Below are 57,671 nucleotides of genomic sequence, written 5' to 3' on the forward strand. Positions count from 1 at the left end.
TAATTTATTTATCAAACAAATATACAAAAATATGAGCAATTACGGATATACATAATAAAATAAAGCCAAAATTGCTTTAGAAAAAAGTAAGCATTAAGTTTTTGTTAAATCATCAATAAATAAAAAATATAGGAATGGATTTCTTTAGCTTTGAAAAAAAATCCATTTTTTATGAAACTTAAACTCGTACTTGCTTTCCTATTGTTTGTTACTTTTAACGGAATGGCACAAACTCCTTCGAATAACCCAAAAGCAGCTCAAATTCTATTACCCAATGGCTGGTCTTTAAGTCCGGCGGGCAGGTCCTTACCTTTAGGAGATTTACCATTAAATATTCAGATATCACCTTCCAAAAAGCTTTTGGCCGTGACCAATAACGGTCAAGGTATCCAAAGCATTCAGCTCTTTAATCCTAAAACTGAAACACTTTTGGATGAAAAAACCATTGGTAAATCCTGGTACGGTTTGGCTTTTAGTGCCGATGAAAAAAAATTGTATGTTTCAGGTGCCAATGATAATACCATCCTAATTTACCCTATTGTAAACCAGAAATTAGGCGATGTAGATACCATAGTATTGGGTAAAAAGTGGCCAAATAAAATCAGTCCGACTGGGATTGCCGTTGACGACCAAGCGCAGATTTTATATACGGTAACCAAAGAAGACAATAGTTTATATATCATTGATTTAAAGACAAAGAAAACCATTGAGCGAATTGATTTAGGTTCCGAAGCGTATGCTTGCCTCCTATCGCCAGATCAAAAGACCTTGTATATTTCTCTTTGGGGAGGCGATAAAGTCACATTATTTGATACCCAAACCAGAACGATTAAAAGCCAAATCCTAACCGGAAGTCATCCTAATGAATTGTTGCTGAATAAAAAAGGGACGCTACTTTATGTGGCCAATGCCAATGATAATTCCGTATCGGTTTTTAATACTAACAATCAGAAAAATATAGAAACCATTTCGGCTAGCCTAAGCCCTACCAAACTTTCGGGTTCTACCACCAACGGATTGGCTTTATCAGACGATGAAAAAACATTGTTTATTGCCAATGCAGATAATAATTGCTTGGCTGTTTTTGAGGTTTCGACAGCTGGAAACAGCAAAAGTAAAGGCTTTATACCCACGGGTTGGTACCCCACCAATGTGAAAAGTTTTGGGAAGAAAATATTTGTATCCAACGGAAAAGGATTCACCAGCCTACCTAATCCTCAAGGACCACAACCCATTAGCAAAAAAGACGACAGCGATTATCAGAAAAGCCCAACCGCAAAAAAAGAGGTGCAATACATTGGTGGCCTGTTCAAAGGAACGCTTTCTATCATTGATATCCCTAAAGATGACCAATTAGCCCAATACAGCAAACAAGTTTATGCCAATGTTCCTTCGAGAAAGGCCTCAACGAATATTAAATCAATTAAAGACAACCCTATTCCAATCCTTGAAGGCGAAAAAAGCCCGATTAAATATGTATTTTACATCATTAAAGAAAACAGAACTTATGATCAAGTTTTTGGGGATGTAAAAAAAGGAAATGGCGATAGCTCGCTCTGTTTATTCCCCGAAAGGATTACCCCAAATATTCATGCTTTAGCCAATGAATATGTTTTATTAGATAATTTTTATGTGGATGCAGAAGTAAGTGCCGATGGACATAACTGGAGTATGGCGGCCTACGCGACAGATTATGTTGAAAAATCGTGGCCAATTAGTTATGGTGGTCGTGGAGGTTCTTATGATTTTGAAGGCTCCAGAAAAATTGCTTACCCAAAAGATGGCTATATTTGGGATCATTGCAAGCGAGCAAATATAAGCTACCGCACTTATGGCGAATTTTCGGATGGTAAAACAGCAAGTATTACGGCTTTAGAAAATCATTTCTGTCCAGATTACGCCGGCTTTGACATGGACGTGAAAGATACTATCCGTTATCATGCTTGGGAAAAAGATTTCGACCATTTATTGGCGCAAAATGCAGTTCCACAGTTTAGTACTTTACGATTTTCCAACGACCATACTAGTGGTCAAAGAATAGGAAAACTGAGCCCTTATGCTGCTGTTGCGGACAATGATTTGGCTTTAGGATTATTTATTGAGCACCTATCACACAGCTCCATTTGGAAAGAGTCGGCAGTTTTTGTGTTGGAAGATGACGCTCAAAATGGCCCTGATCATGTGGATGCACACCGTTCACCAGCTTTGGTGATTAGCCCCTATACCAAAAGGAACGAAGTGGTGAGCACCATGTATTCTACCAGCGGCATATTAAGAACCATGGAATTAATTTTAGGCTTAGCGCCTATGAGCCAATATGATGAGGCAGCCTTGCCTTTATATGATTGTTTTACCAATGAGCTTAACTTACAGCCCTATACACATTTGAAATCTAATATAGATTTAAACGATAGAAACGTGGCCCAGAATACAAGTTCAAAAAAATCAGCTGGATTTAATTTAGCTAAAGAAGATGCCATTCCGGATTTAGAATTAAACGAAACCATTTGGAAATATGTGAAAGGCGAAGAATCTGTAATGCCTGCGCCAAAAAGAAGTGCTTTTGTTATATTAGAAAAAAAGAAAGTAAAAGACGCTGACGATAACTAAACAGCATTCAGTATAATTTACATCCTCCCCGCTCGGATATTTCCCCACAACTGATAGGGTGAATTTTCAATCCGTCCCCACAAAGACAATAGAAAATAAGTGATTTTAGTGTAAAAAATAGAATCTGAAATAAATTCAGATTGACAAATCATTAGGTTAAATTCAGATTTTTAAAATAACCGAATTAACGATTAACTTATTAAACAATTTTCTAAATCAAACTTTAATTATGAAAATATAAACGTGAAATATAGCCCCGATAGCAGCAATATCCCACGCTTTTGGGCGTGGATATAGCGAATAGCGGGTAGAATGGTGAGGGAAACTACAAACGTTCTGCTCCTAAAAACAGTCGAAAGTCTTAAAGTCGAAAGTAAAAACTACAATTTCACAAACTTATAAATTATAAATTTGCCTTGTGCATCTTAATCGTTATTCTCTATTTGCTTGTAGGCATCAATGACTTTTTTGACCAATCTGTGGCGTACAATGTCTTTGTCGTCAAGGTAAATTATCCCAATTCCATCGACATCTTTCAAAACCAACAAGGCTTCTTTGAGTCCGGAAATGGTGCGTCTTGGCAAATCGACTTGACCTGGGTCGCCCGTTATCATGAACTTGGCGTTTTTTCCCATACGGGTCAAAAACATTTTCATTTGGGAATGCGTTGTGTTTTGCGCTTCGTCAAGGATTACAAAGGCTTCGTCCAAGGTTCGTCCCCGCATGAATGCCAATGGGGCGATTTGGATTATTCCTTTCAATATGTAATCTTCAAGTTTTTCGTTAGGCAACATATCGCGCAAAGCATCGTATAAAGGCTGCATGTACGGGTCTAATTTCTCTTTCATATCGCCAGGAAGAAACCCTAAATTTTCACCCGCTTCGACTGCAGGACGGGTCAAAATGATTTTTTTGACTTGCTTTTCTTTCAATGCTTTTACCGCCATTGCCACGCCAGTATAGGTTTTTCCAGTTCCAGCAGGCCCAACCGCAAATACCATATCATTTTTGTTGATGGTATCCACCAATAATTGCTGGTTGGCAGTCATTGCTTTAATAATTCTTCCACCAACGCCGTGCACCAGAATGTTGTCTTTGGAATCCATACGTCGGTCGTCTTGAACATCACTTTGGATGACTCTTTCGATAACATTGGTGTCAATATTGTTGTAACGGGTGAAATGGAGCATCAATCGGTTGAATCGTTTTTCAAATTCATCAAGGGAATCTTTTTCGCCAAAAACTTTGATTGTTGTTCCTCTGGCAACAATTTTCAACTTTGGGTAATACTTTTTAATTGTTTCAAGATGAGTGTCTTGAGCGCCCCAAAAGTCTTTTGGAGCGATGTCGATGAGCTCGATTGTTCTTTCGTTCAAATGTGTTGTATTTATTTAAAAATTAGTCACTGATAATTATTAGCTTTGCATTTCAAAATTAATGAATTTTAGGTTTAAATCCTTCAATTAGTTATAAACAATTTTATGTCAATAATTACCCTAACTACCGATTACGGGCTCAAAGATCACTTTGTTGGTGCTTTGAAAGGTAAAATATTGACTGAAAATTCGGAAGCTACTATTGTAGATATTTCGCATAATATCGACCCATTCAACACTGTTGAAGCAAGTTACATAATTGGTGCTGCTTATATGAGTTTCCCAAAAGGGACTGTGCACCTCATTGGTGTTGATGCCGAATTGAATAAAGAAAACCAACATATTGCAATGCAATGGAACGATCATTTTTTTATTTGTGCCGATAATGGTATTCTAAGTATGCTTTCGCAAAAAGTGGTTCCACAGAAAATTGTCGCCATCAATATTCACGATAGATTATCGGAAGATGCAACCGATTTAGATGTATTTGTAACTGTTGCAAGTCACCTTTCAAAAGGCGGTTCGCTGAATGTTATTGGCAAAGAAATTACTGCTATAAAACAAGTTACAGAGCTGCAACCCGTTGTTGCTGCTGATAAAAATTCGATAAAAGGTTATGTAATTTACATCGATAATTTTGGAAATGTAGTTACAAATATCACTAAGAAACTTTTTATGGAAGTTGCCAAAGGAAGACCGTATGAAATTCCGTTATTGCAAAAGCGAAACCAAAAAAAATCGAGTCCAATAAAGAACATTTGGGCTAAATATTCTGATATTGCAAATGCGGGAAAATATCCAATTAAGAATTACGAAGGCGACAAATTAGCTATTTTTAACGAAGCTGGATTTCTCGAAATCGCTATTTTCAGAAGTAATCCTTTGAGTGTTGGAAGTGCTTCAAGCCTAATGGGATTGTATTATAGAGATAGTATTACAATTGAATTTATATAATTAATCTTAAATCAACAATCTAAAATCATAAATTAAAAATGTTCGTACGCATAGTAAAATTGAGTTTTCACGAGGAACATATTCCAACCTTTTTAGAAAATTTCGAAATAATGAAGGAGAAAATACGAAATGCCGAAGGAAATCGTTTACTTGAATTGTGTCAGGATAAAACCAATAAAAGTATTTTCTTTACCTATAGTTATTGGGAAACCGAACAAGATTTAGAAAATTATCGAAATTCCGAACTTTTTTATGACGTTTGGACTTTCACAAAAAAATTATTTAATGACAAACCCGAAGCGTGGAGCGTGGATAAAGTGGTCAGTTTACAGTAATAAGTGATCAGTTTCAAATAACCAAATTAACAAATCAACGAATTAACATAAATGAAAGCATTATTATTTAGAGAAATTAAATCCTTTTTTGGTTCGCCAATTGGCTATTTAGTTATCGCTATTTTCATAATTCTGAACGGATTATTCCTTTGGATTATTGATGGCGAATACAATATATTAAATTCTGGTTTTGCCGATTTAAGTCCGTTTTTCACGATTTCACCTTGGATATTAATTTTCCTAATTCCTGCCGTTACGATGCGCAGTTTTTCGGATGAAATGAAACAAGGAACCTTAGAATTGTTGCTCACAAAACCATTGAGTATTTGGCAAATTGTGAATGGTAAGTTTTTTGGTGCCGTACTTTTGATTGTAATTGCAATTATTCCCACCTTTATATATGTATATTTAATTTCAAGTCTTGGAATGCCCGAAGGCAATATCGATATGGGAAGTACCATTGGTTCTTATTTTGGATTATTGTTCTTAATTTCGGGATATTCGGCAATTGGAATTTTCACTTCTACCCTATCCAACAATCAGATTGTAGCGTTTTTACTTGCTGTGTTTTTATGTTTCTTCTTCTATTTCGGATTTGATGGCATTGCGACGTATCTTCCAAGTATCGAAAATTTTATTTCAAATTTGGGAATGAACAGCCATTTCAAGAGTATGAGCCGCGGTGTAATTGACACTCGTGACCTTTTGTATTTTGTGAGTATCACTATTTTATTCCTTTCGCTTACTGTTTTTAAATTAAAATCTTTGAAATTGTAATGAATCAAATTAAAAAAAATAATCTAAAAACGGTTTTATTTACCGTGGTAATTCTACTCGTTTTAAACGGGATTGGAAGTCAGTTTTTCCATAGGTTTGACTTAACAAAAGATCATAGATACACGCTTTCGCCAACTTCTTTAAAAATAATTCAAGACATTAAAGAACCTTTGATAATTGATGTATTCTTAAAAGGTGAATTTCCTGGCGAATTCAAGAAATTGCAAACAGAAACACAACAATTATTAGAAGAATTCAAAGCCTATAATTCTAATATTGTTTTTCAATTCATCAATCCATTGGAAAACGAACAAGAAAAAGATACGATTATGCAATCGTTTATGAATAGAGGCTTAACGCCAATAAATGTAACGTTGGACGACAAAGGAAAACAGACGCAAGAAGTGGTTTTTCCGTGGGCAATTGCAACCTATCACGGGCGAAGTGTGAAAGTGCCGTTGTTAAAAAATAGGATGGGTGCTTCCACCGCTGAAAAAGTGGTGAGTTCGGTGCAACATTTGGAATATGCTTTTGCAAATGCGTTCAATACCATCGCTAAAGCAAAAGAAAAAAAGGTTGCCATCATCAAAGGAAACGGTGAATTGCAGGATTTATTAATGGCAGATTTCATCAAGCAAGTCCGCGAAAATTATTATATAGGAACCTTCACTTTAGATTCTGTAGCCAAAAAACCGAATGAAAGTTTGTCGTATTTGAAAAATTATGATTTGGCTATTATTGCAAAACCAACCGAAAAATTCTCTGATGAAGAGAAATTAGTCTTAGATCAATTTGTGATAAACGGCGGAAAAACATTGTGGCTTGTAGATCAAGTGAATATGGAAATGGACAGTTTGTATAATGATTCCGGAACGACTTTGGCATTTCCAAACAACTTGAATTTGAATGATATGTTGTTTAAATATGGCGTGAGAATCAACCCTGATTTGGTGAAAGATTTAATGGCGACACCAATTGCTCTTGCCACTGGTGATAAAGGAAGTGCCGCACAATACACACAATTCCCTTGGTTTTATTCGCCAATGATTTATCCATCGGCAAAACATCCAATTGTTAGCAATCTTGATGCGGTGAAGTTTGAATTTGCAAGCGGAATTGACACTTTAAAAAATGGAATTAAGAAAACGGTATTGTTGCAATCTTCGCCTTATTCTAAATTAGTTGGTGCGCCAGTTGAAGTAAAATTAGATATGGTTCAAGAAAGACCCGAACAATCAGAATTCAAAAACAAAGGCAATATTCCCGTAGCCGTTTTATTAGAAGGCGAATTTCATTCTGTTTTTGAAAACCGTGTGATGCCTTTTCAGGAAAAAACATTTGAATCTAAAGGAAAAAATAATAAAATGATTGTTATTTCTGATGGCGATGTTATCAGAAATCAATTGGATAAAAATTACCAACCTTTAGAACTTGGTTATGACAAATGGACCAATAAACTATACGGAAATAAAGAGTTTTTGATGAATTGTGTCAATTATTTATTGGACGACAACGGACTTATTAACATTCGTAGTAAAGTGGTTGATTTGCCTATTTTAGACAAAGAAAAAGTATATGAAAATTATACAAAGTCACAGATTATAAGTGTTGGATTACCAATTATTACGCTGGTTATTTTCGGATTCCTATTCACTTTTTTACGAAAAAGAAAATACAGCAACTAATTGTTAATAAAATTGTTTTCACTATTTGATAAGATTAAGATATATTTGTAGGATGAAATAAATACAATTCTGAAAAATTCAGTTTTGTAATTGATTAAAAAAACAGCCAAAGATGAAGTTTATAGTATCAAGTTCGTACTTATTAAAACAACTACAAGTGTTGGGAAGTGTTATTAACAGTAGTAACACCCTTCCTATTTTAGATAATTTCCTATTTGAATTGGACAGCAAAACGTTAACCGTTTCTGCTTCAGATTTGGAAACTACGATGTCTGCAACTTTAGAAATTGATTCTGAAAGTAAAGGAAGTGTAGCCGTTCCTGCGAAATTATTGTTGGAAATCTTAAAAACTTTTCCTGAACAACCGCTAACTTTCACTGTTGAAGAAAATAGTACAATAGAAATTAGTTCTAATTCTGGAAAATATGCTTTGGCGTATGCACCAGGAAATGAGTTTCCAAAATCAGTAAATTTAGATGATCCCTCTACGACTTTAGTTCCATCAGATGTTTTGGCAACTGCAATAAGTAAAACAATATTTGCAGCTGGAAATGATGATTTACGTCCAGTAATGTCAGGGGTTTTCTTCCAATTTTCACCTGAAGGATTAACATTTGTGGCAACAGACGCGCACAAATTAGTAAAATATGCAAGAACGGATGTAAAATCGTCTGAAGTAGCTGATTTTATTATGCCTAAGAAACCTTTGAATATCTTGAAAAGTATTCTTGGAACGTCAGATGCAGAAATCAAAATTGAATACAACGATAGTAATGCAACCTTCTCATTTGACAATTATATCTTAATGTGTCGTTTGATTGATGGAAAATATCCAAACTATGAAGCGGTAATTCCAAAAGAAAATCCAAATAAATTAATGATTGACAGAACTCAATTTTTGAACTCTGTTCGTCGTGTTGCCATTTTCTCAAATAAAACTACACACCAAATTCGTTTGAAAATTGCGGGTGCAGAATTGAATATTTCGGCTGAAGATATTGATTATTCAAATAAAGCTGAAGAAAGATTGACGTGTGATTATCAAGGTGATGATATGCAAATTGGGTTCAACTCAAGATTTTTAACAGAAATGTTGACCAACCTACAATCAGACATGATTATGTTGGAAATGTCGTTACCAAATCGTGCTGGAATTCTAACCCCCGTTGATGGACTTGAAGAAGGCGAAACCGTTACAATGCTTGTTATGCCTGTAATGTTAAACAATTAAACCAACCAAACCACTATTTTTATAGCATATAAAAAATCGCAATTTCTTTATTGAAATTGCGATTTTCTTTAATTACAAAAGCAGAAATACAAGAACTAAAACCCAAAATTTAATTGTAATTTTAATTTTTTTGATTTACAACTTATGATTCAAAATGATACTATTGTAGCTTTGGCCTCCCCTTCTGGTGCGGGAGCTATAGCGGTTATTCGCGTTTCTGGAAGTAATGCAATTGTGGTTTCCAACTCGACTTTCAATTCGGTTTCGGGAAAGGACATTACAAAACAGAAAACACACACGCTGCATTTGGGTCATATTGTGGACGGAACAAAAGTTATTGACCAAGTTTTACTTTCTGTTTTTAAAGGTCCAAATTCCTATACAGGAGAGAATACAATCGAGATTTCGTGTCACGGTTCAACCTATATTCAGCAACAAATTATTCAATTATTATTAAGAAAAGGCTGCCGTATGGCAAATGCAGGGGAGTTTACTTTACGTTCTTTTTTGAATGGTAAAATGGATTTATCACAAGCCGAAGCTGTTGCCGATTTGATTTCTTCAGATAATGAGGCGTCTCATCAAATTGCGATGCAACAAATGCGTGGCGGTTTTAGCAATGAAATCAAGGAATTGCGACAAGAATTATTGAATTTTGCTTCGCTTATAGAATTAGAATTGGATTTTGCTGAAGAAGATGTGGCTTTCGCCGATAGAACGCAATTTCGAGAATTGTTGAACAGAATTGAATTTGTGTTGAAACGATTAATCGACTCGTTTGCGGTTGGAAATGTGATTAAAAATGGAATTCCTGTTGCTATTGTGGGTGAACCCAATGTGGGAAAATCTACTTTATTGAATGCTTTATTGAATGAAGAACGCGCCATAGTATCAGAAATTGCTGGAACCACGCGCGATACTATTGAAGATGAATTGGTTATAGGCGGCATTGGATTTCGATTCATTGACACGGCAGGGATTCGGGAAACAGCAGATGTAATTGAAAGTTTAGGGATTCGGAAAACATTTGAAAAGATAGAACAAGCGCAAGTCGTACTTTATTTAGTTGATGGTTCTCGGTTGTCGGTTGATGGTAAATTAGAAACTTTATTATTTGAAGTTGGAAAAACAAGAAACCAGTTTCCTCTAAAACCAATTTTAGTAATCATCAATAAAATGGATTTGATTTCGCCAGAAAACATATCAATTATAGACAAAAAACTAACAACCAACAACCAACAACTAACCACCATTTACATTTCTGCAAGAGAAAATATAGGCATAAATGAACTCAAAAATCAGTTGCTTTCCTTTGTAAATACAGGTGCTTTGCGCAATAATGAAACGATTGTAACCAACACGCGTCATTATGATTCTTTGCTAAAAGCTTTGGATGAAATTCAGAAAGTGAATTATGGTTTGCAAACTAACATTTCAAGTGATTTAATGGCAATTGATATTCGAGAAGCTTTGTATCATTTTGGGATGATTACTGGGGAAGTTACAAATGACGAGTTATTGGGGAATATTTTCGCGAATTTCTGTATCGGAAAGTAAGTATCATTCACTGTATTATATAATTATGCCCAAAAATTGTAAGAGACAAAACTTAATCAACTATTAATTTAACTTTAAAAATAATTTCAGATATTTACAAAAAAAAATTATGAAAAAATTATTATCAATCTCATTAGTAAGTTTGTGCATTTTCAATTGTTTTAGCCAAGATTATCATGTTGCTAAAAAAATAAATGTAGCAGGAGACGGAGGCTGGGATTACTTAGCAGTTGATACTATTAATCAACATTTATTTGTATCGCATGGAAATGTGGTTAATGTAATAGATTTAAAAACCGATAAAACCATTGCAACAATTCCAGATACAAAAGGTGTTCACGGCATTGCAATTGCAAATGATTTGAACAAAGCTTTTATAACTGACGGAAAAGACAATGCGGTTACAATTGTCAATTTACAAACATTTGAATTAATTGAGAAAGTTGCCATTAATGGGCAAAAACCAGACGCTGTTTTATATGATGAATTTTCTCATAAAGTTTTCACCTATAATGCTAAAAGTAATGATGCAACTGTGCTTGATGCAATTACCAATAAGGTTATAAAAGACATTCCGTTAAACGGAACACCAGAATTTTCTGTTACCAATACAAAAGGTTTGATTTATGTAAATATTGAAGATAAAAACCAAATTAAAACTATCGATGCAAAAACACTTGAAGTTATTGCAACTTGGAGTATTTCCCCTGGAGACGAACCTTCTGGATTGGCAATGGACATTGAAACAAATCGATTGTTTTCGGTTTGTGGCAATGCTTTAATGATTATCGTTGATGCTTCAAATGGGAAAATAATAAAAACATTACCAATAGGCGAAGGTTGCGATGGAGTAGCATTTGATGCAAAAAAGAAATTGATTTTCAGTTCTAATGGAAGTGGAACAATTACTGAAGTAAAAGAAGAAAACGCATCAGAATTTTCGGTGGTTGAAACCATAAAAACGCAAAAAAGTGCCCGAACAATTGCTTTGAATAAATCAACACATCAATTGTATTTATCATCTGCAGATTATGGTGTAAAACCAGAGCCTACAACAGAAAATCCAAAACCTCGTGCTTCAATTGTACCAAATTCATTTTCAGTTTTAGTTGTTGAAAGTAACTCAAAATAATTATTATTGATGAGAGTAATTTTAAGTTTCATTTTTGTTGCATTTTGTTTCAATTCTTATTCTCAGGAAAAAGATTTGAACTATTTTATTGCTACAGCAGAAAAAAACTCACCTCTTTTAATAGATTACAAAAATCAAATTCAATCGGCAACACTTGATAGTTTACTAAATTTAGCTTCCAGAAAACCTCAAGTTAATGGTGTTTTATTTGGAAATTATGCCCCCGTAATTAATGATTTCGGTTACGACACGGCATTGAGTAATGGGCAACTGATCTCAGGATTAATAAGCGTTAATCAAAAAATTATTGGAAAAAATAGAGGTTCAATACAATCTCAAACTTTTAAATTAGCTAAAGAGGGTTTGATTTCAAATAGAAAAATAGCGCTTAAAGATTTGAAAAAAGTCATTGTTTCACAATACATTACGGCAGTTTCAACTTCAGAACAAGTTGAAAATAATATAAAAACAGCTTCTCTTTTAAAAGACGAAGCTTTAGTTTTGAAAAAATTAGCTCAAAATTCTGTTTATAAGCAAACGGATTATTTACTATTTACAGCCACTGTAAAGCAACAAGAATTGACAGTGCTTCAATTAAAGCAACAATATCAAAATGATTTGGGACTGCTACATTATTTATCAGGAGAAACAGACACTACTTTTGTACATTTGAAAACGCCCGAAATTACATTAAAAAGTAATTTGCAAGAGGCTAAAATAATGTTCTTAAAATCATTCGAAATTGATAGCTTGAAACTTCAAAATCAAAAAAGTTTAATTGATTTGGCGTATAAACCCTCTTTTTCATTGCTTGGAGATGCCGGATATATGTCCACTTTTACATATTTACCTCACCAAAATTTTGGCGTTAGTTTGGGTTTTGGACTTTCAATTCCAATATATGATGGAAATCAAAGAAGCTTGCAACACCAAAAAATAACAGCCGCTTTAGCAACAAATTTAGCGTATAAAAACAACTTCAGTAAACAATACCAACAACAATTATTTATTTTAAAGCAACGGTTAAATCAAGTTACGGAAATTGAAAAGGAATTGCAATTGCAACTTTCAATTGCAGAAACATTAATAGAAGCCAATAAAAAGTTATTGCTTACGGGTGATGCTCAAATTACAGAATTTGTCATTGCAATTGGAAACTTAATAACGATTCAAAATAATATTTCGCAAAATAATATTAATAAACTTCAACTTATAAATGAAATTAATTATTGGAGTTTTAACGACTAGTTCAATGAAAAAATCACTATTATTAATATCCATAATTGGTATTTTTCTGGTTTCTTGTAAAAAAAACAATGAAGCAGAAGAAGCTATTAATGTAACTGTTCCCGTGACATTGACAACGATTGATACGTCTGGTGTATCAAGTTATTCCGATTTAAATGCCACAGCAACTTATTTGGTAAAAACAATTATAAAAGCGAATGCAACCGGTTATTTAACTGCTGTTAATGTCGCTTCAAATGACTTTGTCACTTCAGGAAAGGTATTATTTACATTGAAAACTCGGGAAGCGAAAGTATTGGGAAATACTATTAATAAAATAGACCCAACTTTGAATTTTGGGGCGGCAATTCCTGTTTATGCAACATCAAATGGGTATGTAAATTCTGTAAATGTGCAACAAGGAAACTACGTTCAAGATGGGGATATTTTGGCTACAATTAATGATACAAATAGTTTTGCAATCGTATTAAGTTTGCCGTATGAATTGAAAAAATATGTTGCAATTGGAACTACTCTTGATGCTATTTTACCCGATGGAACTGTTATAAAAACAAGCGTTCAAAAATTTATGCCTTCCGTTGATGCTACTTCTCAAACACAAAATGTGATTTTGAAAGTTATTGGAAAACGTGACATTCCGGAGAATTTAATTTTAAAAGTTAGAGTACCAAAAGCTACTAATTCCAAAGCTATTTCTTTACCAAAAGAAGCGGTTTTAAGTAATGAAACAGAAACAGAATGTTGGATAATGAAACTGCTTAATGATGATACAGCCGTTAAAATTCCAATTAAAAAAGGAATCGAAACTGCAGATAAAGTTGAAATAATAACGCCAATTTTAACTTCTAAAGATCGTATTTTACTAACTGGAAATTATGGCGTTGCTGATACTATAAAAGTAAAAGTTATAAAAAATTAATCCTATGAATAACTTTTTTGTAAGACATAGAAATGGATTAAGCACACTTGTATTCCTAATTATTTTAGGTGGTTTTTTTGCATATTCAAATCTGCAAACCAGTTTATTTCCCGAAATTACTTTTCCGAAAATTAAAATCATTGCCGATGCAGGACAACAGCCCATCGATAAAATGATGATTACCGTTACAAAACCATTAGAAAATGCAATTAAAAAAGTTCAAGATTTAAAAACGGTTCGAAGCACTACAAGTCGGGGAAGTTGTGAAATTTCTGCTTTTATGGAATGGGATTCTGATATTGATTTAGGCAAGGAACGAATTGAGTCCAAAATAAATCAGATTAAAAACGAATTGCCTCCTGACATTCAAATTACAGTTGAAAAGATGAATCCATCCATACTTCCTGTAATTGGATATGCGATGGAAAGTAATGGAAAAACAGCAATTGAACTCAAAAAAATCGCCAATTTTACCATTAAGCCTTTTTTGTCTCAAATTGATGGGGTTTCAGAAATAAGAATTATTGGAGGGAAAGAAAAAGAATATTGGATTTCACTTGATTATACTAAAATGGCAGCGCTTGGGATTACTCCAAATGCCATTTCCCAAGTATTAAGCCAGACGAATTTTATTAAATCAAATGGTTATTTAGCTGATTATCGCCATTTGTATTTAACAATAACAGATGCGCAAGTTTCAAAAAAAGACGAGTTAGAAAACTTAGTAATCAGTAATAACGGCAAAGGAATTGTGACTTTAAAAGACATTTCCGAAGTTGAAATAAGAGAGGCTAAAGAATATATAAAAGTTAATTCTAATGGTCGAGAAAGTATCTTAATTGCAGTTTTAAAACAACCCAATTCCAATTTAATTACTATTTCTGGTGCGATGCACGATAAGTTGATTGAATTAAAAAAAAATCTACCAAAAGACATCAAAATTACACCTTATTATCAACAAGCAACTTTTGTAAATGATGCTGTGAAAAGCGTTACCGATAGTTTATTGATTGGATTGTTATTGGCAATAATAGTGGCTGTTTTATTCTTGAAATCTGCAAAAGCAAGCATTACCATTTTAATAACTATACCAGTAACTTTGGGATTGACATTGATTGTTTTATACCTAACGGGGAAAACTTTCAATATTATGACCTTGGGTGCAATTGCCGCTGCGTTAGGATTAATTATTGATGATGCGATTGTGGTTGTAGAACAAATTCATCGAACGCACGAGGAACATCCTAACGAACCCACTGTTTCCCTTTTACAAAAAGCAATTCACTATCTATTTCCAGCAATGGTGGGATCTTCATTGAGTACAATTGTGATATTTATTCCATTTGTATTGATGAGCGGGGTTGCAGGTTCTTACTTTAAAGTGTTGACCGACACAATGATAATCACGTTGGTTTGTTCCTTTTTTGTAACTTGGTTATTACTTCCAGTTATTTATTTACAACTTTCTAAAAAAGACAATCCTGAAAGTAAAATTGAGCAAGAAACTGAAATTATTGCTGTTAAAAATCAAAATTGGGTGTCCTATTTTATTCAAAGACCTATAATAAGTTTGTCCTTTTGTTTGCTATTAATAGCTTCCATTTTTTTAATACTACCTAATTTAGAAACTGGTTTTTTACCCGAAATGGACGAAGGAAGTATCATTTTAGATTATCAATCTCCATCGGGAACTTCGCTTGAAGAAACGGATAGAATGTTGAAAGAAGTTGAAAAAATAATCGTGAAAATTCCAGAAGTTGAAGCCTATAGCAGGCGTACTGGAACACAAATGGGATTTTTTATTACAGAACCCAACCGTGGTGATTATCTCATTCAATTAAAAAAAGAGCGTTCCAAAACAAGTGAAGAAATTATTGATATCATTCGTCGAAAAATTGAAGCCACGCAGCCTGCTTTACGAATTGATTTTGGACAAGTTATAGGCGATATGTTGGGTGATTTGATGAGTTCTGTTTCTCCAATTGAAGTTAAAATTTATGGAAATAACCAAGCAGAATTACAAAAAATTTCAAAAAACATTACTTCAATAGTTGAAAATGTAAAAGGTACAGCCGATGTTTTTGATGGCATTGTGATTGCCGGACCATCGGTAAATATTACGCCAAATTATAAAATGTTGGCACAATACGGAATCACTCCCAATGATTTACAATTTCAATTGCAAAGCGCACTCGAAGGAAATGTAATTGGCAATTTGTTAGAAAACGAACGAGTAACCCCTATCCGATTGATTTATAAAAACTCTGAAAAAAGAAGCTTAGAAGATTTAAAAAAGCTGAAATTATTCTTACCAAATGGGCAGTCTATTCCAATTTCAAGCCTTGTAGAAATTAATACCCAAAAAGGGACTGCTGAAATTGAGCGAGAAAATCTTCAAATGATGAGTGTGGTTACTGGGCGATTGAACAATCGTGATTTGGGAAGTGTGATGCAAGATATTAAGGAAAAAGTTACCACTACAATTCACCTGCCTATTGGTTATTATGTTGAATATGCTGGTGCTTACAAAGACCAACAGCAATCTTTTAAAGAACTATTACTTATCTTGATTACTTCCTCTTTGTTGGTTTTTGGCGTTTTACTATTTTTATTTAGAGATTTCAGGGCAGCTATTGTATTGCTATTTATTTCTGTTTTGGGGATTTCTGGAAGTTACATCTTATTGTTTTTAACTAAAACCCCTTTGAATGTTGGAAGTTATACTGGAATAATTATGATTGTGGGGATAATTAGTGAAAATGCCATTTTTACATTTCTTCAATTTCGGGAAACTTTCAAGGTCACACATAATGTAAATCAATCCTTAGTTTATTCAATTTCTACGCGTTTGCGACCAAAATTAATGACCGCTCTTGGGGCTATAATTGCACTTTTACCTTTGGCAATTGGAATAGGAACAGGATCAGAATTGCACCAACCATTAGCAATTGCAGTTATTGGGGGATTTATATTTGCAATGCCTTTATTATTGATTGTATTGCCAAGTTTATTATCATTGGTCTATAAAAATGAAAGTCATTTTAAACATTTGCATTAGCAGAAAAGATTGATTTTTAAATTTTATTAAATAAAAAAAGCCTGTAAAAATTATATTTACAGGCTTTTATTCTTTAGAAATCTTTATCTATTTCCAACCTCCTCCAAGTTGTTTGTAAATGTGAACTATTGAATTCAGTTGTTCTTTTTTAACATCAACCAATTCAAGTGTGGTTTCCAGTGCATCACGTTGTGTCATTAACACTTCAAAATAATCCACACGAGCAGACTTAAATAAATCATTTGAAATATCAATTGAACGTTTTAAAGCTTCCACTTGTTGTGATTTCAAATTATAACTTTTATCTAAATTACTAATTTTAGATAGTTGAGTCGCCACTTCCAAATACGCATTTAAAATGGTACGCTCATAATTATACAATGCCTGAAGTTGGCGTGCATTGGCGTTACTATACTCCGCTTTAATTGCGTTTCGGTTAATCAACGGTCCTGCAATATCTCCAACTAATGAATACAGCAGCGATTCTGGTAAGTTAACCAAATAGGATGATTTGAATGCTTGCAAACCAACAGATGCTGAAATAGCTAATGAAGGATAAAATTCGGCACGAGCTACTTTAACGTCTAATTTGGCAGCCACCAATTCTAATTCTGCTTGTTTAATATCAGGGCGATTTGCCAATAGTTGCGATGGAATTCCAGAATTTACAACCGTAGCTTTTAAACTTAAAAAATCGGTTTTATCTCTTTTTATTTCTTGTGGGAAACGACCCAGTAAAAAGTTAATTCTGTTTTCAGCTTCATTTACTTTTTGCAATGTTTCAAACTCCATATTTTGAGAAGCCAACACTTCAGCTTGGAATTTTTGAACTGCTAATTCAGTTGTTCTTGCTGCCTCTTTCTGAATTTTTACAATTTCTAAAGCATTACTTTGGATTTTAATATTTTGTTTTATAATTTCTAATTGGCTATCCAAGGACAATAATTCATAATAATTATCCGCTACTTCAGAAATTAAATTGGTCACTACAAAATTCTTCCCTTCAATCGTTGATAAGTACCTACTAATAGCTGCTTTCTTAGAATTGCGTAACTTTTTCCAAACATCAACTTCCCAATTTGCGTAGGCTGCAATTTTGAAATCAGTTAAGGGATCAGGAAATTCTTCAGCACTTCTAGTAGCAAAATCACCCGCTCCTTGACTGGTATATCGTCCTACTTTTTCAACGCTTGCTCCAGTGCCAATGTTCACCGAAGGAAGTAGTCTTCCTTTTCTGAATCGAATATCGTTTTTGGCAATTTGAATTTCCTGTAAGGTAATCATCAATTCCTGATTGTTATTTATAGCAATATCAATCAAATCTATCAGATTCTTATCCTTAAAGAATTTTTTATAAGGAATAGTAGACATGTTGGTTGTGTCTTTACTATTGGTATACGATTCAGGAACGGCTTTATTTGCTGGCATCGTAACAATTGACGGTGTTTTGCAACTTACCACTGCCAAACAAAAAATCAAAGCAATAATGAAATTATATTGTATTTTAAATCTATTCATCATAATTAATATCTTCAGTTAATGGATTTTGGTCTTGTTTTTTGACTAATTTAATTTTTGCTGCAATACTACCAAATATGTAATACAGTCCTGGAATAAGCAAGACACCAATAATTGTTCCTAAAAGCATTCCTCCCAAAGCGGCAGTACCAATAGTACGATTTCCAATTTTTCCAGGTCCGGAAGCAAATACCAATGGAATTAATCCCGCCGTAAAGGCAAATGAGGTCATTAAAATGGGTCTAAACCTAATTTTTGCACCTTCCATTGCAGCATCAAGCACTGACATTCCTTCTTCGTGTTTTTGTACGGCAAATTCTACAATTAAAACCGCATTTTTACCTAACAAACCAATTAGCATGATAAAAGCAACTTGCGCATAAATATTGTTTTCTAATCCACATATTGAAAGTAATAAAAAAGACCCAAAAATACCAGCTGGGAGTGAAAGAATTACAGCAAAAGGCAAAACAAAACTCTCGTATTGTGCGGCTAAAACTAGATATACAAACAACAAACAGATGATAAAAATCCAAATTGCCTCGTTCCCACGACCAACCTCATCTTTAGAAATTCCAGCCCAATCGATATCATATCCCCTTGGTAAAGTTTTTTTGGCCACTTCTTGTATCGCTTTAATGGATTCACCACTACTATATCCTGGAGCTGATTGTCCACTAATTTCAGAAGCATTGTACATATTATGTCTGGTAATTTCGGACAAACCATATACTTTTTCCATGTGCATAAATGCCGAAAACGGAACCATTTCGTCTCGACTGTTTTTTACGTACAATTTCAAAACATCTTCTGGTAAGGCTCTATATTCTGGACCTGCTTGTACAATAACTTTGTATTGACGGTCGTATTTAATAAAACTAATTTCGTAGTTACTACCTAATAAAGTTGAAAGTGTATTGGTAGCATTTTCAATAGTAACTCCTTTTTGTTGCGCTAAATCATTATCAATACGCATCATAAATTGTGGAAAACTCGCACTATAAAACGTAAAAACAGAGGCTAATTCAGGACGTTTGTTTAACTCTTTTACAAAATTAACACTTACTTCCTCCATTTTTTTAAAATCACCAGAGCCAGCTTTGTCTAACAAACGACATTCAAAACCACCCGCTGCACCGTAACCTGGTACGGCTGGGGGTTGAAAAAACTCTAGTGTTGCTCCTTTAATATTTTTTGATTTCTCCTCTAACTCTTTCATTATTTCATTGGCAGATTGATTTCGATCTTCCCAATTTTTAAGATTTACCAAACATGTTCCAGAATTAGAACCAGTTCCTTCAGTAAGCATTTCAAATCCTGCCAATGACGAAACCGATTTAACACCATCAATTCCTTCGGCAATTTTTTGCAGTTTAGTAGCAATTTCATTAGTACGTTCTAATGTAGAACCTGGAGGTGTTTGTATAATAGCGTAAAACATTCCTTGATCTTCATTTGGAATAAAACCTGTAGGGAGGGAATTGTTTATGAAAAATATTCCGATACAAAAAGCAATAAATAACCCAAAAGTAATGCTTCTTTTATTGACAATTTTACCAAGTATATTTTGATATTTTCCCGTTAAATTATTGAATTTATGATTGAAACCATCTAAAAAAGAGTTCAAAGGTGTCTTTTTTCTTGCTATTCCATGATTATTTTTTAGCATCATGGCACAAAGGGCTGGAGTTAGCGTTAAAGCCACAATACCTGAAAGGATAATTGCAGTTGCCATTGTGATTGAAAACTGACGGTAAAAAATACCAACAGGTCCCGACATAAAAGCCAACGGAATAAATACTGCCGCCATTAAGAATGTAATGGCGATAATAGCACCACTGATTTCGCCCATAGCTTTACGGGTAGCTTTTAATGGTTTTAGGTGTTCTTCTTCCATCTTAGCGTGAACTGCCTCGATGACGACTATGGCATCATCGACAACAACTCCAATAGCCAAAACCAAAGCAAATAGTGTTACAATATTTATTGTAATGCCAAAAATTTGCATGAAAGCAAATGTACCAATTAGCGAAACGGGTACAGCAATTGCTGGTATAATGGTGGAACGCCAATCGCCTAGAAATAAGAAAACGACTAATCCTACCAAAATAAAGGCTTCTATCAGCGTGTGAACTACTTTTTCTATTGAAGCATCAAGAAACTTAGAAGCATCATAACTAATTTCATAATCAATTCCTTTTGGAAACGATGCTTTTAATTCAATTAATTTTGCTTTTATATCTTTAATAACTTGGCTAGCATTACTACCATAAGATTGTTTGATGGCTATTGCCGCTGATGGTCTTCCGTTCAAGCTAGAATAAATATCATACATAGAGCAACCAAATTCTACTCTAGCGACATCTTTCAATCGAAGAATTTCACCATTAGGATTTGCTTTAATTACAATGTTTTCATATTGCTCATTGGTAGTAAATCGACCTGGGTATTTCAAAACATATTCGAAAGATTGAGATACTTTTCCAGAACTTTCTCCTGTTTTTCCCGGAGAGGCTTCCAAACTTTGTTGCGACAAGGCTTCCATTACTTCATCGGCAGAAACTTTATAAGCAAGCATTCTATCGGGCTTTAACCAAATACGCATAGCATATTCCCTGTTACCAATAATATCAGCATCACCAACACCATTAACACGTTTCAAATCAGAGAGCATGTTAATGTCAGTAAAGTTAAACAAGAACTTTTGATCCATTGTTGGGTCTTTACTGAATATGTTAATATACATCAAATTATTGGATTCTTCCCGTGTAATTTTAACTCCCTCACGAACAACAAGTGGGGGAAGTTTATTGATTACAGAAGCCACTCTATTTTGGATATTAATTGCAGCTTGATTGGGATCTGTACCTAAATTAAAAATAACTTGAATATTTGCTTCGCCGTCATTTCCAGCACTAGAAGCGATATATTTCATTCCAGGGACACCATTAATGGCTCTCTCTAGAGGAATAACAACAGCTTTAATTAATAACTCATTATTCGCTCCTGGATAATCGGCTGTTACATTTACTTTTGGAGGTGAAATAGAGGGCAATTGTGTTACAGGCAAACTAGTCATTGCCAATACCCCAAGCAAAACAATCATCAGCGATATCACTATAGATAATACTGGTCTTTGTATAAATTTACTAAACATTTTTTTGAGATTTGATGATTAAATTTAGTTTGCTTGTATTTTTAAATGAGCTAATACATCTACTGGTTTTACGTAATCGTATTTGATTTTATCATCATCTTTTGCATTCTGAACACCCTCAAGTAAAAATTTTTCGGCTGCAGAAATACCGCTTTTTACAATATATAAATCAGGTAATTCACCAATAACAGTAATTTCTCGAGATTTTACAACATTATTTTTATCGACTACAAAAACATATTTTTTATCCTGAATTTCGTAAGTAGCTTTTTGCGGAATAACTAAAGCATTTTTAACTGGTATAGTCATCATAATTTTTCCAGTTTCTCCGTTCTTAAGCAATTTGTCAGGATTTGGAAATTTAGCTCTAAAAGCAATATTACCCGTTTCACTATCAAACTCACTTTCAATTACCTCTATCTTTCCTTTATATTTTAAAAGTTCATTGTTAGCCAAAAGCAAACCTACAGTATTATCGCCACGTCCTTTAATATTTGTTTGATAATCAATATACTCTGGTTCTGAAACATTAAAATAGGCAAATATTTGGCTGTTATCAGATAGGCTCGTCAATAATTCACCTTCATCGATAAGACTTCCTAATTTCTTTGGAATACGATCAATAGTTCCATAAAACGGTGCTCTTATTTCGGTAAATGATAAATGTAATTTAGCAATTGAGACTTCCGCTATGGCTTGGTCTAGTTTAGCTTGTGCCAAAGCCTGTTCATTTTTGGAAATTATTTTTTTATCGGCTAAAGTTTTAGCATTCAATAATTCTATTTCTTGACCTTTTACTTCCGCTTCCGCTTTTAGTAATTCCGCCTCATACATTTTAGGCATAATTCTAAATAATAATTGCCCTGCTTTTACAGATTGACCTTCATCGACATAAATATTTTGAAGATACCCTTTTTCCTGAGCTCTAATTTCTATATTCCGCACAGAACGAATTTGAGAAACATATTCTTTGGTAAATGAAGTGTCAATTATTACAGCATTCGTAACTGTAAACTTTCCAGCTTCTTCTTTTTCTTCTTTTTTCTTTGAACAACTAATTAAGCTCAAAACGGCAATAAAGCCAGTAAAAATCATGATTTTTTTCATAGTATTAATAAATGAAATTGGGGGGAATGAACGCTATTGATTACAATAAAATTATTTGATAAAAAGTAAGTTAATCTAAAAAAAATCTACATTAAATTACAATAAAAAAATTAGTTACTAGCTTACTATCAGTAACAAAAGGATACAATCAAATTCTTAAAACTCTTTGGATAAGGTATATAGGTGTAGATTGATCGTAAAGGAAGGATTCTGTTTTAAAATAATTAGTTTTGTAAGCTACAATCTTTTGATTACAAAATAATGAATACCATTTATTCAGTAATCTATAATTTGTGAGAATAAATTTACAGTCATTTATACTTTTTATATCATTATCTCTTGCAAATTCCTCTTCTAAATCAATATCAGACTCTTCAATTAAAATAAAATTATTTCTTTCATTTGTAATTTTTACATGCCTGTTATTTGAAAAATTTTGAGAGGAAGAATATGAAATAGGACTGTGAAAGTTAGTAGCATTAGAATGATGTCCGCCACCAAGCAGAAAAAAACATAAAAATATTATAAAGGTAATTACTTTCATTGCGCGCAAAAGTAATTAAAAATTAAAAACAAAAAAAGAGAACATAGTTAAGAAAATGATAAACTTACGAAAATGTTTTAGTTTATTAAAAAAGATATAAAATTCAAATTTTACTTCTAATTAGTGATTAAATACAATTATAAATCTCACCATCAAGACAATACCCTTTTTTATCATCAAAAATAAACGTGGTTATTTCAGGAAGAATATAGAAATCATTGTTTGAAACAGTATCATTAGCTTTAAAAATTATTTATTTTTCGATGCAATTGATTTAGTAATACTTGATACCGACTAATTTCCATTAAGTCATTCTCATCATCAGATAAATCTAATAAATCATCCAATTGTTCACTAACTTCCAGTAATTTATTATTAGCCGTATTGAAGTTTTTAGCAGCTATAGCATCAATTATTTCTTGAACTTTTGCTTTCAAGTTTTCAAATTTATTACTTTCCATAAATTAACCTTTTGATTCAGCGGATAAATCCGAATTGAACTTTTTTACAATTTGCTTCAATTTCTCTTTACGGGCAATTTCGGCACTTTTTACTTTTGACTGTGCTTTATGAAGCTTATCATTGTGCTTTTTGATATTTTTTTCGGTATTTCTGCTCATTATCGGATTCCTTTATGATTGTTGGACTTCACGTTTTATTACCTCTAAAGTTTTATTGGTAAAAACCAATTCTTGAATAATATTTTTTCTTAATTCTTGTAAATCATTATATTCAAAATACTTAGCCCAAGAAGTTAAACCTTGTAAATTTCGAATTTGCTTAATCCTTTTTGTGGTTTCAAAACTAGTTCGAAGTACCGCTTTGTTATCAAATTCAGGACTGTTTTTATGTTGGTAATTAACCGTATTGTCAGTGTAATTTGGCTGAATAAAATACAATTCATCAATAGCATTATCAGGATAAAAGGAAGTCCAAGGTGCAAAACCCCATTTGTATTTAGATGTAGTATCAATTACTAACGGTATTAGACGCCATTTGCTATTGGCCAATCGCCCCCAATGGTCAGACAATCGATACATCCCAGCTTTAGTAAAATAGTAGCAACTCCCCGACTTACTTTGATAATCGTATTTTTGATTTTGAATATCAGGCTCAATAATTTCATTAAAAACACAAAAAGTATTCTTAAAAGAACCTGCTGGCAATTGAAATTTTTCGTCCATTTTTCAAATATAGAAATTTAAACCAAAAATTAATTGATAATCAATTTTTTTATAATTGTCTTATTTTCTGATAAAATTTTAGCAAGGTATATGCCTGATGCTAAATTTATGTCCAACTGAGTTGTTCCGTTAAAAGTTGCCGTCTTTAATTTCATACCAGAAAGGTCAAAAATTTCAAAAGTACTTTCTTGATTTAAACCAGAAATAGTTATTTGATTCTGAGCAGGATTTGGATAAATTGAAACATTTAAATCGTCAAAGTTATCTGTAGAAAGAGCAAAAGACCATGTTTGTCCTGTTCGAGTTCCCCAGATATAATCTGCTAAAAGAGGGTAATCAATAAATGGATTTCTATTCATCTGCCAAGTATAAACCACATTATTTCTGTTCATTTCATAATCGTCTGAAGCATCCGTTGCGTTCCAAGTCAACAAAGTTGCTAAGTCACCTATATGACCTGCCGGAGTATCCGATGGATTCCCATTTTCTACATTCAATCCATTGTATCTTAGTGCCATATAAAAAACGGAACGAGCTACATCACCGTGCCAACTCCCTAATGATCCTGAGGGTCCGTTATAATCTACCCCATAATTTCTATTATTTCTAGAACTATTTTCCTGACCACCAACAGCCCGAATGTGATGGGTATCATCGTGACTGGCTTCTATATCATTTAAACCCGTAGTTAGTCGCCAAATATTTATTCCGTCTGAAGTTCCATTAGGTGAAAAGGTAGATGGAATTCCTAATCTAGATTGACAATATACATGTTCTCTATTCCATTTACCAATAATACTATTATCTGTTTGATAATCAATTTTAGAGATGGGTTGTTCATCATATATCATCCAAACCTGTCCACTATTTTCTGGATTTTGGTCTGCATCCTTTAAAACGGCATAAGCATCCCCATAATTTTGAACACGTACTAGATTTGGATTTGAAATAATATCTTGAATAGCTTGTTTTAAAGCCAATCCTGATTTTCCTTCCAAAGTACTGTAATATCCAACTGGAGCAGTACTTATACATAATCCGTGCGTTGGATGTATAGGTGTTCCCCACGCACGAACTATAAAATTAATATCGTGAATTCTAATTGAAATGTTATTGTTTAAAATCACATAGTCACTTGGAACCACTCCAAGTGTTATTTTCATATTTTCGTCACCTTCGTTAACTCCATCATTTAAAATTTGAATAGTTGTAGAAGCAGAAGTAGTGCCTACAGGAATCGATATGTTTAAATTTCCTGAAAAATCTGCAGCATTAAAACTTCCATTGTTCAAAGAGATTGAAAAATTTAATGTACTTAATACTGGTGTATCTGTTGAAAATGTAATATTAAAATTCTGACCTTCAGTAATTGAATTTGAAGTATAAGTAACTGTAATTCCATTATATATAATTCCAGAGCCATCATTATTAGCTCTTGGAGTAGGTACTTTTACTTCATATGTTCCATCCGATTTTCTTTGAATAGATTGAGTTGATGCCAATCCATTAACATTTTCATTGTAACAAACAGTTTCTCCCAAAATTACCATTAATGCTGTTGGTGAAGTGGTTCCACTATTACTGTAGGCTAATGCATCAATTAAATTAGTAGCAGTTGCTAAAGTATTTATTGGAAAATCTGAAGCATTACCTAAATAAATTGCTACTGCATCTGGTCCATTTTGTATTGTGTTTTGAGGAATAATATAGGATGCCGAGGGAGAAACCTGAAGATTTCCAAGTAAAATAATACCATTTATATCAGTTACTAAACCGTCTAAATCTATTGCATAATAACTTGATGTGCCCGAATAAGGACTTGTGCTCCCCGCATTGTAAAAAACAATTACATAACCATCTAATGCAAAATTAGGAGTGTTAGATTTTAATTCGATAAATTCTTTTACATCTGTTGAGTTTGTATCCGGGTCTAATTCATTAATAACGACTTGACTATAAGTAAAAAAACTCCATAACAATGAAGTTACAAAAAATGTGTTTTTGATCATTTTGAAAATTTTAGCATTCAAAGGTAACATTAAATACATTGATAAATGTAATAATGTTTATAAACACCCATTTAAAATCATAACCATTTTAGCAGAAAATTTTAGAGACACAAAAAAACCCTCACATTCAAACTGAATTTATTTCAGTTTCCTGCAAGAGTTTGTCTAATTATCTCGAAATCTAACTTTCTAAGAAGTCTTGATTAATATCTGTAATACTCTGGTTTAAATGGTCCTTCAACGGGAACTCCAATATAATCAGCTTGATCCACACGTAAAGTTTCTAATTCAACACCTAATTTAGCCAAGTGCAACATTGCCACTTTTTCGTCCAAATGTTTTGGTAACATATACACTTCATTGTTGTAAGCCGCGCTGTTTTTCCACAATTCAATTTGAGCTAAAGTTTGGTTAGTGAAGGAGTTACTCATTACAAAACTTGGGTGACCTGTAGCGCAACCAAGGTTTACCAAACGACCCTCGGCTAAAATGATAATATCATTTCCAGCAATGGTATATTTGTCCACTTGTGGTTTGATTTCCACTTTTGATGCACCGTGGTTTTTGTTCAACCAACCCATATCTATTTCGTTGTCAAAATGCCCAATGTTACAAACGATAGTTTTGTCTTTCATTTTCTCGAAATGAGAACCCAAAACAATATCTTTATTTCCAGTAGTGGTAATAATAATATCTGCAGTTGCAATAACCGTGTCTAATTTTTTAACTTCAAAACCATCCATTGCCGCTTGAAGCGCACAAATTGGGTCAATTTCAGTAACTGTTACTATAGATCCAGCGCCTCTAAAAGAAGCAGCTGTTCCTTTTCCAACATCGCCATATCCACAAACGATTACTCTTTTTGCAGCAAGCATAATATCAGTTGCACGACGAACCGCATCAACTGCCGATTCTTTACAACCATATTTATTGTCGAATTTCGATTTTGTAACCGAATCATTCACGTTAATTGCTGGCATTGGCAACGTTCCCGCTTTTACTCTTTCGTATAATCTGTGAACTCCAGTGGTAGTTTCTTCAGACAATCCTTTGATTCCAGCAATCAATTCTGGGTAACGGTCAATAACCATATTCGTTAAATCTCCACCATCATCTAAAATCATATTCAAGGGTTTTCTGTCTTCTCCAAAGAACAAAGTTTGTTCGATACACCAGTCAAAATCAGGTTCGTTCAACCCTTTCCAAGCATAAACCTGAATTCCTGCAGCAGCAATTGCAGCAGCAGCTTGATCTTGAGTAGAGAAAATATTACACGAACTCCAAGTTACTTCCGCACCCAAAGCAATTAAGGTTTCAATTAAAACCGCAGTTTGTATTGTCATGTGCAAACATCCGGCAATACGAGCACCGGCAAGCGGTTGTTCGTTTTTGTATTCCGCACGAAGCGCCATTAAACCTGGCATTTCAGCTTCAGCCAATTCAATTTCTTTTCTTCCCCAAGCCGCTAGAGAAATGTCTTTTACTTTGAAAGCCACATAAGGCATAGTTGCTGTACTCATTTATAGTATATTTGTAATTATAAAATTTTCGCAAATTTACGTATTAACTTTGTGAATTAATAATTTTCATAAATATTTATGAAGTGTTTATTTTATAAAGAATTGAATTTTAATCAACTAATAGAAACAATACGATTTTTTTGCAGCTACCGGCAGTCAGGCAGGTCAGGGATAAAAATCAGTAGTAATTATGAAATTCATAACTCATAACTCACAATTCTTAACTCATAATTCTTAAAATGCCACTTTATAAAACCATCAATTACAGTCCAACAACCCAAATTCTCGTTTGGAAAATAACCGAGTCTTTGGAACAATTGCGCAACGAAGTAACTTTAAATGCAACAAACACAATTCGGTTCAACGGAATGAAATCGGAATTGCACCAGCGTGCTTTTTTGAGCGTACGCAAATTATTACAAGAAAAAGGCTACACCGATTTTGATTTGGAATACGACGAATTCGGAAAACCACATCTCAAAGACGGAAAACACATTTCAATTTCTCATTCTCACGAATTTTCGACAATCATAATTAGCGCCCAAAAAGCGGGAATCGACATTGAATTACAAAGAGAAAAAATAATCAAAATCGCAGATAAATTTCTCCTTTCAGAATTTGACTTCCTTGACAAAGAAAACAAAGAAAACTATATCAAGAAATTAACCGTGATTTGGGGAGTCAAAGAATCAATTTTCAAAATCTGTAATGAAACCGGAATCAGTTTCAAAAACCACATTCTAGCAAAATCATTTGAAATAAATGATAAATCAGGGAGTGCAAGTTTACATTTTCAAAATAAAACAGAAGATTTTTCGTTTCATTTTGAGGAAATTGAAAATTTCACTTTGGTATTTGTATTCGAAAAAAACTAATTTTACAATAAAACAAAATGATAGAATATCTATTTCATCAATATAAGGATTATCCCATATTTGAAATTTATCTTGAAATTACAGCCGTAATTTTTGGATTATTAAGTGTTTGGTATGCTAAAAAAGACAATATTTTAGTTTTTCCAACAGGAATAATAAGCACGTCAATTTATGTATATTTGTTATGGAAATGGTCATTATTAGGCGATATGATGATCAACGGATACTATTTTATAATGAGTATTTACGGCTGGTATTTATGGACTCGAAAAAAGGAAGGAGAAGATGAATATCCAATAGCTACACTTTCAAATAAGGAAAAATCTATTGCATTTATTATTTTTATAACAACTATCGTATTTGTGGTAGTAGTGTATCTATTTTTTAATAAATTTACAACTTGGTCGGCGTATGTTGACACGTTGGTTACAGGGATTTTCTTTGCAGGAATGTGGCTCATGGCCAAGCGTAAAATTGAAAATTGGATTTTGTGGATTATTGGAGATATTATCTCAATTCCAATGTATTTTTTCAAAGGATATACATTTACAAGCATACAATATATACTATTTACAATTATTGCCTTTTACGGCTATTTAGAATGGAAGAAAACCTTAAACAACTCCAGATTACTGGAAACGAAATAGTAAAAATTGCGATTTACGGACCTGAAAGTACAGGAAAAACTACATTAGCAAAGCAATTAGCCAACCATTTCAACACGGTTTGGGCTGCCGAATTTGCACGCGATTATTTACAGGAAAAATGGAATACTAAAAAAGAAATTTGTACCGCCGAAGATTTATTGCCCATCGCAATTGGGCAAATGAAACTCGAAAATAGCGCCTTGCAAAAAGCCAATACCTACCTTTTTGCCGATACGTGCTTAATGATTACTAAAGTTTTCTCTGAGATTTATTATGGATTTTGCGATTCAAAATTAGATAAAGCTGCTAGAAAACATAAGTACGATTTATTTTTTCTTACCGATATTGATGTACCTTGGGAACAAGACGATTTGCGTGATACTCCAAATAATAGAGTTGAAACTTTTGAGAAATTCAAACAAGCATTAATTGATAACAACAAGCCTTTTATTGTGCTTTCCGGCAATCCAAAAATGCGATTTCAAAAAGCAATTGCAATTATTGAAGAGCTTACTAAAGCCATGGAACTAGGTTTTTCGGGTCAAGATTACCTACAAATTTTAGAAACGGGAATCCCACTTACTACAATTGAGAAGCAGTTAAATGTTTTCAAAAATGGAATTGCTAAAGCAAATTTAAACCGACCAGCAGTAATAAATGATGGAATTCTGAAATTGACAAAAGAAGAATTTCAAAAGTATTCAAATTATTTTGACACTAAAAAAGACAAACTAAAACTAAAAAAGTTTGTGCCTGCATCAGGAGCAGCCAGTAGAATGTTTAAATTTTTAAAAGAATTTCTGAATGAATTTGATATCGAAAATGAATCTATTAATGCTTATACTAATAGAAAAAAGGCAAATAATTTGTCACTTTTTTTAGCCGGATTAGAGAAATTTCCGTTCTTTAAAACAATTGAAAAACAACTTCGAGAAACGCATATTGATTTTGATTCTTGGAATAAAGACCAAAAAAATTATAAGTTCATAAAATTTATGTTGGATGTAGAACATTTTGATTACGCTAATAAACCGAAAGGTATTTTACCATTTCACAATTACAAAAATCATGTTGCAACTCCAATAGAAGAGCATCTGATAGAAAGTGTTTTATATGCGAGTTCCGACGGAAATGCTAATCTACACTTTACGGTTTCAGAAATTCATAAATCCCAATTTGAAAAGACATTAAATAAAGTCAAAAGCAAAATTGAACTTGAACACAATATAAAAATTGTAATTAATTTTTCGCATCAAAAGTCAGAAACAGACAACATTGCTGTTGATTTGAACAATATTCCTTTTAGAGACGGTTATGACAAATTAGTTTTTAGACCTGGTGGTCACGGTGCTTTAATTGAAAATCTAAATTTATTGGATGCGGATATCGTTTTCATAAAAAACATCGATAATGTTATTCAAAATGAATCGGAAGTAATAGCATTATACAAAAAAGCGTTGGCTGGAATTTTGATTGAATTGCAACGAAAAATAGCCAATTATTTGTCGAAACTTGATAAAATATCTGAAAATGAAATTGATGAAATCGAGATTTTTTTAGATAAAAAGTTAAATAACAAAGTAATTTCAGACTTTTCAAAATATGCTTTAGAACACAAAATTATTTATTTGAAAGAAGTATTGAACCGACCAATTCGTGTTTGTGGAATGGTAAAAAATGAAGGCGAACCTGGTGGCGGTCCATTTTGGGTAAATAATTCCAAAGGAAATGCAACTTTGCAAATTGTGGAAACATCACAAATTGATTTAGCCAATGAAAATCAGGCTTCAATTGCTAAAAACGCAACTCACTTTAATCCTGTAGATTTGGTTTGTGCTATCAAGGATTACAAAGGTTCAAAATTCGATTTGAGAAACTATATAGACGTAAATAGTGGCTTCATCGTTGATAAAAACAAAGATGGAAAACCGCTAAAAGGCTATGAATTACCCGGATTATGGAACGGCGCAATGGCTAATTGGATTACTGTTTTTGTTGAAGTTCCATTGATTACGTTCAATCCTGTGAAAACGGTAAATGACTTATTGAAAGCCGCACACCAACAAAAATAATTAAAAGCTATCCGCAATAATGGAAAAAGACAAATTAATTGCAGAATTGCAGTTCAAAGCAGTTAGAAGCAGCGGTGCAGGTGGGCAAAATGTAAATAAGGTTTCCTCAAAAGTGGTTTTGTCTTTTGATTTAAAAAATTCTCAAGCCTTGTCCGAGGAAGAAAAATGGCGCCTTGAAACGAAATTAACTTCAAGATTGACCTCCGATTTAGTTCTAATTCTAAATTGTGACGAGGACAGAAGCCAACTCAAAAACAAAGGAATTGTTATTAAACGATTTTTATCGATTATGGAGCAAGGATTGCATATTCCAAAAACAAGAAAGGCTACTAAAATCCCTAAATCGGTAATTAGAAAACGGATTAAAGACAAAAAAAATCTATCCGAGATTAAGAAAAATAGGAAAAAACCAGAATTTTAAATTTTTTGCAATTCTTAATTCATAATCCACAATTTATAATTAATTTTGCTCCGTCTCAAAGGGGTGCTAGATTCCAGAAATGGATTGACAGCTGAGATTATACCCAAAGAACCTGGGCAGGTAATGCTGCCAAGGGAAAAAATGACAAAAATAGCGTGCACACTATTTATTTGTCATAAGAACAACCAATTTAATTTAACAAAAGAATAATTCCCCCCTTGTTATTCGTAAACAATTTACGAATGAAAAACGTTATCAAATTACAAACAAAAAGAACGAAACCTACTAATCTATTATTTTTTCGTCTCTTATCTTTTATCTTTTTAAGTACTACTTTCTTCTCTTTTTCTCAAGAAATTAAAAAAGACACTACGAAAATCAACGAACTCGACGCTGTTTTAGTTTCAGCAATTCGTGTAGATTCAAAAACGCCCGTAACATTCAGCAATTTGAACAAAAAAGAATTGAAAACTCGAAATTTAGGGCAGGATATTCCAATTTTAATGAATTATATGCCCTCGGTTGTAACGACATCAGATGCAGGAAACGGCATTGGTTACACAGGAATTCGTGTTCGTGGAAGCGACGCAACTCGTGTAAATATTACTATAAATGGGATTCCATACAACGATTCTGAAAGTCAAGGAACGTATTGGGTAAATATGCCAGATTTTGCTTCGTCGCTTGAAAGTATTCAGTTGCAGCGCGGGGTTGGAACTTCAACGAATGGTTCGGGAGCATTTGGCGCAAGCTTAAATATGCTTACGGATAACTATTCCAAAGTGAGTAGCGGTGAAATTTCAAATTCAGCGGGAAGTTTTAATTCAAGAAAAAATACTGTAAAATTCAGCACGGGATTATTAAATAATAATATTGAAATTGCAGGTCGTTTGTCTGTTTTGAAATCTGATGGCTATGTGGACAGAGCAAGTTCTGACTTGAAATCTTATTTCCTTCAAGGGACTTATGTTGGAAAAACAACCTTAATAAAAGCATTGGCTTTTGGTGGAAAAGAAAAAACGTACCAATCTTGGAATGGAATTGATGGTGAAACATTAATCAACAATAGAACTTTCAATTCGGCAGGAATGTACACAGATCAATTTGGTAAAACTCGATTCTATGACAATGAAACAGACAACTACCAACAAGATCATTATCAGTTGCATTGGAATGAAAAATTCTCAGAAAAATGGAATACCAATTTAGCGTTTCATTACACCAAAGGCAAAGGATATTATGAAAATTATAAAGAAAATGCTGCTTTTTCCGATTATGGCTTAGTTCCCGTTGGTTCTGAAGTTTCAACTGATTTGATTCGTCAAAAATGGTTGGATAATGATTTTTATGGTACTACTTTTTCATCGAATTATAAAGATGAAAAGCTGAATTTGATTATTGGTGGTGCTTATAATAAATACGAAGGAGCTCATTTTGGAAAAGTTATTTGGGCTCGATTTGCTTCTCAAAGTGAATTAGGAGATCATTATTATGACGATTATGCGAGTAAAACAGACGGAAACATATTTGCGAAGGCAAACTATCGAATAACTCCAAAAATTAGTCTTTATGGCGATTTACAACTCAGAAATGTTCATTATAAAGCCAATAGTTTAGAAACGGGATTAGTAAATGACAATTTCAATTTCTTCAATCCAAAGGCGGGTTTAAATTATGATTTGAATTCTAAAAACTCCCTATATTTTTCTTTTGCACGTGCCAATAGAGAACCAAACCGTGATGATTATGCAAGTGGAACGCCAAAACCAGAGCAGTTGAACGATTTTGAATTGGGGTGGAGATTAAATTCAGAAAAATCAAAATTGAATGTTACGGCTTATTATATGAAATATAAAAATCAGTTGGTTCTAACGGGTGCTTTGAATGACGTGGGTTCGCCTTTGCGTGAAAATGTTGGCGACAGCTACAGATTGGGATTGGAAATTGATGCGACTTTGTATCTTTCAGAAAAATGGTTGGTACGTCCAAATATAGCATTTAGCGAAAATAAAAATCAAAAATATTATTTTAAAAAAGATGGTATTTTGCAGAATTTCGGAAATACAAATATCGCTTTTTCACCAAATGTTGTGGCGGGAAACTGCTTGACATTTGCGCCAAGCGGAAACTTGCAATTTAGCGTTTTGTCCAAGTTTGTTGGCAAACAATTTATGGGAAATATAGATTCTAAAATATCTGAATTAAAAAGGTATTTCGTGAATGATTTGAATGTAGCCTATGAAATCCAAACAAAAAAAGTGTTTAAATCAATATTATTTTCAGTTTTAGTAAATAATTTATTGAATTATAAATATGTTTCCAACGGCTATTATTACACCTATGACGATACTTGGACAAGCCCAGGAACAACAACTACAGTAGACGGCGCAGGATATTATCCTCAGGCAGGAATTAATTTCTTGGCAGGAATCACATTGAAATTTTAATAACCTGAATTCGATTAATAAAATTTTGATTTTCAATAAGTTTTAAGTCCTGCAAGGTTTCAAAAACCTTGTAGGTATATGATTTTCAAGTATTTTATACCTACAAGGTCAAAAAAAGACCTTGCAGGACAAATACATAAACTTAAATCGTTGATTATTAATGCAATAATAATCGAACTCAGGTTAATAGTAAAAATCAGCTTATCAAAACCCTTGTTAAGTAATTTTCAAGGGTTTTTTTAATTATAAATTCTGATAATCGTGCCATTTGTTTCCACGCGATATGGTTTCATTAGATATTCTTTCCCTGAACATTGCCCAGAAAACAGATTGTATACGGCATTATCACAACTGCAAAACGCATTTATTCCACGAACGGACATCGTCGAACACGAACTTATCGCTTGATTTGGACACGCAGCATCATAAGCAACATATCCATTTCCATTATTGAAAACGATAACGCCACGAGCACCTGCATTTGGAATATATTTGCCGTTGCTCACAAATTTTAAGCTGTTATACGTAGGTAAATCAGTGTTTATTTCAACGGAAAAACTATAATTAGGAATATTTGGATTGTGATTATTGAAGGTTCCACTATCGCAATTCCACAGAATAGGTAATAAAAGTAGGAATATGTATTTTTTCATTTTTTAAATTTTATTAAAAGAATAGTTGAAACAAATTTAATTTATTTAACTTTGAATTATATATGATTAACATATATTTATTTGACTAAAAGAAATAACAACTATCTTTGCAAAAAGAAATCCCGTCCTGATGGGATTTTTTCTATTTTATATAAATTATGAAATTATGAGTACAGTATCGTATTACACCGCAGAAGGATTAAAGAAATTAAGAGAAGAATTAGATTATTTGAAGAGTGTGATGCGTCCAAAAGCATCCGCAGATATAGCAGAAGCACGAGACAAAGGCGATTTATCAGAAAACGCTGAATATGACGCTGCCAAAGAAGCGCAAGGAATGTTAGAAATGCGAATTGCTAAAATGGAAGAGGTGCATTCCAACGCCAGATTAATCGATGAAACGCATTTAGATGTTTCAAAAGTATTGGTTTTGTCGAATGTTAAAATCAAAAATTTAACAAACGGAATGGAGATGAAATATACCTTGGTAGCAGAAAGTGAAGCCGATTTAAAAACAGGTAAAATATCTGTAACTTCGCCAATTGGTAGAGGTTTGTTGGGGAAATCTGTAGGTGAAGTAGCAGAAATCACCGTTCCAAATGGTGTTTTGAAGTTTGAAATATTAGAAATTTCGAGAGATTAAATAGTTGAATCGTTTAGTTGTTAATTCGATTAACCGTTTTTACAACTAAACAATTAAACAGTTAAACAATTTAACATTTCTTCTATGTCAAGTATTTTTACAAAAATCGTAAACGGTGAAATCCCGTGTTATAAAATCGCTGAAGATGAAAATTTTCTTGCTTTTTTAGATGTAAATCCAAATGCGATTGGTCACACTTTGTGCATTCCAAAGCAAGAAATCAACAAAATTTTCGATTTGGACGATGCCCTTTATTTAGGATTAATGAAGTTCTCGAAAAAAATTGCAATTGCTCTTGAAAAAGCAGTTCCTTGCAAAAGAATTGGCATGAGTGTAATTGGTTTAGAAGTTCCCCACGCACACGTTCATTTAATTCCGTTGAATGAAATGGACGAAATGCGATTCCAAAACAAAGTAAGTTTGAGTAAAGAACAATTTGAAGCTTTGGTTAAGAAAATACAAGAGAATTTATAAAGATTAAGTTTCAATTTATCGCTTTTTAAGCCTTTCTAAAACTAATTTGCATCGTTGTACCCTTATTAATTTCAGATTGTAAGACTTTTACTTTTCCATTGTGGTATTCTTCTACGATACGTTTTGTTAGCGAAAGTCCCAATCCCCAACCTCTTTTTTTAGTTGTAAATCCAGGTTCAAATACGGTTTTGAATTGATTTTTTGGGATTCCTTTGCCTGTATCGGACACTTTTATTTTTACAAATTCCCCTTCCAATTCAATAACTACGTTTAATTTTCCTCGCCCTCGCATTGCGTCGATGGCGTTTTTTACTAAGTTTTCAATTGTCCAGCTAAACAAAGCCGGATTAAGCGATACTGAGATTGGAAATTCAGGAGCGGTGAATGAAAAAATGACTTGTTTTGAAAATCTAGATTGCAAATAAGCGAATGATTTTTCAGTTTCGGAGATAATATCTTTCTTTTCTAATATAGGTTCGGAACCAATTTTTGAAAATCTGTCCGTGATGCTTTGTAGTCTAACTATGTCTTTTTCGATTTCTAAAACAGTAGTTTCAGCAATAGTATCCGATTTTAATATTTCAAGCCAACCAATTAAAGAGGAAAGTGGCGTGCCAATTTGATGTGCAGTTTCCTTTGCCATTCCAGCCCAAAGTTTATTTTCTGTTGCCATTTTTGTGCTGCGATAAAAATTGTAAACCAGTAAAGCAAACAAGACAATAATCAACAAAAAGGCAATCGGAAAATAAATAAGATTGTTTAAAAGTTCTGAATTCCCGTAATAAAAATATTGAAATTTTCCTGGAACATATTGCAATTTTATGGGTTCATTTTGATTTTTTAGATGCTTGAGATAATCTGCTACTTTAACTTTATCTAAAACAATTTCTTTTGGAATATTTGTTGTGTTAATTATCGAATCATTTTCAATAACTATAATTGGGATGTTAGTATTTGTAATAATCTTTAATGGAAGTTCCGTATTTGCATTGACATCGCCATAGTTGAGCGATTTAATAGCTTCCGCCCAATATTCCATTTTTATTCGTTCTTCATTTTTGAAAATTTGAAAAAAGTTGAACGTATTCCAAAGAATAAAAATGATAATTATAAAGGAGGAAAAAATAATAATCCACCGTGAAAAATTCCATTTGATCGAAAACTGCATAAACTTATTTCTAAAGTGATATTCAACGATAAATATAATGAAATATTATCATTTTGAATGCAGAAATATAATATTGCCATTTAAAGTATGAATATTAGATTGTAAAATTCTGAATTTCTGAATCCATTTTATTATATTTGTTCAAATTGATTTTTATGATTAGCATCGAACCAAAAGACATTTCATCCGCAAGATTACAGGGCTATTTACAAAGTTCTGTAGGGCCTCGTCCTATTGCTTTTGCTAGTACAATCGATAAAAATGGTAAGCCAAATTTATCTCCTTTTAGTTTTTTTAATGTGTTTAGTGCGAATCCACCGATTTTGATTTTTTCACCGGCAAGACGTGTTCGTGACAATTCTATCAAACATACTTTGATTAATGCCGAAGCGACTCGCGAAGTAGTAATAAATGTTGTGAATTTTGAAATGGTACAACAAACATCATTGTCAAGTACTGAATATGCTGAGGGTGTAAATGAATTTTTAAAAGCTGGATTTTCCGCAATTCCATCGGATCTTGTAAAACCTTATCGTGTGGCACAATCCCCAGTACAATTTGAATGCAAAGTCAATGAGATAATTAGCTTGGGAACTCAAGGTGGTGCTGGAAATTTAGTGATTTGTGAAGTCGTTAAAATTCATATTCATGAGTCCGTTTTAGATGAAAATGGAAACATTGATCCCTATAAAATAGACCTGGTTTCAAGAATGGGCGGCAATTGGTATTCCCGTGCCAATCAAGGATTATTTGAAGTGGCAAAACCATCAACAACATTAGGAATTGGGGTAGATCAAATACCAGATTTCATTAAAAAAAGTACTGTTTTTGACGGTAATGATTTAGGTAAATTAGGAAATATAGAAGCATTGCCAACAACAGAAGAAATTAATATATTTGTCAAACAAAATTTTGCAGTAAAAGGGGTTTTAAGTGCAGATGATATTTTGAAACAACACCAAAAAGCAAAGGAATATTTAAACCAAAATGACGTTGATTCTGCTTGGAAAGTATTGTTAGCCAATTAAATACGAGAATAAAATAATAATAAAAATAGTTAAGATGGAAGTATCAGGAAAAATCAAAATGCTTGGAGAAGCAAAAAATGTAGGGACTGGAAGTTTCCTAAAAAGAGAATTAGTTGTTACAACTGACGAACAATATCCGCAACACATTTTAGTTGAATTCGTTCAAGACAAATGTGATTTGTTAAATAGTTTTAATGTTGGTGAAGCAGTTAAAGTTTCAATCAATATAAGAGGTCGCGAATGGGTTGATCCCCAAGGTGTGACTAAATATTTCAACGCAATTCAAGGTTGGAGAGTGGAAAGATTGGCTGCTGCTGCACCAACTCAAGCGCCACCAATGCCAGCTGCCGAAGCATTTGCACCAGCGGAAACATTCAAAGAAGAAGAGCACGATGATTTGCCTTTCTAAAAAAAGTTAAATTGGATTTAAAACCTGTTTAAACTCAATTTTTAATCAATAAACCTATACCATAATTTGTTCCAATTTGAGGATAAATGAAGGCGTGGGTTTTATTTTTGCCTAAAGTAACCGATTTAAAGGGACACCAATAGGAAACAGCAAGTCCAACAGCTGTTCCAATTCCTGCACCAGCAAGAACATCTGAAGTGTAATGTTTGTTGTTTGCAATTCTTAAAAATCCTGTTGCTGTTGCAAATAAAAATCCACTACTCGCATACCAAATATTAGCATCTTTATACTCGTAAAACAACAAGGAAGCATTTGTAAATGCAGTAGCAGTGTGACCAGATGGAAAACTAAATTCGTCACTTCCGTCTGGGCGTTCTTCTTTGAAAGTGTGTTTCATAGTTTGAACAATTCCACCCATAATTGCATTTGAAATCGCAATATTTATCGTTTGATGAAGAAAATCATTCTTTGGTTTAAAACCTAAATATCGACCACAATAAATTTGAAGTACTGCTTCATATTGTAAATAATTATCCGCTTGTGTATGGAAATCTGTTCCTAAAATAGCTCTAAAATTACCTTGTAAATTGTTATTCATAGGTGTATTTTTTAACAATAATCCACTTGAAATTAGTGCTGCAGGAATTATAAAATGCTTGTACGATACGTTATCTTTAATAGAAGAAATGCTGTCTTTTTGTTGTGCATTTCCAGTTAAAGTTAATAAGAAAATGAGGGCAATTAAAAATTTTATTTTCATTTTTGATATATTAAAAAGATACAGTCGCCCCAATTAAATTAAAACCAGATTTTCTGGAAGCATTCATATTGAAGGTATATTTTTTTGGGGAATCTAAAGGAGAATTACTTTTTATGATTTTACTTTTCACGATATTTTTACCTATAATATAACCCATAACCATTGCAATTGGGTAGTCTGAATACCAATGAACATTGGCTTGAACCATTTCAAACCCTAATAACCCAATTAAACTATAACCAACTGGTTTTATCCATTTTTTATCTGGATAATTTCCAATAATAACATTCAAAGCAGCCGTTGCAGTCATCAAATGACCTGATGGCATAGCGTCATATTGAGGAGTTCTTGATGAATAGGCACTAAAACTCGGAAAAGGACTCCAATTACCTCCTGGATTGCCATCTATCATTGCTGGTGCTGGGCTTTGTCTTCCGGTAATACGTTTTATAGTTTGACTAAAAATGCCACAAACTGCTAGACTTTCTACAAGTCCAGTTGCTGTATTTAAGGAGCGATAATCCTTATTTATTAAACCAAAAGTTGCAAATCCCATACTCAATAATAATGGGGTTGTACCATTTCCAATCAAATAAATCCCTGATGTTATATTAGGAGGAATGTTACTTAAAGGACCAAAATTATTATATCTAGCAACATCTTTTAAACCTAATTGTTCGCCTAACAATCTTGAATTGTCTAATAAATATTGATCTGCGGGGAGTAATGCTACTGTTAAAACCGTTGCGCCACCTAAAGCAATTAAGTTTTCTTTTATGCCGAAATCTTTAACCGTTCCATATACATCGCTAGGAACATGAGTAATTATTTCTAAAAATCTTGGCTTTTTATAGGTATATATCTCTCCATTTGAATTAGTATAACTTTGAAAGTCGGATTTGTTAGAAATAGTATCTTTGATTTGAGAAATAATAAACTGAGAAGTAAAGATTAGTGTTAGCAGGATTACTAATTTTTTCATTTAAACAAATTTTCGCCAAAGATATTGTAAATTTAGCTTAATTTTATTTTTTGCTAACAAATTATACTTAATTTTTACTTGTAAATATGTACCTGATTTCAGATGTCCTTTATTTCCCTTCTGTAACTCAGGCCACGTCTGAAGGAATACTTGCTGTTGGTGGTAATTTATCTTCTGATAGATTACTATTAGCTTATAAAAGCGGCATTTTTCCGTGGTTTAATCATGGAGAACCTATACTTTGGTGGGCTCCGAGTTCAAGAATGGTTCTATTTTTCGAGGATTTAATTATTTCAAAAAGTATGCGAAATATCCTCAATAGAAATGTTTTTAAAGTAACTTTTAATCAAGATTTTAAAGCGGTTATTTCCAACTGTCGTTCTATAAAACGAGAGGGGCAAAAAGGAACTTGGATTAGTGATGAAATGGTTGAAGCTTACTGCAAACTTCATAAATTGGGCATTGCTAAATCTGTTGAAGTTTGGCAAAATGAAGAATTAGTTGGCGGATTATATGGAATTGATTTGGGACATGTTTTCTGTGGCGAAAGTATGTTTTCCAAAGTGAGTAATGCTTCCAAAGTGGCTTTTATTACTTTAGCAAACCAATTAAAAAAGGAAAATTATAAAGTATTAGATTGTCAAGTTTATAATGATCACCTCGAAAGTTTGGGTTGTAAAGAAATTGAAAGAGAAGATTTTATGCTGATTTTGAACTCCGATTCTTAACTCCTTTTCCAGCAGTCTTCTACGTGGTCGTTTACCATTCCCGTGGCTTGAATATGAGCATAAACTACTGTTGACCCCACAAATTTAAAGCCTCTTTTTTTTAAATCTTTGCTAATTGCAACCGAAAGTGGCGTGGTAGCGGGAATTTCTTTCAGCGTTTTAGGGTTGTTAACAACAGGTTTTCCATCTACAAAACCCCAAATGTAATTGCTGAAACTTCCAAATTCTTCCTGTATTTTCATAAATAAAATAGCATTTGAAACAGCAGAACGAATCTTCAATTGGTTGCGAATAATTCCCGGATTTAGGATTAATTCTTGGATTTTTTTTTCAGAATATTGTGCTACTTTTGAATAGTCGAAGTCGTCAAAAGCCAATCGAAAGTTTTCTCTTTTTTTTAATATTGTAATCCAACTCAATCCCGCCTGAAAGGTTTCTAAAATAAGAAATTCAAATAATTTTTGGTCGTCGTAAACAGGAACTCCCCATTCTTCATCGTGGTATTTTTCGTAAATATCGATTCCTACACACCATTTACACCTGATTTTTTCTTCCATCGTATTTATTTTGACAGTTTCAAATATAAAAAAATTCCATTTCAAATTACTTCAAAATGGAATTTTAATTTATAAATCTAAACTCAGAAATCTAAAATCTAAAATTAGTTTTATCCTAATGCTGCTCTTTTGAAACCTGTAACCACTAAGTTTTTATCTAAAGATTGAACATAAGCAGCAACGCTCATTTTGTTGTCTTTGATATAATCTTGGTTTACTAAAGTATTGTCTTTAAAGAAACGTGCTAATTTACCTTTTGCAATATTTTCTAACATAGCTTCTGGTTTACCTTCTTGGCGTAAAACATCTTTGGCAATTTCAATTTCTTTTGAAATGATATCCGCATCTACACCTTCTTCGTTCAAAGCGATTGGAGACATTGCTGCCGCTTGCATAGATACGTTTCTAGCCACTTCGTCAGCTCCTTCAATATTTGCAGATAATGCAGTTAAAGTAGCAATTTTATTTCCAGAGTGAATGTATGATCCGATGAAAGCACCTTCTAATTTTTCAAAAGTTCTGATTTCCAATTTCTCACCGATAACTCCTGTTTGCTCGATTAATTTATCAGCAACAGTAATTCCGTTGAAATCAGCTGCTAAAAATTCTTCTTTAGTATTGAAATTCAAAGCCAAATTAGCCATATCAGTAGCCATTTTCACAAAGCTTTCGTTCATTCCTACGAAGTCAGTTTCACAGTTTAATGTGATAACAACACCAGCAGTTTTTGCAGCATTTACAACTGCAATTGCAGCTCCTTCAGTAGATTCTCTGTCTGATCTGTTTGCGGCAACTTTTTGACCTTTCTTACGAAGGTTTTCAATTGCTAAATCAAAATCTCCATCAGATTCTACTAATGCTTTTTTGCAGTCCATCATACCTGCACCGGTGATTGTTCTTAATTTATTTACGTCTGCAGCAGTTATAGTTGCCATAATTTTTTAATTTAAAGATTAAAAGACTGAAAAATTTAAAGAATAAAAATAATGCTAATTTTGAATCAACACATTAAGTAATCTTTAAATCTTCCAATCTTTAAATATATTTTTTATTCTTCAGTTGCAGGAGCTTGTGTTTCAGCTGCAGGAGTTTCCACTTCTGCTTCAACAGCTGGAGCAACAACCTCAACATCTGCTACAGGAGCAACTTCTTCAACTACGGTAGCAGGAGCTTCAACAGCTTCTACTTCAGCAGCAGGAGTTTCTGAATCCCCTTCTTTATCAGAAGTTCTGTTAGCAAGTCCATCAATAATGGCAGCAGTTACTAAAGTTAGAATTTTATCGATTGATTTTGAAGCATCATCATTTGCTGGAATTACATATTCAACCTCTCTTGGGTCAGAATTGGTATCAACCATTGCAAAAACTGGAATGTTTAATTTTTGAGCTTCTTTAATCGCGATGTGTTCTGCTTTAATATCAACTACGAATAACGCAGCTGGAAGTCTTGACATATCTGAAATTGAACCTAAATTTTTCTCTAATTTAGCACGAAGACGATCAACTTGCAAACGCTCTTTTTTAGAAAGAGTCATGAATGTACCATCTTTCTTCATTTTATCAATAGTTGCCATTTTTTTAACGGCTTTACGGATAGTTACGAAGTTAGTTAGCATTCCCCCAGGCCATCTTTCTGTGATGTAAGGCATGTTTGCAGCTTTTGCTTTTTCAGCAACGATATCTTTTGCTTGTTTTTTGGTAGCAACAAATAATATTTTTCTACCTGATGCAGCGATTTTTTTCAAAGCGTCATTCGCTTCTTCAATTTTTGCTGCAGTTTTATATAGATTGATAATGTGAATACCATTACGTTCCATATAAATGTATGGAGCCATATTTGGATCCCATTTTCTAGTCATGTGTCCAAAGTGAACACCTGCTTCTAGTAATTCTTTTACTTCTACTTTGTTTGACATTTTTTCTTTAGTTTACGTTCTGTTGATTAGCAATGTGTTGTAAGGTTATTCGTTATTCGATATTCGTTATTCGTTTTTGGCTAATTCATACAATTTGTATTTACCAATAAACTTCTAACTTCTAACTTCTAACTTCTAACTTTTTTACCCATTTAGATGCTAAACTAATTTCAAGCCTCAGCTTGACAACAACAACATTGTTTTAAATTTATTAAATAAACGATGCCTTGTTCCAATAGAACAAGACAGGCACTATTAACGTTTAGAGAATTGGAATCTCTTACGAGCTTTCTTCTGACCGAATTTCTTACGTTCAACCATTCTTGGATCTCTTGTCAATAAACCTTCTGGTTTCAAGATGGCTCTGTTTCCTTCGCCAACTTCACACATAACTCTTGCAATAGCCATTCTCACAGCTTCTGCTTGACCTGTTGAACCACCTCCGTAAACATTTACTTTTACATCATAGTTAGAAACATTGTCTGTTAATGACATTGCTTGCAAAACTTTGTACTGTAAAGTAGCTGTTGGAAAATAAGTTGCAAAAGGTTTTTTGTTTACAACGATAACTCCTGTTCCTTCCGAAACATAAACACGTGCAACAGCGGTTTTTCTTCTACCGATTTTGTGAATAACTCCCATTACTTAAGATCGTTTAGGTTAACAGTTTTAGGTTTTTGAGCTCCTTGTTTGTGCTCTGAACCTACAACAACATTTAAATTTCTAAAAAGTTCCGCTCCTAATTTGTTTTTAGGTAACATTCCTTTTACAGCTTTTTCTACTAATAATGCAGGGTTTTTTGCTTGCAATACTTTAGCAGTTAAAGTTCTTTGTCCTCCAGGGTAACCAGTGTGACGGATGTATGTTTTTTCATCCATTTTTTTACCTGTAAGGTTAATTTTCTCTGAGTTGATAACGATTACGTTATCTCCGCAGTCGACGTGTGGTGTGTAACTTGGTTTGTACTTACCTCTCAAAATCATTGCGACTTTTGAAGCAAGACGACCCAAGTTATGCCCATCTGCATCAACAATGATCCACTCTTTTGTAACGGTGGCTTTGCTTGCTGATTGTGTCTTGTAGCTTAATGCGTCCATAATATATTTTTAATTAAACATTCCATCCCCAATAAAGGGGTTGCAAAAGTACAATTAATTATTTTAAATTCAAATACCTGATTAAGATTATTTTAAAGCTTCATTTATTACGCTTTACTATTCTTTAAATTAAAGTCGTGCAATTATAAATCAACTCTTAATTCTTTCCAATTTCAACGAATTTCAGCATCTATTTTCTTAAATATTTGATTTTTATTAAATGCAAATGTCGTTTTTACAATAAAAAGCCGTTAACATTTCATTTTTTTTAAATTATTTGGTCCATTTTTCATACTTTTACATTTAATTACATTTATAATGAAATCCAAAGCTACCTTAAAACAAATTGCTAAAGAACTTCTCGTTTCTGTTTCTACGGTTTCGAAAGCATTAAATGATAGCCCTGAAATTAGTACTCAAACTAAAATCAGAATAAAAGAATATGCAAAACTCAAAAATTACAAACCCAATGTTATTGGTGTCAATCTAAAAAGTAGAAAAACGAAAACTATAGGTGTAATTATTCCGAATATATTAAATTCTTTTTTCGCCAAAGTTTTCACTGGAATTGAAAAAGTAGCCGAATCCAAAGGATATAACGTTATTATGTGTATTTCGAATGAATCCATTGAAAAAGAAATTCACGCCCTCGAAATTTTGAGTAATGGAACTATTGATGGATTTATTTTGTCGATTTCTGAAGAAGCTCAAAAATTACAAGAATACAGCCATTTCAAAGAAATCATAAACGACGGAACACCAATTGTTATGTTTGACAGAACTACCGAAGAAGTAGATTGCGACAAAGTAACCGTTGACGATTTTGATTCTTCAAGAAATGCTACCCAACATTTAATTGATTTAGGATGCAAAAATGTAGCGTTGTTTTCTTCTATTGATAATTTAAGCGTTGGAAAATTGAGATATGAAGGCTATCTAAAAGCATTGGAAGACAATAATATTTCCATCAATCAAAATTTAATAGTCAGAACCGATTCTGAGGTTGATTTAAATCAAAAAATTGAAACTGTTTTTGAGAATAATACCATAGATGGGATTTTTGCTTTAGACGAAACCGACTCCGTTGCTGCCCTGAGAATTGGACTTAAACGAGGTTATAAAATACCAGAAAACCTTTCCATAATTGGTTTTGCAGATGGTATTTTGGCTTCAAGACGTTTGTCTCCAAGTTTAACTACGGTGAGTCAGCACGGTCCAGAAATTGGGGAAGCCGCTGCTAAATTGCTTATCGAGAGACTCGAAAGTAAAGAAGAAGAAAATCCATACAAAACTACGGTTATTAAAACTGAATTACGAGAGAGGGAGTCTTCGAGAAGGGTTTAGGTTAATTGTTAAAATCGTTAATCGCCTTTTGAATCGAAAATTTAATTTCATTCCAATCTAATTTTTGAAAAAGAATTGGAATTTCTTCACTTTGGGCATCTTCAAAATAGGTTAAACTCTTTAAAACCATAAATTCAGAACCATCTGCGTATTTGGTATTATAAAAGGCAATCATTTCTTTAAGTGAATATTTTTGAAGTAAAAAATGCAAATCAATAAAATCTTTTCTACTTCCTCTTCCAGCAATAGCGTTCAACTTCATCGCTGCAATATCTTTATCTGAGGCTAAACGAATGTTTTCGACAATTGTTATTTCTTCAAGTAATGGATATTTATAATTTACAAAATCTACTTTTATACCATTAACAGATAAAATTAAAACGTTTTTACTTTTCTTAAGTACAGTAACTTTTCCAAAGTTAGAAAGTTCATCCACAAATTCAAATTCATCGATTTCTCCTTTACCAAACATATCAATGTCAACCGAAAAACGGTGACCAATTTGCAAAGCTAAAGAGGTACCCCCAACAAGATTAAATCCATTAAAAATGGAAGAAGACATTATCTTCTTTAATAATTCCAGAAGTTCTGGTTGGATTGTTTGAGTTTGTAACATCTAAATTCTGATTTATTGATATTAAATAGAGTAGCTAAAAAGGAAAGTGTAACTACATCCAAGTTTCGGAATTCTAAAGAAACGGCTTTAATTGTTTCTAAACTATATATTTCTTTGATGATATTCCAATCCTTAATAAGTCCAAATTCTACTACTTTATAAATAATTTGTTCTTTTGAATTTTCAAAACTTAACATAGAAATATCTACATCCCAAAATAGATGTTTTGACAAATCATTTACCGAATAGTTAGTTTTCATTTTTCAAAGTTAATGAAATTAGTTAATTTTAAAGAGTTCCGAACACTAAATGCTGAGCACTGAATCAATGTGCCGCCAACCAATCTTTTCCCTGTCCGATTTCAACAATCAACGGAACACTTAATGTAAATGCATTTTCCATTTCATACTTAATCATCGGTTGTATTTTTTCTAATTCAGAATTGTGAACATCAAAAACCAACTCATCGTGAACTTGCAAAAGCATTTTACTTTTCCAATTTTCATCCGTTAGTTTTTTGTGAATAGTAATCATTGCAATTTTAATAATATCTGCAGCACTACCTTGAATTGGTGCGTTTACTGCATTTCGTTCCGCACCACCACGAACAATGGCATTTTGCGAATTTATATCTTTCAAATAACGACGTCTTCCTAAAATAGTTTGTACATACCCGTGTTCTCTCGCAAACTGAATTTGCTCATTTATATAGGATTTCAATTTTGGATAGGTTTGATAATATGCTTCAATCAATGCCGCACTTTCTGAACGAGAAAGCGATGTTTGATTACTCAATCCAAAGGCAGAAACACCATAAATAATACCAAAATTCACTGTTTTAGCGTGACTTCTTTGTTCGCGAGTAACCTCTTCCAAAGGCACATTGAAAACTTTTGAAGCCGTAGCCTTGTGAATATCTTCATTGTTAAGGAACGATTGAATCATATTTTCTTCGCCACTTAAAGCCGCAATAATCCGAAGTTCTATTTGAGAATAATCTGCAGAAACCAAAGTATAATTTTCATCCCGAGCCACAAATGCTTTCCTAATTTGACGGCCTCTTTCTGTTCGAATTGGAATGTTTTGCAAGTTCGGATTGTTCGAACTCAACCTTCCAGTTGCCGCAACAGTTTGCATATAATCGGTGTGAATTCGGTGCGTAATCGCATCAACTTGGTTTGGCAACGCATCAACGTATGTATTTTGTAATTTCACTAATTGGCGCCAATCAAGAATTGCTTTTACAATTTCGTGCTCGTTTACTAAGTAATTTAAAATCTCTTCACCAGTAGCATATTGCCCTGTTTTTGTCTTTTTTTGTTTGGCACCACCAATTTTTAATTTGTCAAATAAAATATCCCCCAATTGTTTCGGGGAAGCCAAATTAAACTTTTCACCAGCAATTTCATAAATGGTAGTTTCTAACTTTTTGATGTCATTTCCTAAATCGTGTGACAACGATTTCAAGAAATCAACATCTACTCGAATCCCTTCTTTTTCCATATCGGCTAAAACTTTTACCAACGGAATTTCAATTTCTTCAAAGAGTTTTTTGGTTTCTGTTTTTTCTAATTCTATTGTAAATAGCTCTTTGAGTTGCAACGTTACATCCGCATCTTCAACGGCATATTCTTTGATTTCTTCCAATGCCACATCGCGCATCGACCGTTGGTTTTTCCCTTTTTTTCCAATTAAATCTTCAATAGATTTTGGAGCATATTTTAAATAGGTTTCCGATAAAATATCCATATTATGGCGCATATCAGGATTAATCAGATAATGTGCAATCATCGTGTCAAACAGTTTTCCTTTTACAGAAATAGCATAATTGGAAAGTATTTTTAAGTCGTATTTTAAGTTTTGTCCAATTTTTTCAATGCCTTCATTTTCAAAAAATGGAATGAATTTATTGACTAAAATTTGTGCTTCTTCTTGATTTTCTGGAAAGGGAACGTAAAAACCTTTTCCTTTTTCATACGAAAATGAAATACCCACTAATTCCGCGTGCAAGGCATCTAAACCTGTAGTTTCAGTATCAAAACATACCGAAGTTTGGGTTTCCAAATTTTGCAATAGCAATTTCAATCCTAATTCACCTTGAATAATTTGGTAAAAATGGGTTGTGTTTTCTAAAGTATTGTAATATTGATGGCGTGTTTCATCGGAAGTTTCATCGTGAAGCGTACTTCCAAAAAGGTCAAATTGTTCTTCGTTTTTAGTGCCGAGAGCCTTTGGGAGCGGTTTTTTGTATAATTTGGCTTCGTCAATAGGATTCATTTGTGTTGAAGTACCGCCTTTTCTAAAAATAGCATCAAATTGTTCCGCCATTCTTCTAAATTCCAATTCATTGAATAACGCATCTGTTTTATCAACATCTGGAGTCGATAATTCATAATCCGTTTCATTAAAAACAACTGGGCAATCCAAGAGAATTGTTGCCAATGTTTTAGACAAAATTCCTTTTTCTTTATTGGCTTCAATATTCTCTTTCATTTTCCCTTTTAGCTTATCGGTATTCGCCAAAAGGTTTTCCATTGTGCCAAATTCTTTCAATAATTTCTTGGCTGTAACTTCACCAACACCAGGAAGACCAGGAATATTATCGGCTGCATCGCCCATCATTCCTAGAAAATCAATTACTTGATCTGGTCTTTCAATTTCAAATTTTGCAAGTACTTCCGGAATACCCCAAATCTCTATTCCATTTCCCATTCGGGCAGGTTTGTACATAAATATGTTTTCGGAAACCAATTGCGCAAAATCCTTGTCTGGCGTAACCATAAAAACCTTAAAATCCTGTTTTTCCGCTTGTTTGGCAATTGTACCAATTAAATCATCGGCTTCATATCCTTTTACCTCGATAATTGGAATGTGCATCGCCTTTAATAATTCTTGAATATAGGGAACGGCAATTTTAATAGCATCAGGTGTAGCTTCACGATGGGCTTTGTATTCTGGGAAAATATCGTTTCTCAAATCACTGCCGCCTTTGTCAAATGCAACCGCTAAATGATCTGGTTTTTCACGTTTAATGACATCCATCAACGAATTCATAAATCCCATAATGGCAGAAGTATCCATGCCTTTTGAATTAATTCTTGGGTTTTTTATAAAGGCATAATAACCTCGAAAAATTAGAGCATAAGCGTCTAATAGAAACAATCGTTTTTGAGCTGACATATAAAATAAGGTATAATTTAATTTGTAAAAATAAACAAACGAATTCTAAAGTTGACTTCTACCGTTAAAATTTAATTAATTTATTTCAATTTAAAAATCAATGCTTCAATAAATGAATATTTTTACAAAGGTTTAAATCAAATTTTTATATGAATATTCTCATCGTTGAAGATTCCCAGGAATTAGCTATTGAAGTTTTAGATTATCTTTCTAAAAATGGCTACTTGTGTAAATGGGCGAAAAATTGTGAGGAAGCATTAGAGGAAATTAGCGTCAATAATTATGATGCAATGCTTCTTGATTTGGGTTTGCCCGACGGAAGTGGTTTTGATATTTTGAAAACTATTAGAAAAACAGAATCTAATATTGCGGTAATAATTTTGACTGCTCGTGGCGAATTGGACGATAGAATAAACGGATTGCAACTTGGCGCCGATGATTATCTGACAAAGCCGTTCGCATTAACAGAATTGGGCGCTCGCTTGTTTGCAATTATCCGAAGAATGAGCGGTTTTACCATTAATGAGTTAAAAATTCACGGATTTGTTTTGCAAATGCAGGATTACAAAGTGAGTTTTAATGGCATTCAGATTAAATTGACCAAGAAAGAATTTGATGTTTTTCAATATTTAGTTTTAAATAAAAATCGGGTAATTACACGATTACAATTAACGGAACATATTTGGGGCGACATTCTTGAAGTCAATTCAGATTCCAATTTTATTGATGTTCACGTTCGAAATCTTAGAAAAAAATTAGACAAACACACTTCTTTGGAATGGTTTGAAACGGTCAGAAATGTAGGTTATAGAATTAACGTTTAAATCATTTATTGTGAAAATAAAACTTCAACTTGCTATATTTAATGCCCTTACCCGATTAATCGTAATTTTAGTTTTATGGTTTACACTTCCAATATTAGTTGAAAAAGTAATTTATCACAATGCCAATAAAGATTTAATAGAAAAAAAGCAAAAATTCATTAGCCATTTAGACAAAGAAGAAATCTATAATTTTATAGAACGAAATGACAAAACGGAAACGTATGCCAGTTTTTCAACTTTGCACAGTGAATTTCTACAATTGTCACGATTGCCAAAACAATTTGCCCCAAACAAAACCATTTTCATTACCGAACCCCGAATAATTGAAGAGGAAGAAAACGATTATAGAATTTTGCAATATGATTTTATTTATGAAAAAATGGCGTACCGATTAGAAATCGGAAGTAGCTTGAGTGAAATTAAAGATCTTACATTTACCATTCGATTTTTTATTCTAATTGTACTTTTCATCATCTTGGTTGTTACTTTTTTGCTGGATACGTTTTTCATTGAATACCTTTTAAAACCATTTTATAAAATCATTGACACCAAAATAAGAAGGGTTAATGAACCAGATATTTTTGATCATACACCAATAAAAACACATTCGACCGATTTTCAAGAATTGGATTCTGTATTGAATCAAATGATGTACAGAATTAGTGAACTTTTCAAAAAAGAAAAACAGTTTATTGCCAATGTTTCCCACGAATTATTGACGCCAATTGCCATTTTGAAAAACAAATTTGAAAACTTACTTCAAAACAGTTCTTTGGATGATAATGCAATTGATAAAATTGCTGGTTCATTGAAAACATTAGATATGTTGAAGAAAATCATCAATAATTTACTGCTCATTTCAAGAATAGAAAACCATCAATATGTCGCCAATGAAATTATAAATCTGAAGGAATTACTATTTGAATTAAAGAACGATTTAAAAGACAGAATCGAAGAAAATGAGTTGACTTTTTCAATAAATCTTGAAACTAATTTTGAATTTTTAGGCAACAAAACCTTAATTCACATCCTTTTATTTAATTTAATTGTCAATGCAATCAAATACAATAAAAAACTAGGAAGTATAAAAATAAGCGATGCGTTTTCAAATGAGAACTACATAGTTTCCATCTCTGACATGGGAATTGGGATGAATGAAAAACAAATTAGCAAAATATTCAACCGATTTGCTCAGATCAATTCAGAACAAGAAGGGCACGGACTTGGATTGGCCATAGCCGATAGTATCGCGCATTTTCATCACATTAAAATTGAGGTAAATTCAATGCCGGACGAGGGAACTACCTTTCAATTAATTTTCCCAAAAAAGGTAAAATCATAAATAAAAGTTAAACTTTTTTTCAAGGGCAAATCTTCATTTAATCTTCATTTTACGAGCCTACATTTGTATCATAAAATAATCAAATTATTAATTTTTAAATCTTACATTATGAAAAAAGTAATCATGTTAGTTGCCGTTCTTTTAGGAACAACTGTAATGGTAAATGCTCAAACTGAACCAGCTAAAGCTGCTCCAGCTAAAGAAGTAAAAGTAGCTAAACACGCTAAAAAAGTTGCTAAAACTGAAGCTCCAAAAATGGAAGCTACTAAAGTTGAAGCTCCAAAAGCAAAAAAATAATTAAACACTTTTTTGCTGAGTTTACTCAAATAAAACGTTAATTATTGAAAAAGCTGGTAAAGAAATTTATCAGCTTTTTTTGTGGTTTCTAATGGCATTATAAGGCTTCGGCTACAATTTGAGTTAATTTTTATTTAACAAAAGTATCTTTTTCCTAATTTAGTCGTTATTTTGTATAAAATTTTATTTAGATGGTTTTTCGCATACTTTTTCTGTGTCTAATTTTATTGATTATCGACATTTACACCTACCAAGCATTACGAACTTTACTCAAGTTGAAATGGATGCTGGTTTCCTTCCAAATTATCAGTTTTTTTCTTCTAATTTATATCGTTTATTCCTTTATGCAATTTGATCGATCGGTTGGTCAAACCAAGCAAACGATGTTCACAATGGGACTTCTTTTATTGGTTTACGTTCCAAAAATCGTAATAGCATTAGTATTAATTGGGGAAGATATTTTCAGAATTGGAGTCGGAACGGTGAATTATTTTTCAAATTACAGTAAAGATGTAGATTTCTTTCCTGAAAGACGAAAATTCGTCAGTCAAATTGCTTTAGGATTGGCAGCAGTTCCTTTTTTATCTTTAATTTATGGCGTTACAAAAGGAAAATACAACTATAAAGTAATTAAACAGCAAATTTTTTTCCCCGATTTACCTGATGCTTTTGATGGTTTCAAAATCACTCAAATTTCGGATGTTCACAGCGGAAGTTTCGATAATCCTGATAAAATAAATTACGCTATTGATTTGGTAAATGAACAAAATTCAGATATGATTTTGTTTACAGGTGATATTGTGAATACCGTTGCCAAAGAAATGCACCCTTGGATTGACACTTTCAAGCGCATCAAAAAACATAAATACGGGAAATACTCCGTTCTTGGAAATCACGATTATGGCGAATATGTAACTTGGCCATCCGAAAAAGACAAATCAGATAATTTTGATGCAATAAAAGATTTATACGGACAAATTGATTTTAAACTTTTATTGAACGAGCACACGTTTATCCAAAAAGGAGAAGACAAAATCGCCCTTGTAGGAGTTGAAAATTGGGGAAATAATTTCAAAAAAGTTGGTGATATTAATTTGGCTTCTGCCAATTTGACTAAAGATGATTTCAAAATTTTAATGAGTCACGATCCGTCACATTGGGAATATGAAGTGAAAAATCACGAAAAACATTTTCATCTAACTTTATCTGGACATACACACGGAATGCAATTTGGTATCGAAATACCAGGATTTATAAAATGGAGTTTGGCTCAATATGTCTATAAACAATGGGCTGGTTTATACGAAAACAAAGGAAGATACGTTTATGTGAACAGAGGATTTGGGTTTCACGCTTACCCAGGACGTGTTGGAATAATGCCGGAAATTACTGTAATAGAACTAAAAAAAGGAAAATATACAGTGTAATTTGGTAAATTCCTTATATTTGTAACGTATTATCTCTATTCAGAAGTCTAAATTATATTAAATTTTTGGTTTTATGTCAAAATTTGGAGAACTTATAAATACTCAATTGCCAGTGCTAATTGATTTTTACACAGAATGGAATGAGCCTTCGGTTTCCATGCACCCTGTTATTAGAGATGTGGCCGCAGCCCTTGGTGACAAAGCAAAAGTTATTAAAATTGACGTTGACAAAAATCAAGAATTAGCGGATGCTTTACGAATTAAAGGACTCCCAACTTTAATGATTTACAAAGAAGGTCAGATGGTTTGGAGACAATCTGGTGAGCTTGATGCCAATACCATTATTGGTCTTGTTCAAGAGCAACTTTAAGCTCGAAAATTCCCTTTTGCAGTATTATTTTATCCTTTATTTGAAAAAATAATTCCTTTTTCATTCTAATTTCTATTGTTTTTCACTTTTTTTAGATTTATTCCAATATATCAAAAATAAAGCCTTTTTCTTTCAAGAATTCTAACGTTTTTGGTAACGCATATTCTAAATTTCTGAATGCTTTTTTACTGTCGTGAAATACAATAATACTTCCAGAAGTTACATTTTTTAATACATTCTGCAAACATTGTTCTGGTGTTACGTTAGCGTCAAAATCGGCAGTGAGAATGTCCCACATAATAATTTTATATCCCAAATTGCGTAATTCTTTCGCTTGATTGCATTTTATTCTTCCGTAAGGCGGTCTGAAAATTGCAGGTTTTAGATTTACTATTTTAGAATGTTTAGAAATTGCGTCTTGACAAAGTGCTACGTTTTCAATGTATTCTTTAGTGGAAGTTTCCCAACCTTTCAAATGATTGAAAGTGTGATTTCCGATAGAATGTCCTTTTGAAAGTACCGAATTAAAGATTTCTGGAAATTTATTTATGTTGTCACCAATGCAAAAAAAGGTGGCTTTGGCTTCAAATTTTTCTAATTGTGATAAAGTCCATTCGGTGATTTCAGGCGTTGGCCCATCATCAAAAGTGAGATATACTTTCTTTTCATTGTTCGAAACATCCCAAGTGTATTTTGAGAACATTTTCTTAACTATGAAATTTGTTTTTATCCAATAGAAACTCATAAAACTTGAATTTTATTTAAAAAATAAGCCACGAAGTAAAAGTAGCATAAACACAGATTTCACAGATTTACACAAAAAAATCTGTGAAATCTGTGTTTAATTTCTTCTGTTTTTTATTCCGAAGTTTCTATTCATTATCACGACCAAATCGCTCAAACATTTTATTATACATATTGAAAACCTTTTTGTTTTCGTTGTAAAACGACATGTCGTCACTGTTTTTCATTACTTCCAATAAACTTCTGTAACGCTCAATATTAGTGACCACTTCCATCGCTACAGAACCTAAATCCGATGGTTTGTAAGTGCTGTAATATTTCAGTTGTTCTTTGTATTTTGCCGTTAATTCATTGAGCAATTTACGTGCTTTTTCCTTTTTGCCAATAGCGTAATAACCACTTGCAAAAGGCTCAACCATAGTATAATAATCGTAATATTTCAATGGCATTTTCGTCATTGCCAAATCAATTACTTTTTCCGCTTTCGCAAATTTACCTTCGTTAATCAGCTGTTCCATCAACCTCGAAATGTTGGTTCTGTAGGAAATACTATTTCTACGCGTTTCAGGATCATGGTAAATTTTTGAACTTTCACCGTTGCCCCAATCCCATTTCAATATCAAATTGTACATCACATCAGAATCAATTGAACCCATATCGTGTTGGCTTGCCTCCTTTGGAAGCACAGTTTTTACGGGAACTAATTTGTAAACCATTCCGTCTAATTGAAGGTAATTTTTCATCCAAATATAATCATCATCGCCAAAACTTCCAGGCGAAAAATAGATTGGTCTTTTCCAATTGTTATTGGCAACAATGTCCAACATCATCAAACGATTTTTGTAAATCGCTTTCCCTTTTATGTCAATATCAATATAAGGAACAATGGAATCATAGAATTTTGGATTGACCACTTTGTTCTTAATAATGTTGTTTTTGTCAATTAGAAGTCGGATTTTATTGGTTGGATAAAAATGAACTTTTTGTCCATTTTGCATATCAACAATTGTTTTTGGATCGTTGCTTTTTGCAAATTCCATAAAGCTTTTAATATCCCAACGCGCTTCCGTTAATTGATTATAAACGATAAAATCTAATTTATCGCCCACATATTGATCGTGTGTAAACGAAATTGGCAATCCATCAGATTTATACGATTTGCTTTTCATTTGATCAATATACCAATCCGTCATAAACAAACTCGTATTTACAATTTTGATGTCCGTTCTCACATTCTCAATTTCTTGAGCGTACCAAAGCGGGAACGTATCATTATCACCAATGGTAAATAAAATCGCATTTTTATCACAAGAATTTAGATAATTTTTTGCCAATGCAATCGCCGTGTATTTTCCAGAACGGTCGTGATCATCCCAGTTTTGTGTTGCCATTAAAACTGGCGCACCAACCAGAGTTACAGCAAGAACAAGCGGTCCGGCAATTTTTGGTTTCAAATAGTTTTTCAAATAATCATAAATTGCAAAAACGCCAATTCCAATCCAAATAGCAAAAACATAAAACGATCCTACCAAGGCATAATCTCTTTCACGAGGTTCAAACGGTCTTTCGTTCAGATACACTTTCAATGCCAATCCCGTGAATAAAAACAAGACTAAAAGCACATAAAAACTTTTTTGGTCTTTTTTAGCGTGGTATAATAATCCGATGATTCCAAGTAAAAATGGAATGAAATAATAGACATTTCTACCTTTATTGTTCAAAGTATCCGAAGGTAAATCTACTTGCGAACCTAAATGTGCTTCGTCGATAAAATTAATTCCGCTCAACCAATTGCCGTCTATTGTGTCATAATTTCCTTGATTGTCATTTTGACGACCCGTGAAATTCCACATTAAATACCTCCAATACATGTATCCAAATTGGTATTCAAACATAAAGCTGAAATTGTCAATTGTGGTTGGTTTTTCAATGATTAGGTAATCACCATAGCTTTTCAAGAAAGAAATATAACCTTCGTTATCGATTTTTTTGGCAGCATAAGCAACTCTAAATTCCGCAACAGTTTTCTCAACTTCATTGCGTAATTGTGCCGTCGCTTTTCCAACTTCCTCTTCGGATAATTTATTTACATCAATTCCATATTGCCCTAGTTCGTCTTCATACGGATGATTTGGATCGATTTTAAATTCCAACGGATGCGTAAAATTCATATAATTTTCTACGTGTTCCGTGCTCCATAATCGGGGTAAAAACGCTTTGTGATTATCGTCACTGTTTTGTTCTGCGTTTTTAAAATTGTTGGTAATGATGTATTTTCCCGTTTTATAATCTCTTTCGTAGTTGGGTGCTTTGTCTAAATATGGCGTTTCTTTATCCAAACCAGCAAAAGTATCTGAGTATTGAGGCCCATAAAACAAGGGATTAACGCCGTATTGTTCTCTGTTGTAATACGCTAAAACTTCTGCCGCATCCGATGGTTTATTTTCGTTGATTACGGTATTTGCATTAGCACGAATTGGCAACATCATCCAAGTTGAAAACCCAATGAAGATGAATAATATGCAAAGAATTAAAGTATTAATCTGAACATATCCTTTTGATTTCGTGTATTTAATTCCAAAATAAAACAAACTTATCAATAACAATGTCACGAAAATAGTCCCAGAATCAAACGGTAATCCCATTTCATTGACCATAAAAATCTCCGCTTTACCGAAAAATGCCATTGTCCAAGGCAATAATAATTTGAATATAAATAATAAAACAGCA

At 33.0% G+C, this 57,671-nt stretch carries 51 protein-coding genes (1 of these 51 running past the window's edge); 27 read left to right on the plus strand and 24 right to left on the minus strand.

The window, feature by feature from the left end; translation table 11 throughout:
• Positions 1 to 171 precede the first annotated feature (171 nt).
• Positions 172 to 2,610 carry a beta-propeller fold lactonase family protein gene (locus AC9UEH_RS05945; protein WP_509529539.1) on the plus strand — a complete coding sequence of 813 codons (2,439 nt, stop codon included), beginning with the start codon at positions 172 to 174 and terminating at the stop codon, positions 2,608 to 2,610.
• Positions 2,611 to 3,035: 425 nt separating this feature from the next.
• Here the strand turns inward: AC9UEH_RS05945 and AC9UEH_RS05950 are convergent, their stop codons facing one another.
• Positions 3,036 to 3,986 carry a PhoH family protein gene (locus AC9UEH_RS05950; RefSeq protein ID WP_509529541.1) on the minus strand — a complete coding sequence of 317 codons (951 nt, stop codon included), beginning with the start codon at positions 3,984 to 3,986 and terminating at the stop codon, positions 3,036 to 3,038.
• A 105-nt stretch (positions 3,987 to 4,091) separates the two neighbouring features.
• Between AC9UEH_RS05950 and AC9UEH_RS05955 the strand changes: the two genes are divergently transcribed.
• The 10 genes from AC9UEH_RS05955 (at position 4,092) to AC9UEH_RS06000 (ending at position 16,882) form a co-directional block, all read left to right on the plus strand.
• Positions 4,092 to 4,940 (plus strand): SAM hydrolase/SAM-dependent halogenase family protein, encoded by an 849-nt coding sequence (locus AC9UEH_RS05955; protein ID WP_509529543.1) that lies wholly within the window; start codon positions 4,092 to 4,094, stop codon positions 4,938 to 4,940.
• A gap of 38 nt (positions 4,941 to 4,978) precedes the next feature.
• A complete protein-coding gene (locus AC9UEH_RS05960; RefSeq protein WP_509529545.1) occupies positions 4,979 to 5,275 on the plus strand; it encodes a putative quinol monooxygenase in 297 nt (98 codons plus the stop codon).
• A 51-nt stretch (positions 5,276 to 5,326) separates the two neighbouring features.
• Positions 5,327 to 6,052, plus strand: a complete 726-nt coding sequence (gldF, locus tag AC9UEH_RS05965; RefSeq protein ID WP_509529547.1) for a gliding motility-associated ABC transporter permease subunit GldF — start codon at positions 5,327 to 5,329, stop codon at positions 6,050 to 6,052.
• Positions 6,052 to 7,737 carry a gliding motility-associated ABC transporter substrate-binding protein GldG gene (gene gldG / locus AC9UEH_RS05970; protein WP_509529549.1) on the plus strand — a complete coding sequence of 562 codons (1,686 nt, stop codon included), beginning with the start codon at positions 6,052 to 6,054 and terminating at the stop codon, positions 7,735 to 7,737. The genes gldF and gldG overlap by 1 nt, the downstream gene beginning before the upstream one ends.
• Positions 7,738 to 7,849: 112 nt before the next feature.
• Positions 7,850 to 8,968 carry a DNA polymerase III subunit beta gene (dnaN, locus tag AC9UEH_RS05975; protein WP_509529551.1) on the plus strand — a complete coding sequence of 373 codons (1,119 nt, stop codon included), beginning with the start codon at positions 7,850 to 7,852 and terminating at the stop codon, positions 8,966 to 8,968.
• Positions 8,969 to 9,112: 144 nt separating this feature from the next.
• On the plus strand, positions 9,113 to 10,525 hold the full coding sequence (gene mnmE / locus AC9UEH_RS05980) for a tRNA uridine-5-carboxymethylaminomethyl(34) synthesis GTPase MnmE (RefSeq protein ID WP_509529553.1): 1,413 nt from the start codon (positions 9,113 to 9,115) through the stop codon (positions 10,523 to 10,525).
• Between the two features lie 109 nt (positions 10,526 to 10,634).
• A complete protein-coding gene (locus AC9UEH_RS05985) occupies positions 10,635 to 11,657 on the plus strand; it encodes a YncE family protein (protein ID WP_509529556.1) in 1,023 nt (340 codons plus the stop codon).
• Positions 11,658 to 11,666: 9 nt separating this feature from the next.
• Entirely contained in the window at positions 11,667 to 12,905 is a 1,239-nt protein-coding gene (locus AC9UEH_RS05990; RefSeq protein WP_509529558.1) for a TolC family protein, read from the plus strand.
• 4 nt (positions 12,906 to 12,909) lie between these two features.
• Positions 12,910 to 13,824, plus strand: a complete 915-nt coding sequence (locus AC9UEH_RS05995; protein WP_509529560.1) for an efflux RND transporter periplasmic adaptor subunit — start codon at positions 12,910 to 12,912, stop codon at positions 13,822 to 13,824.
• Positions 13,825 to 13,828: 4 nt separating this feature from the next.
• Positions 13,829 to 16,882, plus strand: coding sequence for an efflux RND transporter permease subunit (locus tag AC9UEH_RS06000; protein WP_509529563.1), 3,054 nt, complete (start codon positions 13,829 to 13,831; stop codon positions 16,880 to 16,882).
• A gap of 87 nt (positions 16,883 to 16,969) precedes the next feature.
• Here AC9UEH_RS06000 and AC9UEH_RS06005 read toward each other — a convergent pair whose 3' ends face one another.
• The 9 genes from AC9UEH_RS06005 to ahcY all read right to left on the minus strand — a co-directional run bounded on the left by AC9UEH_RS06005 (position 16,970) and on the right by ahcY (position 27,921).
• The gene (locus AC9UEH_RS06005) at positions 16,970 to 18,400 is read right to left on the minus strand and encodes a TolC family protein (RefSeq protein WP_509529684.1); all 1,431 of its coding nucleotides are present in this window, start codon (positions 18,398 to 18,400) and stop codon (positions 16,970 to 16,972) included.
• Positions 18,393 to 21,557: an efflux RND transporter permease subunit gene (locus AC9UEH_RS06010; RefSeq protein WP_509529565.1), complete on the minus strand. Its 3,165-nt coding sequence runs from the start codon at positions 21,555 to 21,557 to the stop codon at positions 18,393 to 18,395. Before AC9UEH_RS06010 ends, AC9UEH_RS06005 begins: the two co-directional genes overlap by 8 nt.
• A gap of 24 nt (positions 21,558 to 21,581) precedes the next feature.
• Positions 21,582 to 22,664, minus strand: coding sequence for an efflux RND transporter periplasmic adaptor subunit (locus tag AC9UEH_RS06015; RefSeq protein ID WP_509529567.1), 1,083 nt, complete (start codon positions 22,662 to 22,664; stop codon positions 21,582 to 21,584).
• 148 nt (positions 22,665 to 22,812) lie between these two features.
• Positions 22,813 to 23,208: a hypothetical protein gene (locus AC9UEH_RS06020; protein WP_509529570.1), complete on the minus strand. Its 396-nt coding sequence runs from the start codon at positions 23,206 to 23,208 to the stop codon at positions 22,813 to 22,815.
• A 242-nt stretch (positions 23,209 to 23,450) separates the two neighbouring features.
• Positions 23,451 to 23,669, minus strand: a complete 219-nt coding sequence (locus AC9UEH_RS06025; RefSeq protein WP_509529573.1) for a hypothetical protein — start codon at positions 23,667 to 23,669, stop codon at positions 23,451 to 23,453.
• Positions 23,670 to 23,672: 3 nt separating this feature from the next.
• Positions 23,673 to 23,828, minus strand: a complete 156-nt coding sequence (locus AC9UEH_RS06030; protein ID WP_509529576.1) for a hypothetical protein — start codon at positions 23,826 to 23,828, stop codon at positions 23,673 to 23,675.
• Between the two features lie 12 nt (positions 23,829 to 23,840).
• Complete coding sequence (locus AC9UEH_RS06035; protein WP_509529578.1) at positions 23,841 to 24,392, minus strand: hypothetical protein; 552 nt, start codon at positions 24,390 to 24,392, stop codon at positions 23,841 to 23,843.
• Positions 24,393 to 24,421: 29 nt separating this feature from the next.
• The gene (locus AC9UEH_RS06040; RefSeq protein WP_509529580.1) at positions 24,422 to 26,401 is read right to left on the minus strand and encodes a T9SS type A sorting domain-containing protein; all 1,980 of its coding nucleotides are present in this window, start codon (positions 26,399 to 26,401) and stop codon (positions 24,422 to 24,424) included.
• Positions 26,402 to 26,604: 203 nt separating this feature from the next.
• The gene (ahcY, locus tag AC9UEH_RS06045) at positions 26,605 to 27,921 is read right to left on the minus strand and encodes an adenosylhomocysteinase (protein ID WP_509529582.1); all 1,317 of its coding nucleotides are present in this window, start codon (positions 27,919 to 27,921) and stop codon (positions 26,605 to 26,607) included.
• Between the two features lie 239 nt (positions 27,922 to 28,160).
• Between ahcY and AC9UEH_RS06050 the strand changes: the two genes are divergently transcribed.
• The 5 genes from AC9UEH_RS06050 to AC9UEH_RS06070 all read left to right on the plus strand — a co-directional run bounded on the left by AC9UEH_RS06050 (position 28,161) and on the right by AC9UEH_RS06070 (position 34,383).
• Positions 28,161 to 28,796, plus strand: a complete 636-nt coding sequence (locus AC9UEH_RS06050; RefSeq protein ID WP_509529584.1) for a 4'-phosphopantetheinyl transferase family protein — start codon at positions 28,161 to 28,163, stop codon at positions 28,794 to 28,796.
• Between the two features lie 17 nt (positions 28,797 to 28,813).
• Entirely contained in the window at positions 28,814 to 29,443 is a 630-nt protein-coding gene (gene pnuC / locus AC9UEH_RS06055) for a nicotinamide riboside transporter PnuC (RefSeq protein WP_509529586.1), read from the plus strand.
• On the plus strand, positions 29,398 to 31,515 hold the full coding sequence (locus AC9UEH_RS06060; RefSeq protein WP_509529588.1) for a DUF4301 family protein: 2,118 nt from the start codon (positions 29,398 to 29,400) through the stop codon (positions 31,513 to 31,515). Before pnuC ends, AC9UEH_RS06060 begins: the two co-directional genes overlap by 46 nt.
• Before the next feature lie 19 nt (positions 31,516 to 31,534).
• Positions 31,535 to 31,936 carry an alternative ribosome rescue aminoacyl-tRNA hydrolase ArfB gene (arfB, locus tag AC9UEH_RS06065; RefSeq protein ID WP_509529590.1) on the plus strand — a complete coding sequence of 134 codons (402 nt, stop codon included), beginning with the start codon at positions 31,535 to 31,537 and terminating at the stop codon, positions 31,934 to 31,936.
• A 242-nt stretch (positions 31,937 to 32,178) separates the two neighbouring features.
• Entirely contained in the window at positions 32,179 to 34,383 is a 2,205-nt protein-coding gene (locus AC9UEH_RS06070) for a TonB-dependent receptor (protein ID WP_509529593.1), read from the plus strand.
• Between the two features lie 239 nt (positions 34,384 to 34,622).
• On the opposite strand, the gene AC9UEH_RS06075 is transcribed toward AC9UEH_RS06070, so the two are convergent.
• Positions 34,623 to 35,036: a Rieske (2Fe-2S) protein gene (locus tag AC9UEH_RS06075; RefSeq protein ID WP_509529595.1), complete on the minus strand. Its 414-nt coding sequence runs from the start codon at positions 35,034 to 35,036 to the stop codon at positions 34,623 to 34,625.
• 166 nt (positions 35,037 to 35,202) lie between these two features.
• Between AC9UEH_RS06075 and greA the strand changes: the two genes are divergently transcribed.
• Together greA and AC9UEH_RS06085 are read left to right on the plus strand one after the other, a co-directional pair.
• Positions 35,203 to 35,679 carry a transcription elongation factor GreA gene (gene greA, locus AC9UEH_RS06080; protein WP_509529597.1) on the plus strand — a complete coding sequence of 159 codons (477 nt, stop codon included), beginning with the start codon at positions 35,203 to 35,205 and terminating at the stop codon, positions 35,677 to 35,679.
• An 84-nt stretch (positions 35,680 to 35,763) separates the two neighbouring features.
• Positions 35,764 to 36,153, plus strand: a complete 390-nt coding sequence (locus AC9UEH_RS06085) for an HIT family protein (RefSeq protein ID WP_509529600.1) — start codon at positions 35,764 to 35,766, stop codon at positions 36,151 to 36,153.
• 25 nt (positions 36,154 to 36,178) lie between these two features.
• Here AC9UEH_RS06085 and AC9UEH_RS06090 read toward each other — a convergent pair whose 3' ends face one another.
• Positions 36,179 to 37,321, minus strand: a complete 1,143-nt coding sequence (locus AC9UEH_RS06090) for a sensor histidine kinase (protein ID WP_509529603.1) — start codon at positions 37,319 to 37,321, stop codon at positions 36,179 to 36,181.
• A 155-nt stretch (positions 37,322 to 37,476) separates the two neighbouring features.
• Here AC9UEH_RS06090 and AC9UEH_RS06095 point away from each other — a divergent pair, with 155 nt between their 5' ends.
• Both AC9UEH_RS06095 and AC9UEH_RS06100 read left to right on the plus strand, forming a co-directional pair.
• The gene (locus AC9UEH_RS06095) at positions 37,477 to 38,349 is read left to right on the plus strand and encodes a flavin reductase family protein (RefSeq protein WP_509529606.1); all 873 of its coding nucleotides are present in this window, start codon (positions 37,477 to 37,479) and stop codon (positions 38,347 to 38,349) included.
• A 34-nt stretch (positions 38,350 to 38,383) separates the two neighbouring features.
• Complete coding sequence (locus AC9UEH_RS06100; protein ID WP_509529609.1) at positions 38,384 to 38,758, plus strand: DUF3127 domain-containing protein; 375 nt, start codon at positions 38,384 to 38,386, stop codon at positions 38,756 to 38,758.
• Between the two features lie 34 nt (positions 38,759 to 38,792).
• Here AC9UEH_RS06100 and AC9UEH_RS06105 read toward each other — a convergent pair whose 3' ends face one another.
• Together AC9UEH_RS06105 and AC9UEH_RS06110 are read right to left on the minus strand one after the other, a co-directional pair.
• On the minus strand, positions 38,793 to 39,518 hold the full coding sequence (locus AC9UEH_RS06105) for a phosphatase PAP2 family protein (RefSeq protein WP_509529612.1): 726 nt from the start codon (positions 39,516 to 39,518) through the stop codon (positions 38,793 to 38,795).
• A gap of 10 nt (positions 39,519 to 39,528) precedes the next feature.
• Positions 39,529 to 40,500 (minus strand): phosphatase PAP2 family protein, encoded by a 972-nt coding sequence (locus tag AC9UEH_RS06110; protein WP_509529615.1) that lies wholly within the window; start codon positions 40,498 to 40,500, stop codon positions 39,529 to 39,531.
• A gap of 86 nt (positions 40,501 to 40,586) precedes the next feature.
• Here AC9UEH_RS06110 and aat point away from each other — a divergent pair, with 86 nt between their 5' ends.
• Entirely contained in the window at positions 40,587 to 41,228 is a 642-nt protein-coding gene (gene aat, locus AC9UEH_RS06115; protein ID WP_509529617.1) for a leucyl/phenylalanyl-tRNA--protein transferase, read from the plus strand.
• On the opposite strand, the gene AC9UEH_RS06120 is transcribed toward aat, so the two are convergent.
• The 5 genes from AC9UEH_RS06120 to rplM all read right to left on the minus strand — a co-directional run bounded on the left by AC9UEH_RS06120 (position 41,225) and on the right by rplM (position 44,797).
• Positions 41,225 to 41,785, minus strand: coding sequence for a DNA-3-methyladenine glycosylase I (locus AC9UEH_RS06120; RefSeq protein ID WP_509529620.1), 561 nt, complete (start codon positions 41,783 to 41,785; stop codon positions 41,225 to 41,227). The genes aat and AC9UEH_RS06120 overlap by 4 nt on opposite strands.
• A gap of 110 nt (positions 41,786 to 41,895) precedes the next feature.
• Complete coding sequence (gene tsf, locus AC9UEH_RS06125) at positions 41,896 to 42,720, minus strand: translation elongation factor Ts (RefSeq protein ID WP_509529623.1); 825 nt, start codon at positions 42,718 to 42,720, stop codon at positions 41,896 to 41,898.
• Between the two features lie 113 nt (positions 42,721 to 42,833).
• Positions 42,834 to 43,700, minus strand: coding sequence for a 30S ribosomal protein S2 (gene rpsB / locus AC9UEH_RS06130; protein WP_509529626.1), 867 nt, complete (start codon positions 43,698 to 43,700; stop codon positions 42,834 to 42,836).
• 255 nt (positions 43,701 to 43,955) lie between these two features.
• Positions 43,956 to 44,342, minus strand: a complete 387-nt coding sequence (rpsI, locus tag AC9UEH_RS06135) for a 30S ribosomal protein S9 (RefSeq protein WP_509529629.1) — start codon at positions 44,340 to 44,342, stop codon at positions 43,956 to 43,958.
• Positions 44,342 to 44,797 carry a 50S ribosomal protein L13 gene (rplM, locus tag AC9UEH_RS06140; protein WP_509529632.1) on the minus strand — a complete coding sequence of 152 codons (456 nt, stop codon included), beginning with the start codon at positions 44,795 to 44,797 and terminating at the stop codon, positions 44,342 to 44,344. Before rplM ends, rpsI begins: the two co-directional genes overlap by 1 nt.
• A 318-nt stretch (positions 44,798 to 45,115) precedes the next feature.
• Here rplM and AC9UEH_RS06145 point away from each other — a divergent pair, with 318 nt between their 5' ends.
• Complete coding sequence (locus AC9UEH_RS06145) at positions 45,116 to 46,141, plus strand: LacI family DNA-binding transcriptional regulator (protein ID WP_509529635.1); 1,026 nt, start codon at positions 45,116 to 45,118, stop codon at positions 46,139 to 46,141.
• Position 46,142: 1 nt separating this feature from the next.
• Here AC9UEH_RS06145 and AC9UEH_RS06150 read toward each other — a convergent pair whose 3' ends face one another.
• The 3 genes from AC9UEH_RS06150 to polA all read right to left on the minus strand — a co-directional run bounded on the left by AC9UEH_RS06150 (position 46,143) and on the right by polA (position 49,937).
• The gene (locus AC9UEH_RS06150; RefSeq protein WP_509529638.1) at positions 46,143 to 46,703 is read right to left on the minus strand and encodes a nucleotidyl transferase AbiEii/AbiGii toxin family protein; all 561 of its coding nucleotides are present in this window, start codon (positions 46,701 to 46,703) and stop codon (positions 46,143 to 46,145) included.
• 8 nt (positions 46,704 to 46,711) lie between these two features.
• Positions 46,712 to 47,017 carry a DUF6922 domain-containing protein gene (locus AC9UEH_RS06155; protein WP_509529641.1) on the minus strand — a complete coding sequence of 102 codons (306 nt, stop codon included), beginning with the start codon at positions 47,015 to 47,017 and terminating at the stop codon, positions 46,712 to 46,714.
• Positions 47,018 to 47,081: 64 nt separating this feature from the next.
• Entirely contained in the window at positions 47,082 to 49,937 is a 2,856-nt protein-coding gene (gene polA / locus AC9UEH_RS06160) for a DNA polymerase I (protein WP_509529644.1), read from the minus strand.
• Positions 49,938 to 50,086: 149 nt separating this feature from the next.
• Here polA and AC9UEH_RS06165 point away from each other — a divergent pair, with 149 nt between their 5' ends.
• From AC9UEH_RS06165 to AC9UEH_RS06185, 5 genes are all read left to right on the plus strand, one after another.
• On the plus strand, positions 50,087 to 50,761 hold the full coding sequence (locus tag AC9UEH_RS06165) for a response regulator transcription factor (protein WP_509529646.1): 675 nt from the start codon (positions 50,087 to 50,089) through the stop codon (positions 50,759 to 50,761).
• A gap of 10 nt (positions 50,762 to 50,771) precedes the next feature.
• Positions 50,772 to 52,103, plus strand: a complete 1,332-nt coding sequence (locus AC9UEH_RS06170) for a sensor histidine kinase (RefSeq protein ID WP_509529649.1) — start codon at positions 50,772 to 50,774, stop codon at positions 52,101 to 52,103.
• Positions 52,104 to 52,211: 108 nt separating this feature from the next.
• Positions 52,212 to 52,400 (plus strand): hypothetical protein, encoded by a 189-nt coding sequence (locus tag AC9UEH_RS06175; protein ID WP_509529652.1) that lies wholly within the window; start codon positions 52,212 to 52,214, stop codon positions 52,398 to 52,400.
• A gap of 191 nt (positions 52,401 to 52,591) precedes the next feature.
• Positions 52,592 to 53,827, plus strand: coding sequence for a metallophosphoesterase (locus tag AC9UEH_RS06180; protein WP_509529655.1), 1,236 nt, complete (start codon positions 52,592 to 52,594; stop codon positions 53,825 to 53,827).
• A 73-nt stretch (positions 53,828 to 53,900) separates the two neighbouring features.
• Positions 53,901 to 54,197, plus strand: a complete 297-nt coding sequence (locus AC9UEH_RS06185; RefSeq protein WP_509529657.1) for a thioredoxin family protein — start codon at positions 53,901 to 53,903, stop codon at positions 54,195 to 54,197.
• Positions 54,198 to 54,294: 97 nt separating this feature from the next.
• Here AC9UEH_RS06185 and AC9UEH_RS06190 read toward each other — a convergent pair whose 3' ends face one another.
• Both AC9UEH_RS06190 and AC9UEH_RS06195 read right to left on the minus strand, forming a co-directional pair.
• Positions 54,295 to 54,942: a polysaccharide deacetylase family protein gene (locus tag AC9UEH_RS06190; protein ID WP_509529660.1), complete on the minus strand. Its 648-nt coding sequence runs from the start codon at positions 54,940 to 54,942 to the stop codon at positions 54,295 to 54,297.
• Positions 54,943 to 55,069: 127 nt separating this feature from the next.
• A protein-coding gene (locus tag AC9UEH_RS06195) for a glycosyltransferase family 117 protein (protein WP_509529662.1) crosses the window boundary here: on the minus strand, positions 55,070 to 57,671 show its 3' portion. It continues 710 nt past the right edge of the window; the window shows 2,602 of its 3,312 coding nt (coding positions 711-3,312); the start codon falls outside the window, past its right edge; the stop codon is at positions 55,070 to 55,072.

Source organism: Flavobacterium sp., from assembly GCF_040402835.1.
Classification (GTDB): Bacteria; Bacteroidota; Bacteroidia; order Flavobacteriales; family Flavobacteriaceae; genus Flavobacterium.

What these genes read in the sequence shown, in the direction of transcription:
- AC9UEH_RS06035 (WP_509529578.1), bottom strand. Translation starts at nt 24,392, where the DNA reads ATGGACGAAAAATTTCAATTGCCAGCAGGTTCTTTTAAGAATACTTTT.
- AC9UEH_RS06165 (WP_509529646.1), top strand. Translation starts at nt 50,087, where the DNA reads ATGAATATTCTCATCGTTGAAGATTCCCAGGAATTAGCTATTGAAGTT.
- AC9UEH_RS06120 (WP_509529620.1), bottom strand. Translation starts at nt 41,785, where the DNA reads ATGGAAGAAAAAATCAGGTGTAAATGGTGTGTAGGAATCGATATTTAC.
- AC9UEH_RS06030 (WP_509529576.1), bottom strand. Translation starts at nt 23,828, where the DNA reads ATGAGCAGAAATACCGAAAAAAATATCAAAAAGCACAATGATAAGCTT.
- rplM (WP_509529632.1), bottom strand. Translation starts at nt 44,797, where the DNA reads ATGGACGCATTAAGCTACAAGACACAATCAGCAAGCAAAGCCACCGTT.
- AC9UEH_RS06050 (WP_509529584.1), top strand. Translation starts at nt 28,161, where the DNA reads ATGCCACTTTATAAAACCATCAATTACAGTCCAACAACCCAAATTCTC.
- pnuC (WP_509529586.1), top strand. Translation starts at nt 28,814, where the DNA reads ATGATAGAATATCTATTTCATCAATATAAGGATTATCCCATATTTGAA.
- greA (WP_509529597.1), top strand. Translation starts at nt 35,203, where the DNA reads ATGAGTACAGTATCGTATTACACCGCAGAAGGATTAAAGAAATTAAGA.
- AC9UEH_RS06155 (WP_509529641.1), bottom strand. Translation starts at nt 47,017, where the DNA reads ATGAAAACTAACTATTCGGTAAATGATTTGTCAAAACATCTATTTTGG.
- AC9UEH_RS06105 (WP_509529612.1), bottom strand. Translation starts at nt 39,518, where the DNA reads ATGAAAATAAAATTTTTAATTGCCCTCATTTTCTTATTAACTTTAACT.
- AC9UEH_RS06100 (WP_509529609.1), top strand. Translation starts at nt 38,384, where the DNA reads ATGGAAGTATCAGGAAAAATCAAAATGCTTGGAGAAGCAAAAAATGTA.
- AC9UEH_RS06060 (WP_509529588.1), top strand. Translation starts at nt 29,398, where the DNA reads ATGGAAGAAAACCTTAAACAACTCCAGATTACTGGAAACGAAATAGTA.
- AC9UEH_RS06090 (WP_509529603.1), bottom strand. Translation starts at nt 37,321, where the DNA reads ATGCAGTTTTCGATCAAATGGAATTTTTCACGGTGGATTATTATTTTT.
- aat (WP_509529617.1), top strand. Translation starts at nt 40,587, where the DNA reads ATGTACCTGATTTCAGATGTCCTTTATTTCCCTTCTGTAACTCAGGCC.
- AC9UEH_RS06040 (WP_509529580.1), bottom strand. Translation starts at nt 26,401, where the DNA reads ATGATCAAAAACACATTTTTTGTAACTTCATTGTTATGGAGTTTTTTT.
- AC9UEH_RS06020 (WP_509529570.1), bottom strand. Translation starts at nt 23,208, where the DNA reads ATGAAAGTAATTACCTTTATAATATTTTTATGTTTTTTTCTGCTTGGT.
- AC9UEH_RS06175 (WP_509529652.1), top strand. Translation starts at nt 52,212, where the DNA reads ATGAAAAAAGTAATCATGTTAGTTGCCGTTCTTTTAGGAACAACTGTA.
- AC9UEH_RS05995 (WP_509529560.1), top strand. Translation starts at nt 12,910, where the DNA reads ATGAAAAAATCACTATTATTAATATCCATAATTGGTATTTTTCTGGTT.
- AC9UEH_RS06150 (WP_509529638.1), bottom strand. Translation starts at nt 46,703, where the DNA reads ATGTCTTCTTCCATTTTTAATGGATTTAATCTTGTTGGGGGTACCTCT.
- dnaN (WP_509529551.1), top strand. Translation starts at nt 7,850, where the DNA reads ATGAAGTTTATAGTATCAAGTTCGTACTTATTAAAACAACTACAAGTG.
- AC9UEH_RS06180 (WP_509529655.1), top strand. Translation starts at nt 52,592, where the DNA reads ATGGTTTTTCGCATACTTTTTCTGTGTCTAATTTTATTGATTATCGAC.
- AC9UEH_RS06075 (WP_509529595.1), bottom strand. Translation starts at nt 35,036, where the DNA reads ATGAAAAAATACATATTCCTACTTTTATTACCTATTCTGTGGAATTGC.
- AC9UEH_RS06010 (WP_509529565.1), bottom strand. Translation starts at nt 21,557, where the DNA reads ATGTTTAGTAAATTTATACAAAGACCAGTATTATCTATAGTGATATCG.
- arfB (WP_509529590.1), top strand. Translation starts at nt 31,535, where the DNA reads ATGGAAAAAGACAAATTAATTGCAGAATTGCAGTTCAAAGCAGTTAGA.
- AC9UEH_RS05945 (WP_509529539.1), top strand. Translation starts at nt 172, where the DNA reads ATGAAACTTAAACTCGTACTTGCTTTCCTATTGTTTGTTACTTTTAAC.
- AC9UEH_RS06025 (WP_509529573.1), bottom strand. Translation starts at nt 23,669, where the DNA reads ATGGAAAGTAATAAATTTGAAAACTTGAAAGCAAAAGTTCAAGAAATA.
- gldG (WP_509529549.1), top strand. Translation starts at nt 6,052, where the DNA reads ATGAATCAAATTAAAAAAAATAATCTAAAAACGGTTTTATTTACCGTG.
- AC9UEH_RS06095 (WP_509529606.1), top strand. Translation starts at nt 37,477, where the DNA reads ATGATTAGCATCGAACCAAAAGACATTTCATCCGCAAGATTACAGGGC.
- AC9UEH_RS06000 (WP_509529563.1), top strand. Translation starts at nt 13,829, where the DNA reads ATGAATAACTTTTTTGTAAGACATAGAAATGGATTAAGCACACTTGTA.
- ahcY (WP_509529582.1), bottom strand. Translation starts at nt 27,921, where the DNA reads ATGAGTACAGCAACTATGCCTTATGTGGCTTTCAAAGTAAAAGACATT.
- AC9UEH_RS06015 (WP_509529567.1), bottom strand. Translation starts at nt 22,664, where the DNA reads ATGAAAAAAATCATGATTTTTACTGGCTTTATTGCCGTTTTGAGCTTA.
- AC9UEH_RS05960 (WP_509529545.1), top strand. Translation starts at nt 4,979, where the DNA reads ATGTTCGTACGCATAGTAAAATTGAGTTTTCACGAGGAACATATTCCA.
- AC9UEH_RS06190 (WP_509529660.1), bottom strand. Translation starts at nt 54,942, where the DNA reads ATGAGTTTCTATTGGATAAAAACAAATTTCATAGTTAAGAAAATGTTC.
- polA (WP_509529644.1), bottom strand. Translation starts at nt 49,937, where the DNA reads ATGTCAGCTCAAAAACGATTGTTTCTATTAGACGCTTATGCTCTAATT.
- gldF (WP_509529547.1), top strand. Translation starts at nt 5,327, where the DNA reads ATGAAAGCATTATTATTTAGAGAAATTAAATCCTTTTTTGGTTCGCCA.
- rpsB (WP_509529626.1), bottom strand. Translation starts at nt 43,700, where the DNA reads ATGTCAAACAAAGTAGAAGTAAAAGAATTACTAGAAGCAGGTGTTCAC.
- AC9UEH_RS06185 (WP_509529657.1), top strand. Translation starts at nt 53,901, where the DNA reads ATGTCAAAATTTGGAGAACTTATAAATACTCAATTGCCAGTGCTAATT.
- AC9UEH_RS06085 (WP_509529600.1), top strand. Translation starts at nt 35,764, where the DNA reads ATGTCAAGTATTTTTACAAAAATCGTAAACGGTGAAATCCCGTGTTAT.
- AC9UEH_RS05985 (WP_509529556.1), top strand. Translation starts at nt 10,635, where the DNA reads ATGAAAAAATTATTATCAATCTCATTAGTAAGTTTGTGCATTTTCAAT.
- AC9UEH_RS06005 (WP_509529684.1), bottom strand. Translation starts at nt 18,400, where the DNA reads ATGAATAGATTTAAAATACAATATAATTTCATTATTGCTTTGATTTTT.
- AC9UEH_RS05990 (WP_509529558.1), top strand. Translation starts at nt 11,667, where the DNA reads ATGAGAGTAATTTTAAGTTTCATTTTTGTTGCATTTTGTTTCAATTCT.
- AC9UEH_RS05955 (WP_509529543.1), top strand. Translation starts at nt 4,092, where the DNA reads ATGTCAATAATTACCCTAACTACCGATTACGGGCTCAAAGATCACTTT.
- AC9UEH_RS06110 (WP_509529615.1), bottom strand. Translation starts at nt 40,500, where the DNA reads ATGAAAAAATTAGTAATCCTGCTAACACTAATCTTTACTTCTCAGTTT.
- AC9UEH_RS06145 (WP_509529635.1), top strand. Translation starts at nt 45,116, where the DNA reads ATGAAATCCAAAGCTACCTTAAAACAAATTGCTAAAGAACTTCTCGTT.
- rpsI (WP_509529629.1), bottom strand. Translation starts at nt 44,342, where the DNA reads ATGGGAGTTATTCACAAAATCGGTAGAAGAAAAACCGCTGTTGCACGT.
- tsf (WP_509529623.1), bottom strand. Translation starts at nt 42,720, where the DNA reads ATGGCAACTATAACTGCTGCAGACGTAAATAAATTAAGAACAATCACC.
- AC9UEH_RS06070 (WP_509529593.1), top strand. Translation starts at nt 32,179, where the DNA reads ATGAAAAACGTTATCAAATTACAAACAAAAAGAACGAAACCTACTAAT.
- mnmE (WP_509529553.1), top strand. Translation starts at nt 9,113, where the DNA reads ATGATTCAAAATGATACTATTGTAGCTTTGGCCTCCCCTTCTGGTGCG.